The 57,671-nt window shown below is 70.3% G+C and carries 44 protein-coding genes and 1 pseudogene (2 of these 45 cut by a window edge); 16 read left to right on the top strand and 29 right to left on the bottom strand.

Going from position 1 to position 57,671, the window contains the following annotated elements; genetic code table 11:
* Positions 1-24, top strand: partial view of an ATP/GTP-binding protein gene (locus OG390_RS36215; protein ID WP_161225504.1) — the 3' portion only. Its footprint begins 558 nt before the window's first position; only the last 24 of its 582 coding nucleotides appear in the window; its start codon lies beyond the left edge, outside the window; its stop codon occupies positions 22-24.
* Between the two features lie 177 nt (positions 25-201).
* Here OG390_RS36215 and OG390_RS36210 read toward each other — a convergent pair whose 3' ends face one another.
* From OG390_RS36210 to OG390_RS36195, 4 genes are all read right to left on the bottom strand, one after another.
* Positions 202-393: an acyl-CoA carboxylase subunit epsilon gene (locus OG390_RS36210; RefSeq protein WP_406173775.1), complete on the bottom strand. Its 192-nt coding sequence runs from the start codon at positions 391-393 to the stop codon at positions 202-204.
* Positions 394-450: 57 nt separating this feature from the next.
* On the bottom strand, positions 451-2,049 hold the full coding sequence (locus OG390_RS36205; RefSeq protein ID WP_399081171.1) for an acyl-CoA carboxylase subunit beta: 1,599 nt from the start codon (positions 2,047-2,049) through the stop codon (positions 451-453).
* Positions 2,050-2,203: 154 nt separating this feature from the next.
* A complete protein-coding gene (locus OG390_RS36200) occupies positions 2,204-4,531 on the bottom strand; it encodes a polysaccharide lyase 8 family protein (protein ID WP_406173773.1) in 2,328 nt (775 codons plus the stop codon).
* 3 nt (positions 4,532-4,534) lie between these two features.
* On the bottom strand, positions 4,535-5,032 hold the full coding sequence (locus OG390_RS36195) for a hypothetical protein (RefSeq protein WP_406173771.1): 498 nt from the start codon (positions 5,030-5,032) through the stop codon (positions 4,535-4,537).
* A gap of 235 nt (positions 5,033-5,267) precedes the next feature.
* Between OG390_RS36195 and OG390_RS36190 the strand changes: the two genes are divergently transcribed.
* Positions 5,268-5,885: a YceI family protein gene (locus OG390_RS36190; protein WP_406173769.1), complete on the top strand. Its 618-nt coding sequence runs from the start codon at positions 5,268-5,270 to the stop codon at positions 5,883-5,885.
* Between the two features lie 106 nt (positions 5,886-5,991).
* On the opposite strand, the gene OG390_RS36185 is transcribed toward OG390_RS36190, so the two are convergent.
* From OG390_RS36185 to OG390_RS36175, 3 genes are all read right to left on the bottom strand, one after another.
* Complete coding sequence (locus OG390_RS36185) at positions 5,992-6,384, bottom strand: YdeI family protein (RefSeq protein ID WP_406173767.1); 393 nt, start codon at positions 6,382-6,384, stop codon at positions 5,992-5,994.
* A 569-nt stretch (positions 6,385-6,953) separates the two neighbouring features.
* Positions 6,954-8,306: a hypothetical protein gene (locus OG390_RS36180; RefSeq protein ID WP_406173765.1), complete on the bottom strand. Its 1,353-nt coding sequence runs from the start codon at positions 8,304-8,306 to the stop codon at positions 6,954-6,956.
* Between the two features lie 201 nt (positions 8,307-8,507).
* Positions 8,508-11,528 (bottom strand): glycoside hydrolase family 3 protein, encoded by a 3,021-nt coding sequence (locus tag OG390_RS36175; RefSeq protein WP_406173764.1) that lies wholly within the window; start codon positions 11,526-11,528, stop codon positions 8,508-8,510.
* A gap of 273 nt (positions 11,529-11,801) precedes the next feature.
* Here OG390_RS36175 and OG390_RS36170 point away from each other — a divergent pair, with 273 nt between their 5' ends.
* Entirely contained in the window at positions 11,802-13,679 is a 1,878-nt protein-coding gene (locus OG390_RS36170; RefSeq protein ID WP_406173762.1) for a lectin, read from the top strand.
* A 42-nt stretch (positions 13,680-13,721) separates the two neighbouring features.
* Entirely contained in the window at positions 13,722-14,258 is a 537-nt protein-coding gene (locus OG390_RS36165; RefSeq protein ID WP_406173760.1) for a hypothetical protein, read from the top strand.
* A gap of 40 nt (positions 14,259-14,298) precedes the next feature.
* Here the strand turns inward: OG390_RS36165 and cimA are convergent, their stop codons facing one another.
* The 5 genes from cimA to ureA form a co-directional block, all read right to left on the bottom strand.
* On the bottom strand, positions 14,299-15,903 hold the full coding sequence (gene cimA / locus OG390_RS36160) for a citramalate synthase (protein ID WP_399081193.1): 1,605 nt from the start codon (positions 15,901-15,903) through the stop codon (positions 14,299-14,301).
* A 455-nt stretch (positions 15,904-16,358) separates the two neighbouring features.
* Complete coding sequence (locus OG390_RS36155; protein WP_406173758.1) at positions 16,359-16,949, bottom strand: TetR/AcrR family transcriptional regulator; 591 nt, start codon at positions 16,947-16,949, stop codon at positions 16,359-16,361.
* A gap of 27 nt (positions 16,950-16,976) precedes the next feature.
* Positions 16,977-18,044, bottom strand: coding sequence for an agmatine/peptidylarginine deiminase (locus OG390_RS36150; RefSeq protein ID WP_406173756.1), 1,068 nt, complete (start codon positions 18,042-18,044; stop codon positions 16,977-16,979).
* 9 nt (positions 18,045-18,053) lie between these two features.
* Entirely contained in the window at positions 18,054-19,724 is a 1,671-nt protein-coding gene (locus tag OG390_RS36145; protein WP_406173754.1) for an urease subunit alpha, read from the bottom strand.
* On the bottom strand, positions 19,721-20,413 hold the full coding sequence (gene ureA, locus OG390_RS36140; RefSeq protein ID WP_406173752.1) for an urease subunit gamma: 693 nt from the start codon (positions 20,411-20,413) through the stop codon (positions 19,721-19,723). The genes OG390_RS36145 and ureA overlap by 4 nt, the downstream gene beginning before the upstream one ends.
* Positions 20,414-20,558: 145 nt before the next feature.
* Between ureA and OG390_RS36135 the strand changes: the two genes are divergently transcribed.
* Positions 20,559-22,007 carry a cytosine permease gene (locus tag OG390_RS36135; protein WP_406173751.1) on the top strand — a complete coding sequence of 483 codons (1,449 nt, stop codon included), beginning with the start codon at positions 20,559-20,561 and terminating at the stop codon, positions 22,005-22,007.
* On the opposite strand, the gene OG390_RS36130 is transcribed toward OG390_RS36135, so the two are convergent.
* The 3 genes from OG390_RS36130 to OG390_RS36120 form a co-directional block, all read right to left on the bottom strand.
* The gene (locus tag OG390_RS36130; protein WP_406173749.1) at positions 21,938-24,256 is read right to left on the bottom strand and encodes a CHAT domain-containing protein; all 2,319 of its coding nucleotides are present in this window, start codon (positions 24,254-24,256) and stop codon (positions 21,938-21,940) included. The genes OG390_RS36135 and OG390_RS36130 overlap by 70 nt on opposite strands.
* A gap of 115 nt (positions 24,257-24,371) precedes the next feature.
* Entirely contained in the window at positions 24,372-25,460 is a 1,089-nt protein-coding gene (locus OG390_RS36125) for a branched-chain amino acid aminotransferase (RefSeq protein WP_406173747.1), read from the bottom strand.
* Between the two features lie 582 nt (positions 25,461-26,042).
* The gene (locus OG390_RS36120; RefSeq protein WP_406173745.1) at positions 26,043-27,086 is read right to left on the bottom strand and encodes a 3-isopropylmalate dehydrogenase; all 1,044 of its coding nucleotides are present in this window, start codon (positions 27,084-27,086) and stop codon (positions 26,043-26,045) included.
* A gap of 142 nt (positions 27,087-27,228) precedes the next feature.
* Between OG390_RS36120 and OG390_RS36115 the strand changes: the two genes are divergently transcribed.
* Positions 27,229-28,788, top strand: coding sequence for a purple acid phosphatase family protein (locus OG390_RS36115; RefSeq protein ID WP_406173743.1), 1,560 nt, complete (start codon positions 27,229-27,231; stop codon positions 28,786-28,788).
* A gap of 112 nt (positions 28,789-28,900) precedes the next feature.
* Here the strand turns inward: OG390_RS36115 and OG390_RS36110 are convergent, their stop codons facing one another.
* A complete protein-coding gene (locus OG390_RS36110; RefSeq protein ID WP_362510650.1) occupies positions 28,901-29,029 on the bottom strand; it encodes a hypothetical protein in 129 nt (42 codons plus the stop codon).
* Positions 29,030-29,233: 204 nt separating this feature from the next.
* Positions 29,234-29,608, bottom strand: coding sequence for a hypothetical protein (locus OG390_RS36105; RefSeq protein ID WP_406173741.1), 375 nt, complete (start codon positions 29,606-29,608; stop codon positions 29,234-29,236).
* 19 nt (positions 29,609-29,627) lie between these two features.
* Between OG390_RS36105 and OG390_RS36100 the strand changes: the two genes are divergently transcribed.
* Both OG390_RS36100 and OG390_RS36095 read left to right on the top strand, forming a co-directional pair.
* Positions 29,628-30,038, top strand: coding sequence for a LysR family transcriptional regulator (locus OG390_RS36100; protein WP_406173740.1), 411 nt, complete (start codon positions 29,628-29,630; stop codon positions 30,036-30,038).
* Positions 30,039-30,065: 27 nt separating this feature from the next.
* Positions 30,066-30,602: pseudogene (locus tag OG390_RS36095) on the top strand (LysR substrate-binding domain-containing protein); the annotation flags it as partial.
* Between the two features lie 7 nt (positions 30,603-30,609).
* Here OG390_RS36095 and OG390_RS36090 read toward each other — a convergent pair.
* Positions 30,610-31,149, bottom strand: coding sequence for a GNAT family N-acetyltransferase (locus tag OG390_RS36090; protein WP_406173738.1), 540 nt, complete (start codon positions 31,147-31,149; stop codon positions 30,610-30,612).
* 152 nt (positions 31,150-31,301) lie between these two features.
* On the opposite strand from OG390_RS36090, the gene OG390_RS36085 reads away from it, so the two are divergent.
* The 3 genes from OG390_RS36085 (at position 31,302) to OG390_RS36075 (ending at position 34,530) form a co-directional block, all read left to right on the top strand.
* Positions 31,302-33,275: a glycoside hydrolase family 97 catalytic domain-containing protein gene (locus OG390_RS36085; protein WP_406173737.1), complete on the top strand. Its 1,974-nt coding sequence runs from the start codon at positions 31,302-31,304 to the stop codon at positions 33,273-33,275.
* 88 nt (positions 33,276-33,363) lie between these two features.
* The gene (locus OG390_RS36080) at positions 33,364-34,248 is read left to right on the top strand and encodes an alpha/beta fold hydrolase (protein WP_406173735.1); all 885 of its coding nucleotides are present in this window, start codon (positions 33,364-33,366) and stop codon (positions 34,246-34,248) included.
* Between the two features lie 75 nt (positions 34,249-34,323).
* Positions 34,324-34,530 carry a DUF5988 family protein gene (locus OG390_RS36075; protein ID WP_406173733.1) on the top strand — a complete coding sequence of 69 codons (207 nt, stop codon included), beginning with the start codon at positions 34,324-34,326 and terminating at the stop codon, positions 34,528-34,530.
* Positions 34,531-34,561: 31 nt separating this feature from the next.
* On the opposite strand, the gene OG390_RS36070 is transcribed toward OG390_RS36075, so the two are convergent.
* The 3 genes from OG390_RS36070 to OG390_RS36060 form a co-directional block, all read right to left on the bottom strand.
* Positions 34,562-35,425: an alpha/beta fold hydrolase gene (locus tag OG390_RS36070; RefSeq protein ID WP_406173731.1), complete on the bottom strand. Its 864-nt coding sequence runs from the start codon at positions 35,423-35,425 to the stop codon at positions 34,562-34,564.
* Positions 35,426-35,513: 88 nt separating this feature from the next.
* The gene (gene pruA, locus OG390_RS36065) at positions 35,514-37,145 is read right to left on the bottom strand and encodes an L-glutamate gamma-semialdehyde dehydrogenase (protein ID WP_406173729.1); all 1,632 of its coding nucleotides are present in this window, start codon (positions 37,143-37,145) and stop codon (positions 35,514-35,516) included.
* A gap of 239 nt (positions 37,146-37,384) precedes the next feature.
* Entirely contained in the window at positions 37,385-38,311 is a 927-nt protein-coding gene (locus OG390_RS36060; RefSeq protein WP_406173727.1) for a proline dehydrogenase family protein, read from the bottom strand.
* Between the two features lie 168 nt (positions 38,312-38,479).
* On the opposite strand from OG390_RS36060, the gene OG390_RS36055 reads away from it, so the two are divergent.
* Positions 38,480-39,793 (top strand): PucR family transcriptional regulator, encoded by a 1,314-nt coding sequence (locus tag OG390_RS36055; protein WP_406173726.1) that lies wholly within the window; start codon positions 38,480-38,482, stop codon positions 39,791-39,793.
* Here OG390_RS36055 and OG390_RS36050 read toward each other — a convergent pair.
* Together OG390_RS36050 and OG390_RS36045 are read right to left on the bottom strand one after the other, a co-directional pair.
* Positions 39,704-40,630: a GntR family transcriptional regulator gene (locus tag OG390_RS36050; protein ID WP_406173724.1), complete on the bottom strand. Its 927-nt coding sequence runs from the start codon at positions 40,628-40,630 to the stop codon at positions 39,704-39,706. The two genes, OG390_RS36055 and OG390_RS36050, sit on opposite strands and share 90 nt — an antisense overlap.
* Before the next feature lie 87 nt (positions 40,631-40,717).
* Positions 40,718-41,341: a TetR/AcrR family transcriptional regulator gene (locus OG390_RS36045; RefSeq protein ID WP_406173722.1), complete on the bottom strand. Its 624-nt coding sequence runs from the start codon at positions 41,339-41,341 to the stop codon at positions 40,718-40,720.
* Positions 41,342-41,451: 110 nt separating this feature from the next.
* Between OG390_RS36045 and OG390_RS36040 the strand changes: the two genes are divergently transcribed.
* Together OG390_RS36040 and OG390_RS36035 are read left to right on the top strand one after the other, a co-directional pair.
* The gene (locus OG390_RS36040) at positions 41,452-43,011 is read left to right on the top strand and encodes an MFS transporter (protein ID WP_406173720.1); all 1,560 of its coding nucleotides are present in this window, start codon (positions 41,452-41,454) and stop codon (positions 43,009-43,011) included.
* Between the two features lie 351 nt (positions 43,012-43,362).
* Positions 43,363-46,338: an ATP-binding protein gene (locus tag OG390_RS36035; protein WP_406173718.1), complete on the top strand. Its 2,976-nt coding sequence runs from the start codon at positions 43,363-43,365 to the stop codon at positions 46,336-46,338.
* Between the two features lie 60 nt (positions 46,339-46,398).
* Here the strand turns inward: OG390_RS36035 and serA are convergent, their stop codons facing one another.
* The 6 genes from serA to OG390_RS36005 form a co-directional block, all read right to left on the bottom strand.
* Positions 46,399-47,988, bottom strand: a complete 1,590-nt coding sequence (serA, locus tag OG390_RS36030) for a phosphoglycerate dehydrogenase (RefSeq protein WP_406173716.1) — start codon at positions 47,986-47,988, stop codon at positions 46,399-46,401.
* Positions 47,989-48,254: 266 nt separating this feature from the next.
* The gene (ilvC, locus tag OG390_RS36025; RefSeq protein ID WP_406173714.1) at positions 48,255-49,256 is read right to left on the bottom strand and encodes a ketol-acid reductoisomerase; all 1,002 of its coding nucleotides are present in this window, start codon (positions 49,254-49,256) and stop codon (positions 48,255-48,257) included.
* A 156-nt stretch (positions 49,257-49,412) separates the two neighbouring features.
* The gene (gene ilvN, locus OG390_RS36020; RefSeq protein WP_189188894.1) at positions 49,413-49,940 is read right to left on the bottom strand and encodes an acetolactate synthase small subunit; all 528 of its coding nucleotides are present in this window, start codon (positions 49,938-49,940) and stop codon (positions 49,413-49,415) included.
* 20 nt (positions 49,941-49,960) lie between these two features.
* A complete protein-coding gene (locus OG390_RS36015; RefSeq protein WP_406173712.1) occupies positions 49,961-51,817 on the bottom strand; it encodes an acetolactate synthase large subunit in 1,857 nt (618 codons plus the stop codon).
* A 227-nt stretch (positions 51,818-52,044) separates the two neighbouring features.
* Complete coding sequence (locus tag OG390_RS36010) at positions 52,045-55,275, bottom strand: putative bifunctional diguanylate cyclase/phosphodiesterase (RefSeq protein WP_406173710.1); 3,231 nt, start codon at positions 55,273-55,275, stop codon at positions 52,045-52,047.
* A gap of 220 nt (positions 55,276-55,495) precedes the next feature.
* The gene (locus OG390_RS36005) at positions 55,496-56,437 is read right to left on the bottom strand and encodes a 2-hydroxyacid dehydrogenase (RefSeq protein WP_406173709.1); all 942 of its coding nucleotides are present in this window, start codon (positions 56,435-56,437) and stop codon (positions 55,496-55,498) included.
* Positions 56,438-56,512: 75 nt separating this feature from the next.
* Here OG390_RS36005 and OG390_RS36000 point away from each other — a divergent pair, with 75 nt between their 5' ends.
* Positions 56,513-57,520, top strand: coding sequence for an aldo/keto reductase (locus OG390_RS36000; protein WP_406173707.1), 1,008 nt, complete (start codon positions 56,513-56,515; stop codon positions 57,518-57,520).
* A gap of 92 nt (positions 57,521-57,612) precedes the next feature.
* Positions 57,613-57,671: the beginning of a PQQ-dependent sugar dehydrogenase gene (locus OG390_RS35995; RefSeq protein WP_406173705.1), read on the top strand. The gene runs 1,114 nt beyond the window's last position; 59 of the gene's 1,173 nt are visible here — the first part of the coding sequence; it begins with the start codon at positions 57,613-57,615; the stop codon falls past the right edge of the window.

The raw sequence follows: 57,671 nt of genomic DNA, 5'->3' as shown, positions 1-57,671 counted from the left end.
GCGCTGATGGCGCGCCTTCGCTAGCGCGGGCACAGCACACTCCGAGAACGGCCCTCACCCCTCCCTCAGGAGGCAAGGGGGCCGTTCTCATGCGCGCCTTCCACCACTGCAGCGAGCTCATGCGCGCCTTCCATCACTGCACCGCGCAACACCACGGCCCCGCCCTCCCGAAGGAGGACGGGGCCGTGTGCGCTGGAAGAGTCAGTGCCAGCTGTGCGGAGCGTGGAAGCCGGGCTCGCGCTCCAGGCGGCGCCAGCCGGCCTTGAGGCGGCCGCGGTGGACCGGAGCATCAGTGGAAGCGGCGGCCGCGCGGGCCAGGAGGATGGCCGTGATGGCGGCGACTTCCTCGGGCTCGGCGTGGCCCTTCTCGACGCGGATGTCAGGGGTGCTCATAGGTGTCAGTCTCCGTGAGAGAGGTTTCCGCGGGGCTGCCGCGGAGGATCCGCAGGGTTACTGCGGGGGGTTGCCGTGCTTGCGCGAGGGCAGGTCCGCGTGCTTGGTGTGCAGCATCGCGAGCGACTTGATCAGGACCTCGCGGGTTTCCGCCGGGTCGATGACGTCGTCGACCAGGCCCCGCTCCGCCGCGTAGTACGGGTGCATCAGCTCGGCCTTGTACTCCTTGACCATGCGTACCCGCATCGCCTCGGGATCGGCTGCCTCGGCGATCTGGCGGCGGAAGATGACGTTGGCGGCACCTTCCGCACCCATCACGGCGATCTCGTTGGTCGGCCAGGCGTAGGTGAGGTCGGCACCGATGGACTGGCTGTCCATGACGATGTAGGCACCTCCGTACGCCTTGCGCAGGATGAGCGAGATCCTCGGAACGGTCGCGTTGCAGTAGGCGTAGAGGAGCTTCGCGCCGTGCCGAATGATCCCGCCGTGCTCCTGGTCGACGCCCGGGAGGAATCCGGGGACGTCCAGGAGGGTGACGATCGGAATGTTAAAAGCGTCACACATCTGGACAAAGCGCGCAGCTTTTTCGGAAGCCTCGATGTCCAGCACGCCCGCGAGGGTCTGCGGCTGGTTGGCGACGATGCCGACGACCTGGCCGTCGAGGCGGGCCAGCGCGCAGATGATGTTGCGGGCCCAGCGCTCGTGGACCTCCAGGTAGTCACCGTCGTCGACGAGCTCCTCGATGACCTTCGCCATGTCGTAGGGACGGTTGCCGTCCGCGGGGACCAGGTCCAGCAGGACGTCCGAGCGGCGGTCCGCCGGGTCCTCGGAGGCCACATGCGGCGGGTTCTCGCGGTTGTTCTGCGGCAGCATCGACAGGAGGTAGCGCACCTCGGCGATGCAGGTCTCCTCGTCGTCGTACGCGAAGTGGCAGACGCCCGACGTCTCGGCGTGCACATCGGCGCCGCCCAGACCGTTCTGCGTGATCTCCTCGCCGGTGACGGCCTTGACCACGTCCGGGCCCGTGATGAACATCTGCGAGGTGTCGCGGACCATGAACACGAAGTCCGTGAGGGCGGGGCTGTAGGCCGCGCCGCCCGCGCACGGGCCGAGCATCACGCTGATCTGCGGGATGACACCGGACGCCTTGGTGTTGCGCTGGAAGATGCCGCCGTAGCCGGCGAGGGCGCTGACGCCCTCCTGGATACGGGCGCCCGCGCCGTCGTTCAGGGAGACCAGCGGCGCACCGGCCGCGATGGCCATGTCCATGATCTTGTGGATCTTCGTGGCGTGGGCCTCGCCCAGCGCGCCGCCGAAGATCCGGAAGTCGTGCGCGTACACGAAGACCGTACGACCCTCCACCGTGCCCCAGCCGGTGATGACACCGTCGCTGTACGGCTTCTTGGCCTCCAGACCGAACCCGGTCGCCCGGTGTCGGCGAAGCTGCTCGACCTCCTGGAACGAGCCCGCGTCCAGCAGCAGCTCGATGCGCTCCCGTGCGGTCAGCTTGCCCTTGGCGTGCTGTGCCTCGGTCGCCTTCTCACTGGGCCCCCGCAGCGCCTCCGCACGGATCGCGTGCAGTTCGGCCACGCGCCCGCGCGCGTCCGTGGGCTCGCCTGCGGAGCTTGCGGATCCAGCCTCATCCAAAACGGTCATGTAGTGACCTTACGAAGCCCACCTAGGAAAGCGAGCCGTCGACTCCGTACAGTCTCCGGCCCGTTTTCCTGGTACCCCTGAACAGAACCACGACTCCATGCAGGCGATCTGACTGCTCAGAGGGCCTTCGGCTTGTAGAGGTCACACAAAGGAGTCACCTGAGAGCCACCTCACATTCATGAGTGGCGCATGCCATCCTTGGAGTGACACGGACCCTGAGCCGGCGGCCCGTACCGAGGATCTCGACCGTCGGATCCGCGCTGACGACCCCGCGCACCGGCCGCTCCCAGACGATCTCCAGGGGCTCCCCGGTACGCGGCGGCTCGCTCACACAGAGGGTAGCGGTCCGCCCCCGACGCCGTACCAGCACACTCGCGCCCGCCGAGGCGCTCAGCGGACCCGCCGTGCCGGCCTCCCAGAAGTTCGCGGCCGTCAGACCGAGGGAGCGCACCTGAACGGCCTGGCAGCGGGCGTCGTTGGCGAGGACGCACAGCCAGTCGCGGTCCGCCGCACGGGCCGCGACATCGCCGCGCGAGGCGCCGGGCATCAGGACATAGGCGTACGTCGCCGCGGCCGGGTCCGTGCCATGGTCCAGCCAGAGGGTCTGCCAGCGCCGGGTGCGCCGTTCGGTGGTGCTGGTGGTGTTGATGTCGGACCAGGCGCCGGTGCGGTCCTCGCGAAGGGTGCGCAGGTCCGCCGTACCGCCCGGGAACACCCACCCGCCGTGGCCCTCGAGATGAGCCCATCGGCGGGCGACGGTGAACCGCTGAGTGCCACCCTCCCCCAGGTTGCGGTTGTCGACCACCGTCTCCACGGGCACACCGTCGGTGGCTGTGATCCCCGCGCCCAGGCAGATGAGGGAATCCGTGACGCAGAACCAGGACTTGCGGGCTTCGAGGGTGGAACCGAGTCCTTTGAGGTGCTGCCCCACGGCCGCGTACGTGCCGTCCGTCGCGCCGCCGACCCAGCGCACGGCAGGCCTCGCCGCTCCCCACTCGCCGCCCTCCTTGTCGGCAAGTCGCTTGGTGGACACGGTCGTTCCGGGCAACCGGTACCAGTCCACGGTGGGCCAGAACCAGTCGGTGTACTGATCGGCCCGCCCCGAGTGCCCCTCGGCCCACCACAACGTCATCCCGGCACCGGTGTGCCAGCCGCGCGGGTTCTCGCCGTTGCCGCACTCGTAGTGCGCGATCCGCTCGGAGGCCATGGAGATGCCCGCGGCGAAACCCGGGCCGCGGTGCACGGCCCGGTCCATGGCCGCGAAGAGGTGGTGTCCGGCGGCCTCGGGTGCGGGCTCCGCGGCCGAGTCGGCGATGGTGCGCAGCCGGGCCAGATCGGCGACCCCGAACTGGGGCGCCGTGCGGATCGGGGTCACCGTGTCCCGCTCGATCCACCCCTTGATCAGTCCGTACCAGCGCTCCCGTTCGACGGGGCTCGCGCCCTGGGCCAGCAGTGCGATCGCGGCGATCAGCCCCTGCCCGTGGAAGTGGTCGCCGCGCATGATGTGCCGGTCGTCGCTCTTCAGGTACCCCCGGCTGATGGCCCGCCCGTTGACACTGTCCATCACCAGCCCGTCGTGGACGAGCGGCGCGTACGCGTGCTCGACACTGTCCAGGACGATCTGCCGGTTCGGGTCTGTCACCTCCCAGGTGGATCCGGCCAGCAGCGCGAACAGCCGCCCGAGCCCGTCCAGCATGACCTGCCCGTACGTCCCCGAGTACGCGACCCAGGTGTGCTGCACGAACGAGCCGTCCGCGTACAGCCCGTCCCCGGTCGTCACGTACGGGAAGACGGGCGAGAGCGCGTCCCGGGCGAGCGCGATCCTGTCGGGGGCCCGGCCGAGGACGCCGCGCAGCGCGACGGACCGGCACAGGTCGACGCGGTTGGCGCCGGTGGAGGTGCCCGAGTAGTCACGGAGCATGGCGTCGGGGATGAAGTGGTCGACGGCTGCGCAGGCGGCCTCCCGCTGAGGCCCGGTCAGCTCGTCGTGCAGGGCGGCGACGATGTCCATGAGGAGGCGGGGGCTGCCGATCTGCCATTCCCACCAGTTGCCGTAGCGGGCGGTGGAGGGATTGTAGACCGTCGCGGAGAGGTGGTCGAGGCCGCTGAGCACCTTTGCGAGGAGGGTCTCGTCCCCGGTCGATCCGGTGCCCTCCTGGACGTAGGCCTGCGTCATCGTCCACAGCCTGCTGTAGCTCTGGGTGATGCCGAAGGGCGGGTCGAAGGGGTAGCCGGGCCAGAGGGACACCGCTGTCGGAGCCATGGTCGCGCCGAAGCCACGGGCGAGTTCGCCGGTTTCGCGCAGGCGGGAGGCGTAGGGCTCCGCGGTGGGGTCATAGCCGGTGCCGAGGGCGATGTCGAGCCAGCGGTGCCGGAGGGTGGCGTACTCGTCGTCTTCGCCGGCGGCCGCCGTGCGGAACGGAGCGCTCGCGGCCGCCGTGAGGGCGGCCGCGAGCAGGAACGTACGACGGGTGGGAGTCATGCCCTAGCAGCCGCCGCAGTTGTAATAGAGGACGTCCCAGTGGTTGCCCTCGTCGGCGTAGATGTTGCCGGACCCCGACTTGTACTGCGGGGCGCCGTCGCCGCGCAGCCCGATGTAGGTGAAGTTGTTCTTGATGTAGGCGGTGACGCAGGTGTTCTTGCCGTAGTCGAGCTTGTAGCCGTTCCAGTGCGAGTAGGTACCGCTCGCGTGGCCGGTCTCGGTGCCACCGGTGATGTTGAGCGCGCAGCCACTGGCCCGCTTGAGGGTCTGGGCGCCTTGGGCGGTGGCGAGGTTGAGCTGCTCGAAGGACGTACAGGTGGGGTTGTTCCGGTCGGAACAACCGCCGGACGAAGACCAGGTGATGCCGACCTCGCGGAACATCGAGGTCGCTGTGGCGTGACTGATCTTGGTGACGGCGAAGGCGTCGGTGGCGGTGCCGACGACCGCGACACCGGGGGCGACGACGAGGGCGAGGGCGGTCAGGGCGGAGCGGAACTTCATGGGGACCCTTCCTGCGGACGACCGTGCTTCCTGTGGGGCGGCTGTGCAGGCGGTGCACGGAGATGCTGCCCGAGGTCTACGCGCGTCGGCCAGAGGGCGGACGAAATCAACCCGAAGTAACGTCGTGAACACGCTACGGATGATGTTGAAACTTGAACGGAATAGGTCTACAGTCGTCAACGTTAACCTCGTTGAAGATTCAACAGAATCGACTGATTCCCCTAAGGAGCACGTCATGGGCATCTTCGGCCGCAAGAGCGACACCAAGGACACCAACGCCACCCCGGCGCCCGCCGCCGTCAGCCCCGACCTGGCCGCGCTGACCGGTGACTACACGATCGACCCGACGCACTCGTCGTTCGGCTTCGTCGCACGCCACGCGATGGTGACGAACGTCAAGGGCAGCTTCCAGGACTTCGAGGGCGCCCTGCACCTGGACGGGACGGACCCCTCCAAGTCCACGGCCACCATCGACATCAAGATGGAGAGCGTCGAGACCGGGTCCGCGGACCGCGACGGCCACCTGAAGAGCTCCGACTTCTTCAAGGTCGACGAGTTTCCGACGATGACCTTCCGCTCCACCCAGGCGGAGGCACTGGGCGGCGACGACTACCGGATCACCGGTGACCTGGAGATCCTCGGCACGACGAAGCCGATCACCATCGACCTGGAGTTCAACGGCTCCGCGAAGGACCCGTTCGGCAACGAGCGCGTGGGCTTCGAGGGCAAGGCCGAGATCCTGCGCTCCGAGTGGGGTCTGACCTGGAACGCCGCCCTGGAGACCGGCGGATTCCTCGTCTCCGACAAGATCAAGCTGAACTTCGACATCTCGGCGATCAAGAACGCCGGCTGAGCCTTCCGCTCCCGCCGGCACCCTGAGCGCGCCCGCCTTCCCATTCCCCCGAATCCGGAAGGCGTGCGCTCCGGCATGTCCGGACGACTGCCCGTCCGGGCCGGCGTCACTTCACCCGCTGCCCCGCCTCCAGCTTGGTGATCACGGCATGCAGCCGTGCCGCCCTGGTCTCGGGCGTCCTCGCCCTCAACAGGCCCACCACAGCCAGACATTGACCGGTCTTGCCGAGCTGCTCGAAGAAGCGCTCGGCGCCGGGGTTCTGGCGCAGTGCGGCGATCAGGTCGTCCGGTGCGGTGGCGTTCCTCTGCGACTCGTACACCGTCGCCCATCTCCCGTCCGTCCGCGCGGCTTCGACCTCCGCGAGCCCGCCGGGACGCATCCGCCCGGCCGCCGTGAGTTCCTCGGCCCTGCGCACATGGACCGACGACCACAAGTAGTACGCCGACTCGCGACGCCGAAGCCCCGGCGCGACTGGGGCTCGGCGTCGCGGTGTTGTCATCGCAGTGCCGCGGCCGGTCGAGATGCCCCATGCCGGGCACGTCGACCTCGTGGGAGCCGTCATCACCGTCTCCCCCACGACCTGGAGGGTGTTCCTTGACCATGTCGCCGAGCAGGCGGACCGAGTGGACAGTCGTGGCTGCGTACGAGAACGCGCCCGGCCGCCCCGCCCCCCTTTCCGCCGTGCGGGTTCGACTGCGGGAACGCGGCATCGACTGGATGCCGTTCGTGACGCACGAGGTCCGGTGGGATCACGCGTGCGGGCCCGGGGCCGACGGGCAGTGGCGCGGTCGTTCACGGTCTACGTGGCGGGGGACGCGCTGCGGCGGCTCGGATTGCACCCCGGTCAGCCGACCGCGACCGTCAACGGCGCCTCGCCGCCCGGCTGGTGGCATGCCGCAGGGGAGCGTTATGCCTGTCGGAGACCGACCTCGCCCGGCGCCCGGGAACACCCCGGTAGGGAGGTGTTGCGCCTGCCCGGCGGGCCGTCCGACCCCGAGATCATGACGGACGGCCGTCAGGAGCGGCAACCATCGCGAGGCGGTGGATCGGGTTCCGCCCGGCGAACCTTCAGAAGCCGCCGCCGAAGTCCCCTCCCCCGCCGAAGTCGCCGCCCCCGCCGTCCCCGAATCCGCCGCCGAAGTCACCGGGGTCGAAGTCGGAGCCCGAGACGTCGCCGCCGTCATAACCGCCGCCTCCGAAGTCGCCGTATCCGGAGCCGTAGTCGGCCGCGTACGAGGGGCTGGACATCACGCTGCCGAGCAGCGTGCCGACGAGGAGGCCGGGCAGCAGACCGCCGCCGAAGTAGCCGCCCGCCCAAGGGCCGTAGGCCGGGCCCGCGTCCCAGTACGGACGGCGGCCGTAGTCCGTGTCGACCTCGCGGATCGCCGGGTCGGCGCCGTCGGCGAGGCGGGCCCGGTCCGCCGCGCAGACCGGGACCTGGCGGGCTGCGCCGCCGACGGGCGTCCAGGTGGCGTCGGCGACGGACGGACCGTGCCGCGGGTCGAAGAAGCATGGGGCGCGGCGCTCGGGGATGGGCCGGCCCTCGCGGCGCGCGGCGAGCTCCGCGAGCGAGAAGCGGCCGTCCTCCAGGGACTCGGTGACGGCTCGCACGTCCTCGGGGCGCCGGGCCGCGGCCATGGACGACTTCGCCCGGTCGTACGCGTCCAGCGCCCGCTCGTAGTCCGCGCGCATCGCGTCGTCCGCGCCGGCCTCCGCGGGGTGGAAGTCGAGCCGGTCGAGTTCCTCGCCGAAGGCCGTGATGTCCTCGTCGACGACCACGCGCAGCTTGTCGAGCGCCGCCTGCTGCTCCTCCGCCTTGCGTCGACGGTTGCGGCGTACGAGCGTGTAAGCGCCCGCGCCGCCGGCCACGACCACGGCGGCGACCGTGATCAGGGCGCCCGTGGAGACGCCGCTCGCCGTGCCGCCGCCGCTCCAGCTCGCGGGGGCCGAGCCGCCGATGTTGGTGAGCGCGCGGTCCGTGAAGTCGTTCAGCTGGGTCTTCGCGGGTTCACCCTGGACGCTGGTGACAAGGTTCTGCGCGGCCGTGCGGGACATCACCGAGGAGTCGGCCCGCGCGTCGAAGCGGTCGCCGAGCCTGATGGCGTACAGGCCGGTGATGCCGGTGGCGGTGCGCAGATTCTGGAAGAGGTTCTGGGTGGGGAAGCCGGCGGGCAGGACCGCCACGAAGACGGGCTTGTCCGCGTTTTTGATCTTCTTCGCGAGGGAGTCGGCGTCGGTGGCCGACAGCTGGGCCGAGGCGGCGGGGTCCACGTATACCGGGCCCTTGCGGAGGGCTGCGGCGACGGTGTCGACGCCGGTGGCCGCGTGGGCGCCGGGCGCGCCTGCCGCGAGTACCGCCAGGGCGGCGAGGGCCAGTGTGATCAGCAGGCCCGGAAGTGCTCGGGTGAGTGCGGCCTTCATGTCTTCGAAGCTACCCGAAGGGGCGCAAACATGGACATCTGTACGGGCGGGGAGTGGTCGCGGTGGGGTGCCCGGAAGGTTTCTTCGCCCCCGCCGCCCCTACCCGTCCCGTCCCTGGGGGCTGCGCCCCCAGACCCCCTGAAAGATTGCGCAGTTCCGCGCGCCCCTGAAAAGGGGCGCGCGGAACTGCGCGGGCGGGCCTCAGCTTGCCAGGTAGGCCTCCTTCAGCTTCGCGACGGCGGCCGCGTACCGACCCGTCAGCAGGAGATGGTCCGCGTCGGCGAAGGGCTTCGCGGTCGCGGGAGTGAGGGTGGAACCGAGCTTCTGCTGGACGAGGAGGCGGGCCTTGGTCACGGCGGCGCGGCCGGCTTCGCTCGCGCCCGTTCGGTCGGCCGCCTCGGCGACGAGGGCGAGGACCTTCAGGGCCGAGGTGCCCCCTGCCGGCACCTTCGTGAGGGTCGTCAGGCCCCAGCCGTACGGGAACTGCGGATCGTAGGACGTGTCACCGACGTTGATCGGCAGCTGGGACTCGGACTTCGGCCAGGTGACGGGGAGCTGACCGGTGAAGGCCCGCTTCCCGTACAGCACGTCCGCGACACCGTCGCCCTCCGTGCCCGGCAGCCAGGAGGCGACGAGCGCGTCGATCGAGCCCAGGCGGTCCCCCACCAGTTGCGGCCGGCCGGAGACGGTCAGGACCACGCACTTCATGGCCCCGCACACCTTGTCGACGGCGGCCTTGTCGGCGGCGCTCAGCTCCAGGTCGTTGCCGTTGCCGACATCGCCCACGCCCTCGGCGTACGGGGTCTCGCCGACGACGACCACACCCACGTCGTAACCACCCGTCGGCGCCGAGGCGTCCTTCGAGTAGGTGACGTCACCGCCGGCCCGCCGCATGCCCTCCAGGATCGTCGTGCCGTCCGTGATGGGACCCGACGAGCCCTGCCAGGTGATCGTCCAGCCGCCGGTCTGGTTGCCGATGTCATCGGCGTTCGATCCGGCGACGTACACCTTCTGGGACTTCCTGAGCGGAAGCACACCGCCCGCGTTCTTGAGCAGGACCTGGGACTCGGCCGCCGCCTGACGGGCCACGGCCCGGTGCTCCGGCGAGCCGATCCCGGAGGCGCCCGTGGTGTCCGCGTACGGCTTCTCGAACAGGCCGAGCTTGAACTTCTGCGTGAGGATGCGCGCCACCGCGTCGTCGACCCTGCTCTCGCCGATCCGGCCCGCCCTCACCTCGTCGATCAGTGTCGTACGGAAGTCCTTGTACGCGTACGGGACCATGATCATGTCGAGGCCCGCGTTGATCGACGTACGCACGTCGGACGCGTAGTCGCCCGGGATCTGGTCGATGGCCGCCCAGTCGCTGATGACGAAGCCGTCGAAACCCATGCGGTCCTTGAGCACGCCGTTGATCATGTCCCCGCGGGCGTGCATCTTCACCGGGCCCCGGCCGTCGCCGAGGATGTCCAGCGAGGAGTAGGAGGGCATGACCGAGCCGATGCCCCGATCGACCGCCGTCCGGTACGGGGAGAGGTGGATCGCTTCCAGCTGCTGCCGGGTGACCTTGGTGACGCCCTGGTCGATCGTGTACGAGCCCATCGTCGACGAGCCGTACGCCGTGCCGCCGTCGCCGACGAAGTGCTTCGCGGTGGCCAGCACCTTGTCGTCGTCCTTCAAGTCCTTGCCGTCGGCGGCACCTTGGAGGCCCTGGATGATCGTCTCCATCGACTTGACGAGGGCCGGGTCCTCGCCGAAGGACTCGTAGGAGCGGCCCCAGCGTTCGTCGCGGGTGACGCACAGGCAGGGGGCGAAGTCCCAGGGAATTCCGGTGGCGCGGACCTCGGCGGCGGTCACGGCGCCCGCCTTCCGGGCCAACCCCGGATCACGGGTCGCGCCGATGCCGATGTTGTGCGGCATGATCGTCGAGCCGACGAGGTTGTTGTGGCCGTGCACGGCATCCACGCCGTAGATCAGTGGGATCTGGAATCTCGTCGCCCGGGCGCGGAGCTGGAAGGAGTCGATCATGTTCGCCCACGCCTGGGCGGTGTTGGGCGTCGGGGTCGAGCCGCCGCCGGACAGGAGCGATCCGAGGTCGTACCTCGCAATGTCACCCTGCGCCGTGAGCGCTCCGCGCTCGGCCTGCGTCATCTGCCCGGCCTTCTCCTCCAGGGACATCCGGGAGACGAGGTCGGCGACCCGCTTGCGCACGGGCAACTTCGGGTCCAGGTAGGGCAGTCCATGGGCATCGATGACCACCTGCGGGGTCTCGGCAGGGGCCTTCGCGCCGATGACCGTGAGCTTCAGGGGGATCGTCTCGGCGGATTCGGCGGACTTGTCCTTCAGCGCGGACACCTGGATCGTGCGCGAGGTGCCGGAGGCCGTACCCGCCGGGAAGGTGAGCTCGCCCTTGATGGGCGTGTAGTCCTTGCCCGACTCGGCGGTGCCGCCCGCGCTCTCGTAGGCGACGGTCACCGGCTCGTCGATCGGAGCGGAGCCGGTGGTGGCGACGGAGACCTTCACCGCGGCCGTGCCGCCCTCCTTCACCGGGTACACGGCGGAGTCGGTCATGACGGATGCCCGCAGGGACTGGTCCGCCTTGCCGTACAACTCGACGTCGTCCATGGTGAATTGCCCCTTGACGCCGACCGGGAGGGTCACGGCGTATCCCCACATCCGGGTGAGGCCGAGGACCTGGTCGATACCGCCGACGGGCTGGTAGTCCGTGCGATAGCTGAAGTCGGTGAAGGGGATCTCGATCTGTTTCCAGCCGGTGAAGTCATCGGTGAAGGATGTCGTCCACAGTTCGGAGGCCTCGCCGTTGGCGCCGCCGTCCTTGATCTCGAAGGCCACCTTCTTGGCGTTGTTCTGGCCGTCCCACCAGAAACGGATGCCCTTGTGGGCGGACCAGTCGTGGGCCGGCTGGGCGTAGGCGAAGTCGTGAGTGAAGCCGCCGTAGCCGCTGATGTCGTAGCTGCCGGTGAGGACCTTGGTGCCCTCGGGGGCGTCGGACCGTGCGGTCAGGGCGAGTTGGGGCGGATCGTCGATGTCGCTGCCCCAGGGAAAAATGCCGTCGGCGGGCGGATTCGCGAACGGGACCTCGCCTTCGAAGGTGTCGACGGCGACCGGGGCCGGGTCGTCGGCCCCCGCCGCGGCTCCCGCGGTGGCCAGGGGCAGCAGCCCGGTGAGCAAGGCGGCGGAGGCGAGCAGGGCGGTTCTTCGCATGGACCTTCCCTCGACTCTCGGAAATCCACTTCAGGGCTCTTCAGTACTCTTGCGACTCATTGGTCTTACGACTTAGATCACGGCGTGAGTTAACTGGCACCCCGGGAACCCGTCAAGACTTCACGTCAGAACCGGTACACAGCCAATGGTGGGCTGGATCAGGGCAGTTGTTCCTTCAGCCTGTGAACACGCACCCTCTTGACGCGCGTCCGCAGCCGTCATTTACTCACGCCTCGCACGCCCCACTCCCCCACCCCCAGAAGGGCTGCGCACATGAGCCTCCTGAGAGGATCCACCCGGACAGCACGGCTGCTGCTGGCCGGGCTGCTGACGACCGCGGGACTGACAGCCGTCGGCTCCGTGCCCGCGCGTGCCGCGGGCGAGCAGGTCACGGCCTGGCTGACCACGACGGACGACACCGGTGGCCGCCATGTCGTGCGCGGCTTGCAGGCGCAAACTCCCTTCGCCTTCCAGTCCGGCAGCGGTGGCAGCGGCGAGAACATCAGCGTCGACGAGAACACCCGGTACCAGACCTTCACCGGCGGCGGCGCGTCCTTCACGGACACCGCGGCCTGGCTGATGAACAGCAGCGGCGCGCTGTCGCAGAGCACGCGCAATGCCACGATGACGAAGCTGTTCTCCCCGACCGACGGCATCGGCCTGTCCTTCCTGCGCAATCCGATGGGCGCCTCGGACCTCGCCCGGTACGGGTACACGTACGACGACATGCCGGCCGGACAGACCGACCCGAACCTCACCCGGTTCTCGATCGCACACGACCTGGCGGACGTGGTGCCGCTGACCAGGCAGGCCCTCCAGCTGAATCCGTCGCTGACCGTGATGGCCTCACCGTGGACGGCGCCGGCCTGGATGAAGGACAGCGGGTCGCTCAACGGCGGCTGGCTGAAGGCGGAGGACTACGGGGCCTACGCCTCGTACTTCGTGAAGTACCTCCAGGCCTACCGTGACCAGGGCGTTCCGGTCTCGTACGTCACCGCGCAGAACGAGCCGACATGCTGTTCGGGGTATCCCTCGATGAGCTGGAACGCCTCGGGTCTCGCGTACTTCACGAAGAGCGAGCTGCTGCCGAAGCTCCAGGCGGCCGGGCTGTCCACCAAAGTGCTCGCGCACGACTGGAACTGGGACGTGTACGACTCGTACGCCGCCCGGACGGTCGACGACGCGGCGGTGCGCTCGCACCCCAACTTCGGCGGAATCGCGTGGCACGGCTACGGCGGCGACGTCACCGAGCAGGCGAACGTGCACAACCAGTACCCCTCGCTGGACGCCTTCGGCACCGAGCACTCGGGCGGCACCTGGATCGCCAACCAGCAACGCGAGGACATGCTCAACATCGTCGACTACACCCGGAACTGGGCGAAGTCGGTGACCAAGTGGTCGCTGGCCGTGGACCAGAACATGGGCCCGCACAACGGCGGTTGCGGCACCTGCACCGGTCTCGTCACGGTCCACAACGGGGACGGGCAGAGCGGGACGGTCGACTACACCATCGAGTACTACACGATGGGGCATCTGACGAAGTTCGTACGGCCGGGCGCGCAGCGCATCGCGTCGACCGCGAGCTCGTCCGTCCCGAACGTGGCGTGGCGCAACCCGGACGGCTCCAAGGCGCTGATCGCGTACAACGACGCGTCGACGGCGAAGACGGTGACCATCAACTTGGGCTCGCAGCACGCGACTTACTCCCTGCCCGGCAAGACGTCGGCCACGTTCACCTGGTCGGGAACGCAGGCGGGCGGCGGCGACCGGTCGGGATCCTTCGTCGGGCTCGCGGGCAAGTGCCTCGACGTGGCGGGCGGTTCGAGCGCGAACGGCACCGCCGTACAGCTCTACGACTGCAACGGTTCGACGGCCCAGACCTGGACGGTCAAGGCCGACGGCTCGATCCAGGCGCTCGGCAAGTGCCTCGACGTGGCGTCCGGTTCGACGGAGGACGGGGCCAAGGTGCAGTTGTACGACTGCAACGGGACCGGCGCGCAACAGTGGTCGTACAACTCTTCGACCGGTGATGTAGTCAATACGGCGGCGGACAAATGCCTCGACGTGACGGACAACTCGTCGGCGAACGGGGCGCGGGCACAGATCTGGTCGTGTACAGGTGCCGCCAACCAGAAGTGGCATCTGCAGTAGGGCATCGGGCCCTGCTGTCCGGCCGAGAGGGAGGCGGGGCCCATGAGACGCAGGAGTTCGGCTGCGGTGGGAGTGCCGGCGGGGCTGGGGCTGCTGAGCGGATGCAGTCCAGCCTCGCTGTCGCTCGCCGCGGTGTGGCTGGGCACGGACGGGCAGCCGGTCGTGGCGGTGCGGCCGTGCGGCCGTGCGACGCACCTGAGCCTCGCCGGCTGGGCCGAGGACGCGTACATCGAGGACAAGAGCGGCGAGATGGTCCCCAACCCCTCCAGCACGGCATCCCCCGGGCAGGTGAACACCCGCTGGTGGGTGGGGAGCGGGGTCGAGATCGCCAGGACCACCTTCCCGCTGTTCTCTCCCCCGTCCGTCTGGCACACGCAGAAGACGGGGCCGCAGCGGCTGCTGCCCGGTCGCTCGTACTCCCTGCACTTCGTCGGCGCGCGCCGGGGCCGGCACCCGTACGACGGTTACCTCGGCTTCAGCGCCGCCGGCCTCGCCTCACTGCGCCCCGGCCAGGTCTGGGCCGACGGCCGCGCGATGAGCCTCGGCGAGTTCGAGAAGCCCGCCGAGGACTCCTGCTGAAGCGGCCTTGCGCCGCCGGCTCCACCCCGCTGAAGCGGACCTACGCCGCCGGCTCCACCCCGGCCCGCAGCAGGCCGTACGTGTACGCGTCCTCCAGTGCCTGCCACGACGCCGCGATGACGTTCTCGGCGACGCCCACCGTGGACCACTCGCCGGCGCCGTCCGAGGTGGAGATCAGGACACGGGTCGTGGACTGGGTACCGTGCTTGCCCTCCAGGATGCGGACCTTGTAGTCGACGAGCTCCAGCTGCGCGAGCTGGGGGTAGATCTTTTCCAGGGCGACGCGGAGGGCGCGGTCGAGGGCGTTGACCGGGCCGTTGCCCTCGGCGGTGGCGACGATGCGCTCACCCTTGGCGAAGAGCTTGACCGTGGCCTCGTTGGCGTGGGTGCCGTCGGGCCGGTCCTCGACGATGGCGCGCCAGGACTCGACCTCGAAGTACTTGCGGGCCTTGCCCTCGGCCTCGGCCCGCAGGAGGAGTTCGAAGGACGCGTCGGCCGCCTCGTAGGTGTAGCCCTGGAGCTCGCGCTCCTTGACCCGCTCGACGACCCGGGCGACCAGCTCGCGGTCGCCGCTGATGTCGACGCCGAGTTCCTTGCCCTTGAGCTCGATCGACGCGCGGCCCGCCATGTCGGAGACGAGCATCCGCATGGTGTTGCCGACCTGCTCGGGGTCGATGTGCTGGTACAGGTCCGGGTCGACCTTGATCGCGGAGGCGTGCAGGCCCGCCTTGTGCGCGAAGGCCGAGACGCCGACGTACGGCTGGTGCGTGGAGGGGGTGAGGTTCACGACCTCGGCGATCGCGTGGGAGATGCGCGTCATCTCGCGCAGGGCGCCCTCGGGGAGCACCCGCTTGCCGTACTTCAGCTCCAGGGCCGCCACGACCGGGAACAGATTCGAGTTGCCGACCCGCTCGCCGTAGCCGTTCGCCGTGCACTGCACATGGGTCGCTCCCGCGTCGACAGCGGCGAGGGTGTTGGCGACCGCGCAGCCCGTGTCGTCCTGGGCGTGCATGCCGAGCCGGGCGCCGGTGTCGGCGAGCACCGTGGCGACGACCGCCTGGACCTGGGCGGGGAGCATGCCGCCGTTGGTGTCGCAGAGCACGACCACGTCGGCGCCGGCCTCGGAGGCGGCACGGACCACGGCCTTCGCGTACTCGGGGTTCGCGCGATAACCGTCGAAGAAGTGCTCGCAGTCGACGAAGACACGGCGGCCCTGCGAGCGCAGGTACGAGACCGTGTCGCGGACCATCTCCAGGTTCTCGTCCAAGGTGGTGCGCAGGGCGAGCTCGACATGCCGGTCGTGGGACTTGGCGACGAGGGTGATCACCTGGGCGCCGGAGTCCAGGAGCGCCTTGACCTGCGGGTCCTGCGACGCGTTGCCGCCGGCCCGGCGCGTCGCGCCGAAGGCCACCAGCTGGGCGTGCTTGAAGTCGATCTCCTGCTGGGCGCGGGCGAAGAACTCGGTGTCGCGCGGGTTGGCGCCGGGCCAGCCGCCCTCGATGAAGCCCACCCCGAAGTCGTCCAGGTGCCGTGCGATGGCCAGCTTGTCCGCCACCGTGAGATTGATGCCCTCACGCTGCGCGCCGTCGCGCAGGGTCGTGTCGAAGACGTGGAACGAATCGTCGAGCTCGCTGGTTTCGGTCATGGTGTTCGGCTCCTGATGTCGGATCTCGGTCTGTACCGGAATGACCGGCTCCACCGTCCCCCCAATAGTCCCTCGCGCTCTCCTCCTGGCTTGAGGTGGGCCAGGAAAACGAAAAACCTCTCGCGGGTGCGAGAGGTCTGCGCGCGGGTCGAGGACGACGGTGTCCGCCCGTACGTGGTGGTACGTGGCGGTCACTGCGGACCGGCGCGCCTGCTGCCAATAATCATGGCGAACGAGAGCACGGGGGCAGTCTGGCACATACCGCCCCCGTGCTCACGGGGTGTCTCAGGATGCGAACAGTCAGCGAGTTCGGCCCAGCCGCCGCACGAAGCCGTCGCTCATCCCGTTCGTGTCGCCGGTGACCACTGCGCGGAGCTCGACCCGGACCGAGGAGCCCGCCGTAGCGTCCACCGGGCGGTTGATCGACCGTCCGCGAGTACCGGACGCCGCATCCGTCAGCCGAGTGACTCGTCCAGGAACTCCCTTACGTGGGACAGGATGTGGCCACGATCGGTACCGCGCAGACCGATGGCCACATGGATCGCGAACCCGTCGAGGAGCGCGCGCAGCCGGGCGGCGAACCGGTCCGGGTCGACCGCGCGGAACTCGCCGCGCGAGACGCCCTCGGCGATCAGCGCCACCAGGTCCCGATGCCAGGCGCCCTCGATGGCGACCTGCCGCTCGCGGGCGTCCTCGTCGGCGTTCTGCGAGCGGTTCCAGACCTCCAGCCAGAGCGTCCAGTGCGGGTCGCGGTGGCCGTCGGGGACGTACAGGTCGACGTACGCGTCGAGGCGTTCGCGGGCGGTTCCGCGCCCGGCCAGCAGGCGGCTCCGCTCGGCGCCGAGGCGGCCCTCGCTCCACTCCAGGGTCTGCAGCAGCAACTCGTCCTTGGAGTGGAAGTAGTAGAGGAGATGGCCGCTGCTCATGCCGACCTCGCGGCCGAGCGCCGCCATGGTCAGCTTCTCCAGACCGCGTTCGGCGATCATGTTCATGGCGGCGACGAGCACGTCCTCCCGCGGTGGCGCGTTCTTTCGCGCACCGGCCATCCGTGCCTCCTGTCGTTCCTCAGGCTCTCAGACCTTCGGCTGCTGCTGGGTGATGCAGTGGATGCCACCTCCGCCCGCAAAGATCGTACGTGCGTCCACCAGCGTCACCGTCCGCTCCGGGAACAGCCGGCGGAAGATCCCGGCCGCGATCTCGTCGCGCGGGTCGTCGAAGCCGCAGAGCACGACGCCGCCGTTGCAGAGGTAGTGGTTGATGTACGAGTAGTCCGCCCAGTGGCCTTCGGCCTCCAGCACGGTCGGGGCGGGCACCTCGACGACCTCGATGCGGCGGCCGCGCGCGTCGGTCTGCGCGCCGAGCAGCCCGATGATCTCCTTGCTGACCTCGTGGTCGGGGTGCGCCGGGTCCTGCTGGGAGTGCGCGACGATCACGCCGGGGCGCGCGAAGGCGGCGACGATGTCGACATGGCCGAGCGTGCCGAAGACGTTGGGGGTCCCCCCACGCCCTTCAGGCAGTGGGGGAGGATAGTCGCCGGTCAGTCCGCGCGGCAGCCAGATCGCCTTGCGGGTGCCGAGCTGGGCATGGATCTCCGCCTCGACCTGCTCGCGGGTCCAGTCGGGGTTGCGCTCGGGGCCGAGCTGCACGGTCTCGGTGAGCAGCACGGTGCCCTCTCCGTCGACGTGGATCGCACCGCCCTCGTTGACCAGTTCCGAGGCGTACGTCCGTGCTCCGGCGAGGTCCGAGACGTACGCGCCGATCTTGCGGTCGTGCTCCCAGCGGGCCCAGTCCTGGGCGCCCCAGCCGTTGAACGTCCAGTCCACCGCGGCGAGTTCGCCCTTCCCGTCGGTGAGGAAGGTGGGGCCGATGTCCCGCATCCAGGCGTCGTCGAGTTCCCGTTCGACGGTGTCGATGCCGGCACCGAGGAGTTCGGAGGCATCCTGGGACTGGCCCGGACCGCACACGACCGTGACCGGCTCGAAGCGGCGGATCGTACGGGCCACCGCCGCCCAGGCCGCCCGCGACTCGGCGAGGTCGTCCGGGGTGTCGAAGGTGGGGTTGGAACCCGGCCACGCCATCCAGGTGCGCTCGTGCGGGGTCCACTCGGCGGGCATTCGGAAGCCGTCGGCGGCAGCAGACATGGGTGATCCTTAGAGGAAGTACAGGCGGTTGAGAGATACGGAGTCGGCCGGTTCGGAGCGCAGCGGGTCGCCGTCGAGGGTGACCAGGCCCGTGCGCTGGTCGACGTCGACCGCTCCGGTGCGGGAGTTGAGCCGCAGGTCGGCCGGGCCGATGCCGCGGGTGCCGCGGACGGCGACCCGTCGGCGCCGCGTCGGCATGCGGTCGTTGCCCTGGTCGAGCGCGGCCTGCGCGACGAAGGCCACCGAGATCTCGGCGGGGGTCGCGCCGTGCGCCCCGAACTGCGGTCCCAGGACGAGGGGTTCGCAGGTGTCGGTGGCGGCGTTCGGGTCGCCGACGACTCCGTACGCCGGGAAGCCGGACTTGAGCACGAGCTGCGGCTTGGCGCCGAAGTACTCGGGCCGCCACAGCACGACGTCGGCGAGCTTGCCGACCTCGATGGAGCCGACCTCGTGTGCGAGGCCGTGCGCGATGGCGGGGTTGATGGTCAGCTTCGCCATGTAGCGCAGGACGCGTTCGTTGTCGTGGTCCTCGGGGGCCCCGAACTCGGCCTTCATCTTTCCGGCCATGGCGAAGGTCCGGCGTACGGTCTCGCCCGCCCGCCCCATGCCCTGCGCGTCCGACGAGGTGATGCCGATCGCGCCCAGGTCGTGCAGCACATCCTCCGCGCCCATCGTGCCGGCCCGGATCCGGTCACGGGCCATGGCCGCGTCGCCCGGCAGATCGGTCTTCAGGTCGTGGACGGAGACGATCATCCCGTAGTGCTCGGCGACCGCATCCCGGCCGAAGGGCAGCGTCGGGTTGGTGGAGGAGCCGATGACGTTCGCAACTCCCGCCATCTTCAGCACATTCGGTACGTGACCGCCGCCGCAGCCCTCGATGTGGAAGGCGTGGATGGTGCGGCCGTCGAGGACCCGCAGCGTGTCCTCGACGGAGAGGCATTCGTTCAGTCCGTCGCTGTGCAGGGCGACCTGGACGTCGTGCTCCTCGGCGACCCGCAGCGCGGTGTCGAGGGCGCGGGTGTGGGCGCCCATGTCCTCGTGGACCTTGAAGCCGCTCGCGCCGCCCTCGGCGAGGGCCTCGACCAGGGGCGCGTCGCAGGACGACGAACCCCGGCCCAGGAAACCGATGTTGACCGGCCAGGCGTCGAAGGCGCTGAAGGCGTGGCGCAGCGCCCAGGGGGAGTTGACGCCGACGCCCCACACCGGGCCGAACTCCTGGCCGATGATCGTCGTCACGCCGGAGGCGAGCGATGCCTCCATGACGCGCGGCGACAGCAGATGGACATGCGTGTCGACGGCTCCGGCGGTGGCGATGAGCCCCTCACCGGACACGATGGACGTGCCCGTGCCGACCACCACGTCGACGCCGTCGAGGGTGTCGGGGTTTCCGGCCCGCCCGATGGAGCAGATCCGCCCCTCGCGGATGCCGATGGAGACCTTGCGGATCCCCTGCGCCGCGTCGATCACCACGACATTGCTGATGACGACGTCGCAGGTCTCACGGACGGCGGCGGCCTTGAGGTGCAGCCCGTCGCGCGCGGTCTTGCCGAAGCCGGCGAGGAACTCGTCGCCGTGCTGCTGGGCGTCGGACTCGACGCGGATCGTCAGCCCCGAGTCGCCCAGGCGGACACGGTCGCCCGCACGCGGACCGTGGGTGGCGGCGTACTCGTAGGGATTCATCGTTGCCCAGCTCCCTCGGCTCCGAGATATCCGCAGGCGGCGGCCCTGCGCAGGGCCTCTTCCTTCGCCCCCGGCGCGTCCAGCGGCCCGTCGACCAGGCCGGCGAACCCGATCGCGATCCGCTCTCCGCCGATGGGCAGCAGTCCGACCTCGACACTCTCGCCGGGTCCGAAGCGGACGGACGATCCGGCGGGCACGGCGAGCCGCATGCCGTAGGCCGCCGTCCGGTCGAAGTCGAGCCGCGGGTTGGCCTCGAAGAAGTGGAAGTGGGAGGTGACGGAGACGGGCACGGTGGCCGTGTTCCGCACGAGGAGCCGTACGTCCGCCTCGGGCTCGGTGTGCTCCGGACCCGGCAGCAGCGCGCCAGGAGCCAGGTCCCCGAGGCCGCCGCCGATGGGGTCGCCGACGACCGCGAGCCGTGAACCGTCGTCGAAGACGGCCTCGACGTGCACCTCGGTGACGACGTCGGCGACGCCCGGAAGTACGTCGTCGGGGCCGAGCACGGACCGGGCCGCGTCGATGGCCTCCGCGAGCCTGCGCCCGTCACGGGCGGCCTCGCAGACGGTGTCCGCGATGAGCGCGGTCGCCTCCGGCACATTGAGCCGCAGGCCGCGCGCCTTGCGGGCCCGGGCCAGTTCGGCGGCCGAGAACAGCAGCAGCCGGTCACGTTCCGTGGGGGTCAGTCGCACGCCACGACACCTCCTTGCCTTCCTCGCTTTAGAGCATCACTCTAAACGGCAGATTCATGAAAAGGAAACATTGACGGACCACCTTTGAAGACGTCACATTGAACGTCGCTCAAACTTCTAGGCGGCCGATCGAAGGAGACCAGCCATGCCGATAGAACAGCGCGGAGTCGACACCATTCCGGACGAGGAGCGCACCAGCGGTCCGCGTGACCTGATGTCGATCCTGCTCGGGTCCAATCTGTGTCTCGGCGTGATCATCTTCGGCTGGCTGCCGCCGTCCTTCGGACTCGGCTGGTGGGCGTCGGTGAGCGCGATCGTGGCGGGCACGGTGATCGGCACGGCGCTCACGGCACCGCTGGCCCTGGTGTCGCTCCGCACCGCGACGAACCTCTCCACCTCCTCCGGCGCCCAGTTCGGCGTACGCGGCCGCCTGGTCGGCTCGGTCGTCGGCCTGCTCCTCGCACTCGGCTACACCGCGCTGACCGTGTGGATCGGCGGCGATGTGATGGTGGGCGTCCTGAACCGCCTGTTCGGACTGCCGGTGTCGGGAGTCTCGTACGCGGTGGTCTACGGACTGCTCGCCGCGGCGACCGTGGCGGGCGCCGTGTACGGATACCGGGTGCTGCTCACGATGTCCCGCGTTCTGGCGATCGGGATGACGGCCCTGCTGGTCGTGGGCGTGATCGCGTACGCCCCGCACTTCACCACCTCCGCGCTCCCGGAGACCGGCGGCTATCTGCTCGGCTCCTTCTGGCCGACCTGGCTGCTGGCAGCGGTGGCGGCGGGCCTGTCCGGTCCGATCGCCTTCATCACGCTGCTCGGCGACTACACGCGTTACATCTCCCCGGCCCGCCACTCCTCCCGCACCGTCCTGCACGCCACCTGGCTGGGGCTGATCGCCGGTCTCCTCGTCCCTCAGCTCTTCGGCACCTTCACGGCGTACGCGGCCCACGCGGCCCTCGACTACGCGGGGCCGCTGGTCTCCGCCTCCCCCGCCTGGTACCTGATCCCGCTCCTGCTCGCCGCCTCCGCGGGCTCGGTCGGCAATGCGGGTCTGATGCTCTACTCCATGGGCCTCGACCTCGACGCGATCCTGCCCCGCGCCTCGCGCGCCCGTGCCACCTACACCGTGGCCGCCGTCGCCACGGTCTGCGTCTTCGTCGGCCATTACGCCTGGGACGCGCAGTCCGCGATGACATCCTTCGTGCTCCTGCTGACCGCGATCGGCACCCCCTGGGCCGTCATCACCCTCATCGGCTTCGCCCGCTGCCGCGGTGTCTACGACCCGGACGCCCTCCAGGTCTTCAACCGCCGCTCCCGGGGCGGCGTCTACTGGTACCGCGGCGGGTGGAACGTCCAGGCCGTGGTGTCATGGGCCCTCGGCGCGTGCACCGGCCTGCTGGCGGTGTCACTCCCCTCGTACGAGGGTCCGCTGCTGTCGCTGACGGGCGGGGTGGACTGCAGCTTCGTGCTGTCGGGGCTGGTGGGCGGGGTCGTCTATCTGGCGTTGAGTGCGCGAACCGCTCAGGAGTCGGTGCCTTCGGACGCGGAATCGCCGGACACGGAACACCAGCGGGCCTCGGTCGCGTCGTAGCGCAGGGTGCCGTGCCGGAACCGCGCGAGGTCCAGGGCGCGCAGCTTCCGGTACGCCTCGTCGTCCACCTCGGGGCCGAGGACGATCCGGGCGCCGGTGGCGGTGTCCTGGAGGACGACGGGGCGCGGCGCCCCCGGGGCCTGATCCGAGGGCGCCCGGCGCAGGGCGCTCTTCAGCCTGCGGTAGGCATCGTCGGCGAGCCGTCCCCCGAAGCCGCCCAGGAAGGACTGCAGGGGCAGGGCTACGAGGAACAGCCAGTGGAGCTCGTCCGGACCCCGCCGAGTCGGCCAGACCCGCACCTTGGAATTCCCGCTCATGGCGATCCGCTGCCCGTCCGGCGTGAATGCCAGGCAAAGGACGCGCTCGTCGGAGCCCGCCGTCTGCAGTGCGGCCCATACGCCACCGGCCACCCCCGGGGCTGCGACGAGACCGACTCCCTTGAGAGCCGCCGCATCGACGGGGGAACGATTCGTGCCATGCCGATGTCCCGTCAGGTCGAAGATCGTCGCGCTCCGCTTGTCGCACCCGACGGCCACCCGGTGGCCGTCGGGGCGGAAGGCGACCGACCAGGCCGGTTTCGGGGTGACCAGTTCGACGATCCGAGCCCTCGGCGTCCCGGCCCGGCCCACGTGCGTCGGCACCTCCGTCGCGTCCGGGGAGGGCGTCCACACCGCGACCTCCCGCCGCGCCGCCGCCACCACTCCGTCCGGATCCGGATTCTCCGGCGAGAGCTCGGCGAGGCGCTCTCCGATGGCGAGCACCGCGTCCCACTGCCCGGCGGCATGCAGGGCGAGCGCCTCCGCGCGCAGCGACGCCCGTACCTGCCGGGTACGGGCGAGTTCGAGACGGCCGAGTACATCGCGGTAACCGGGGTCGACGGCGAGGATCGCGGAGAGGTGCTCCACCGCGGCGTCCCAGTGCCCTGAGTCGGCGGCGCCCAGGGCCGCGATGTAGAGATGGTGCAACCGGCGGCAGCTAAGGGCCTCTTCGAGTTTGGCGGCGGTGTTCCGGTACGTGCGGTCACGCGCGACCACCGCGCGGAACGCCGCCACCGCGTCGTCCCAGCGCTCGGTGTACAGCGCGGCGAGACCCTGGACGTACAGCTCGTCCACGTCGGTCGTCCGCCGAGCGGCCGGCTCCGGGCCGATGTCGAAGAGCAGGCCGTCCAGCGAGCGCATGTACAGCACGGGCGTGCCCCATTCGAGGGTGCCCGGGAGTTCCAGAAGGATCGACTGGCGCGCGTCCATCACCGCCGCGTCCACGCCGCGCCGCAGCGCGAGCGCCTCGTAGAAGCTGCGGCTGAACTCGATGGCGGCTCGGTCGGAGACGGGGTACTGCATGGCGAGCGCGGCGGGCACCCCGGCCCGCATCAGGGCGCCGCCCACGCTGGAGAAGGGGTCGGCCGGCCCGGCCCGGCCGGTCTCGCAGGCATTGAGGACGACCAGGCGCAGCGAGGGATGGCTCTGGAGCACCATCGCCAGGTTCTCCGCGCCCAGCTGGTAGGTGCCTCCGGACCCGTCGGCGAGTGCCAGAGTGCCTTCCTGGGCCACCCGGTCGAAGCCGCCGTGCCCGATGAAGTGGAAGATGTGCCACGGGCCGTGGCCCAGGCGGAGTGCGGCACGCAGATCGCGCCAGGTCTCGCCGCCGACCCAGCCGAGTTCGATCATCCCGTCGCGCTGCAGCTCCTCCAGGGCGCCGCAGAGTCGCTCCTTCTCGAGCTCGACAGCGAGGGCCTCCTGATCGTCCGGGCGGGCAATCATGCACAGGATCCGCAGCGGGGGCTCGACACGCAACGGCCGCTGAGGCATGGGTACTTGGGGATGCCGGATGAGTGAGGCGGTCTGGCACACATAGCCGTTCAGGCCGGGGTCGAAGAGGAACTCCCAGGGCGGCCGGGCGAGTTCGGGCGGTCTCACGCGCAGAACCAGACGCAGATGCCGTTCCTCGCGTGCGGCGGTGTGCCGGGCTGCGGCCAGCAGGGCCCGGCCGTCTCCTGCGGTGAGGGTTTCGAAGAGGCTCCGGCCGAGGAGCTGCACGGGCTGCTCGTCGGGGCTCGCGCTGCGGCGGACGCGCGCCGACGAGGCGATCACGGCGTCCGGGATACGGGCGGCGAGGGTCCCCAGCTCCTCGGGGGCCAGCGGCATGCGCGTACGAGTGGAGGTCTCGGCGCCGTCGGGAGCGCGCAGCGCTATCTCGTAGACCTGCGGTTCTGTGGCCGTGATCTCGACCTGGAAATCAAGGACTTCCATGGACGTCCCACCCCCCGTCGGACGTTACTCACCATCCCACAGACACCGCCCGCAAGGCAGACAAAAGACGGGGTCCGCCCCGGTGTGCACCGGCGCGGACCCCGTCCCGCTCACCTCAGCCCAGCGGATGCATCCACCCGTGCTTGTCCTCGGTGACACCGCGCTGGATGTCGAGCAGCGCCTCGCGCAGCCTCAGGGTGACCTCGCCGGGCTCGCCGCCCGACTGCTGCCACTCGGCGCTGGTGCGCTTGACCGTGCCGACGGGTGTGATGACGGCGGCGGTGCCGCAGGCGAAGACCTCGGTCAGGGTGCCGTTCTCCGCGTCGCGCTGCCACTGGTCGATGGAGACGCGGCCCTCCTCCGACGCGTACCCGAGGTCGCGGGCGACGGTGAGCAGGGAGTCGCGGGTGACGCCCTCCAGGATGGAGCCGGTGAGGGACGGGGTGATGATCTTGTCGCCGTACACGAAGTACAGGTTCATGCCGCCGAGTTCCTCGACCCACGTGTGCTCGACCGCGTCGAGGTAGCAGACCTGGTCGCAGCCCTTCGCCGCGGCCTCGGCCTGGGCGAGGAGAGAGGCCGCGTAGTTGCCGCCCGTCTTGGCGTCGCCCATGCCGCCGGGGACGGCACGCACGCGGTCCTCCGAGAGCCAGATGGAGACCGGCTTCACACCGCCCGCGAAGTACGCGCCCGCGGGCGAGGCGATGACGAGGAAGAGGTACTCGTTGGCGGGCTTCACGCCCAGGCCGACCTCGGTCGCGATCATGAACGGGCGGAGGTAGAGGGATTCCTCGCCGCCGTGCGCCGGGACCCAGTCGCGGTCCTGCTGGACCAGCACGTCGCAGGCCTCGATGAACGTCTCCACCGGCAGCTCAGGCATGCCGAGCCGACGGGCGGAGGCCTGGAAGCGCTTGGCGTTCTTGTCCGGACGGAAGGTGGCGACGGAGCCGTCGGGCTGGCGGTAGGCCTTCAGGCCCTCGAAGATCTCCTGCGCGTAGTGCAGGGTCATGTTCGCCGGGTCGAGCGAGAGCGGGCCGTACGGAACGAGCTGGCCGTCGTGCCAGCCGCGGCCCTCCGTCCACTTGATCGTCACCATGTGGTCGGTGAAGTGGCGGCCGAACCCGGGGTTGGCCAGGATCGCCTCCCGCTCCGCGGCGGAGAGCGGAGTGGCGGAGGGCTTGAGCTCGATCGTGGGCTGCGTCATGAGTGGTTGTCCTTCACCGGTTGTGTGTGACGGGCCGCGCTCACGCCCATAACTGCCAGTGGCCAGTGTTAGGACGTCCGAGCATTCCCTCATTCCGCGGCTCCGCGTTCGATTATCGCCTGCGGGGCTCGATGGACGAAATGGCTCGGATGAGTACAGCTTGCGGCGCCGCTCACGATTGATTCGTTAGCGTGATGGTCGACCTGTGGGCTTGTGGTGGACTGCAAGCCCGCAGGTAGCGTGGCCATGCGGCTCGAGACGTCGGGCGTGGCGCCGGCGTGCGGGGCCCCTGCTCCACCACAGGGATGGTTCAGGGCCTCCCCGCCGCCTTTGGCCGCGTCCATGGCTGAGTCGTCAGGGAATCCGCCCGCCCGGATCGGACCACGGACAGGATCCGTGTCGCCGCCCGGGGTGAGTATGCGGACGACCAGTGCGCCCAAGACCGTTCGGGGCGTGCCAGTGCAGGGGCTCATCGTCCCGCACTGCCAAGGAACGGTTGATGGTGGCACCCGGTGACCGGTGCCCGGACACAAGAAGCCGCCGGGCCCATGCGACCCGGCGGCTGGTGTCAGTACCGGCGGGTCAGCCGGCTACTCGGACGGCGAGCGCGTCGCCGATTTCGTCGGTGCTCCGGGCGGGCTTGCCCACGCGCTCCGCGAGGTCGGCCGAGACGGCGTCCTCGATGCGCGCGGCCTCGGCCTCGTAGCCGAGGTGGCGCAGCAGGAGGGCGACGGACAGGACGGTGGCGCTCGGGTCGGCCTTGCCCTGGCCCGCGATGTCGGGGGCCGAACCGTGCACGGGCTCGAACATCGAGGGGAACTCGCCGCTCGGGTTGATGTTGCCGGAGGCGGCGACGCCGATGCCGCCGGAGACGGCCGCGGCGAGGTCGGTGATGATGTCGCCGAAGAGGTTGTCGGTGACGATCACGTCGAAGCGCCCGGGGTCCGTGACGAGGTAGATCGTCGCCGCGTCCACGTGAATGTAGTCCGTGGTGACCTCGGGGAACTCCTGGGCCACCCGGTTGAAGACGTTCGTCCACAGGTGACCCGCGAAGGTCAGCACGTTGTTCTTGTGGACCAGCGTGAGCTTCTTGCGCGGGCGGGCCTGGGCGCGGGCGAAGGCGTCGCGGACGACCCGCTCGACACCGAAGGCCGTGTTCACGGAGACCTCGGTGGCGACCTCGTGCTCGGTGCCCTTGCGGATGGTGCCGCCGTTGCCGGTGTACGGGCCCTCGGTGCCCTCGCGGACCACGACGAAGTCGATCTCCGGCTGGCCGGCCAGCGGGGTGGCGACACCCGGCAGCAGCTTCGAGGGACGCAGGTTGACGTGGTGGTCGAAGGCGAAGCGGAGCTTCAGGAGGAAACCGCGCTCGAGGACACCGGACGGGACCGACGGGTCGCCGATCGCGCCGAGCAGGATCGCGTCGTGCTGCTTCAGGGCGTCCAGGTCCGCCTCGGTGAGGGTCTCACCGGTGGCGTGGTACCGCTTGGCGCCGAAGTCGAACTCCTTGGTCTCCAGCTTCACATCCTGCGGAAGGACGGCGGAGAGGACCTTGAGCCCCTGGGCCACGACCTCCTGGCCGATGCCGTCACCGGGAATCACTGCGAGATTGATGCTGCGAGACATGACGGCACCGTACTCCTTGTCCCATGGAATGACACGCGGTGTCCGCCATACGGACATGATGGAGTGTCGCGGAGGACACTCGTAAGTCTGTGTTCACCCTTACGTATGGCCGTTGTTGGGGCTTGCTGGGAAGTTTCCAGTCATGGACACCCCTGACGTCGGCATTCCCGAGCAGCTCGCCCGCGGTATGAGCATGGCGGAGCAGCACGAGTACCTGCGGACGAAGCTCACGCGGCGCCGCGCGCTGGTGACGGCGGGCGCGTTCGCGGGCGGCGGGCTGCTGGCCGGTTGCGCCTCGGGGACGGCGACGCGCACCTCCACCGCGACGGCGAGCCCGGCCACCAGCCGCGTACCCGGCTCCGTCGTCGTGCCCTTCGGCCGCCACCTCGCCTTCGGCGCGGACCCCAAGACCCAGATGCGGATCTCCTGGCAGGTGCCGTTCGCGGTCAAGAAGCCCTTCGTGCGTGTGGGGCTGACGCCCTGGGGGCTGAGCCGGAAGATCGAGGCCGAGGTCCGCGACCTGCACACGCCGGGGCTCGCGGGCCGGCGGTTCGCGCTGGACCAGTACTACCTGCACGCGGCGCTCGACGGCCTGCGCCCCGGAACGACGTACTACTACGGCGTCGGCCACGAGGGATTCGATCCCGCGTCCCGGGAGCGGCACTCCACGATCGGCTCCTTCCGTACGGCCCCCGCCAGCCCCGGGAAGTTCGTGTTCACCGCCTTCGGCGACCAGGGCGTCACCCCGGACGCACTCGCCAACGACAAGGTGCTCCTCGGCCGGCATCCGTCGTTCCATCTGCACGCCGGCGACATCTGCTACGCGGACTCGGTCGGCCTCGGCAAGGACTCCGACGTCTACGAGCCCAGCGCCTGGGACCTGTTCCTCAAGCAGACCGAGTCGGTGGCGAAGTCGGTGCCGTGGATGGTGACGACCGGCAACCACGACATGGAGGCCTGGTACTCGCCGAACGGGTACGCGGGCCAGTCGGCACGCTGGACGCTCCCGGACAACGGCTTCGACGCGCGCAAGGCGCCGGGCGTCTACTCGTTCACGTACGGCAATGTCGGGGTCGTGGCACTGGACGCGAACGACGTGTCGTACGAGATCCCCGCGAACAAGGGCTACACGGACGGCAAGCAGACGGCCTGGCTCGACGAGCGGCTCGGAGAACTGCGCAAGACGGTCGATTTCATCGTCGTCTTCTTCCACCACTGCGCGTACTCGACGTCGACGCACGCCTCCGACGGAGGCGTGCGGGACGCCTGGCTGGCGCTGTTCACCAAGCACCAGGTGGACCTGGTGATCAACGGGCACAACCACGTGTACGAGCGCACCGACGCCATCAAGGGCGGCAAGGTGGGCAAGCAGGTGCCGGTCGGGGCGTCGACCGATCCGACGCGGGACGGGATCGTGTACGTCACGGCGGGCGGGGCGGGCAAGAGCCTGTACCGGTTCCCCGCCGGGGTGAAGGACAGCTACGAGGGGAAGGTCGCGCACCGCGAGTCCATCGAGACCTTCCACTGGACGAAGTCGCAGCACCAGAAGCCGGACACCGTGGAGTGGTCGCGGGTGCGGTACACCGGCTTCTCCTTCCTCTCGGTGGAGGCGGAGGCGGGCACGTCACCCAGTCTCAAGGTGTCGGCGCTGGCGCAGAGCGGCAAGCGCATCGACTACTTCGAGGTGCGGCGCGGCGGATGAGCCGCGGAGGCACGGCGCGCGGACTCAGCACTCCGGGGTGCGGCGCGGGGCACAGGCCTCGCGCCGCACCCCGTGCGGGTGCGGCTCCCGGTATGTGAGGTGGTGCGAGGGGTCAGTGACCCGTCGCGCCGCCGTTGTCCCTGCGGTCGAGGGCGCGCTGGAGCGCGGCGGCGGCGTTCTTGCGGTCGGACTCGCTCGTACGGGAGATGTGACGGACTCGGCGGACGGTCGTCTCGGCCATGATGAATCGACTCCTTGCCTCCGAGAGGCCCCGGAAGGGCTGCCGGAAGTGCGGTGAGGAATTTACGAGACGCCGGAAGGGGCGGGGAGCGGTGCCGCAGGGGTTGCCTGCCAGGGGCTCCGGCTCACGACCGCCATTCGCTGGGTCGAGCGAGACGTTCGGCTCCTACAAAACTAGGCGAGGGGCGGGCATCTGTCTCCACAATTACTCGGACTTCCTACTATCTGAGACGGTGGGATGAGGCACACGCCTCTGACCTGGGACGACCGTCCGAACGGCGTCACCCGCCGTCGGGTGCAGACGGAGGGCGCCCGCCGTCGGAAGAAGGCAGAGCACACCGAGCGCCGCAAACGCGACGGCGTACGCCGAGCGCGGGCCGTCGGTCAGCGCCGCGCCCCCGCGCAGCGCGGCCGTGACGATGGCGACGCCCAGGCCCGTGGCCGGTTGATGGGAGGTCGCGAGGAGCGCGTTGGCGTCGCTCAGCCTCTCCTGCGGGGTCTCGCTGAAGGCGATCGTCGCGTAGCCGCTGAGCCCGACCGAGCGGGCGACTCCGCCGAGCATCGCGACGAGCGCGATCACCGCGATCGGAGTCGCCGCGGTGAACAGCGCACAGCCCGCGGTCGCGGCCGCGAGCCCCAGTGTGAAGACGATCAGCAGCGGCCGGAAACCGAACCGGTTGATGAACCTCCTCCCGGCCCTCGACGCCCTGCTCCGCGCGGGCAGCGTCGCGGGCGCGGCGGCCGAGCTGAACGTGTCCCCCTCCGCGATGAGCCGCACCCTCGGCCGGCTGCGCCGGGTGGTCGGCGACCCGCTCCTCGTCCCGTCGGGCCGGGGCCTGACGCTCACCTCGCGCGCGCACGAGATGCAGCCGCGGATGCAGGCGGCGCCGACCGGCGCGGTGGCGGCGCCGCGGCCGCCGCGTGAGGTGGAACTCGCTTCGCTGCAAAGGGAGTTCAGGATCCGCACCAACGACGGGGTCGCCATGTCGCTGGGCGCCCCGCTGCTGTAGCCGGCGGCCCGCGGAGCGCCCGGTGTACGGCTGCGGCTGCTGCCCGAGGGCGACGAGGATCCGGTGGACCTGCGCACCCATGTCGACCTGGACGTGGGCGAGTTGCCGGACCAACTGCCGCACGATGTGCGCAGCGCGGCCCTGCACGAGCACCACTACGTAGCCGTCGCGCGAGCCGACGCCGAGTTCGCGCGCGGGCCGCTGACCGCCGTCCGGTTCGCCGCGCTGCCGCACATCACGGTGACCCGGCGCGGCCGCACGCACAGCGTGGTGGACGAACGCCTCGCCGAACTCGGCCTGCGGCGCGACATTCTCGCCACCGCTCCGACCTACGGCGCGGCCTGCTTCTTCGCCCTCCGCACGGACGCGCTGGCGCAGGTCCCGTCGGAGGTGGCGACCGAGGCGTCCCGGGTGCTGCCGCTCGCGGTACTGGAGATTCCGCTGGATCTGCCGACGGTCGCGACGGGCCAGGCCTGGCACATTCGGGTGGACACCGATCCGGCGCACCGGTGGCTGCGGGGAGCGCTCGCCAGGGTGGCCGCCACGACCGCCCCCGGTCGATGACGGTCACTCAGAGCACGTCGCCGTCACGCCAGTCGAAGACCAGCTCGTGCGCCGGGTCGAGGGGACCCGCCGACGTGGGGCGCACGAACGTGGTGCCCTCCTCCTCCGGCAGCCGCACGACGCCGTCCGGGCCGAGCACGCAGATCCGGCCCGGCCAGACCTGCCAGCCCCGGGCCGTGTACAGGGCGGCTCCCTGCTCGCTCGCGGAGAGCGCCCCGAGCCCGTACGCCCCCTCGACGATCCGCTCCAGCTCGGCCATCACCCGTCCGCCGAGGCCCGTGCGGCGCGCATCGGCACGCACCCCGACCGCCTCCACGTATCCGACGCGCAGCGAGCGGCCGCGGTGCAGGACGCGCCGTTGGATCACCGAGCCGTGGGCGGCAAGGCCGCGCTCGTCGTGCACCAGGACGTGGATGCCGCCGAGCCCGTGCTCCCAGTCCTCGTCGCTGAAGTCCCCGTCGAAGGCGTCGTCCAGGAGGTCGCGGGCCGCGCGGAGTTCGGCGGAGGTGAGATCCGCCGTGTGGGCGGTGCGCAGTCGGGTGGTCATCGGCCCAGTATTCACGGGGCCCCACTGGTGCAGGAACAGATCGAGCTCACCACAGATTGCTCCTACCTCTGATCCTGCGAGACACCTTGACAGCCCCACAGAGCCACTCCACCCTCACAATCATCGGATGACTGCGAGAAAGAGGGTGCCCTATGTCGGTCCAATTACGGGCCCGCTCGGCCCGGTCGCGGGCCCGCTCGGTCCCATTGCGGGCCCGCACCATCGTGTTGACGCTCTGCTCCGCCCTGCTCGCCACCGCCGCCACCGCGCTGCCGAGTCGCGCCGAGGCCGCCGCGTCGGGCGGACCGGCCTGGGAGGTGAGAGGACCCCACGGCTCCCCGACGGCGGTCGTGGCGCTCGATCCCGCCGACGGACACGCGACGCTCGCGGTGAGACGTGACGGCGCAACGGTCCTGGAGCCCTCCCCGGTCGGACTGGTCACCGAACAGGCCGACTTCTCCCGGGGACTGACCTACGCCGGACGCTCCGACCGCACGGTCACCGAGCACTACACGAGCCCAACGGGCAAGTCCCGCAAGCGCGTGGTCCATATGACCGAGGCCCGTTTCCGCTTCCGCACGGCGGCCGGTGCCCGGCTCGATCTGGTGACCCGGGTCGCCCCGGACGGTGTCGCCTACCGCTACGTCCTGCCGGGGGCCCACGGCAACGTGCTCCGCGAGACCTCGGCCTTCACCCTCCCCGCCGGCTCGAACGCCCTCCTCGGCGGCTACCGCGCGGACAACGAACTCCGCTTCTCCCGCTACGACTCGGCCGCGACGGCCCCGGCGGGCGCGTACATGATGCAGGCGCTTTTCGGAACGCCGGGCGGTTACGCCCTGATCGCCGAGTCGGACGTCAACGGCAGCTACGCGGGCGCCCATCTGACGCACTCGGCGGACTCCTCGACGTACCACCTGAGCCTGTGGAACGACGAGCCGATCCAGACGTCCGGCACGCTCACCACCCCCTGGCGCGCGCTGGTCACCGGCGATCTCGCGACCGTCACCGAGTCGACCTTCGTGGACGACCTCGCCCCGGCGTCCCGCGTCCGCGACACCTCCTGGATCAAACCGGGCCCGGCCCTGTGGACCTGGCTGGCGGGCGGCAAGGAGGCGGGACAGAGTCTGGCGGCCCAGGAGAAGTACGTGGACTACGCGGCCGAGCGCGGCTGGCCGTACGAAGTCGTGGACGCGGGCTGGTACTTCAGGACCGACGCCTGGGACGTGGTCGATCCCGACTGGCAGACGGACAGCTGGATGCCGGAGCTGGTGCGCTACGCGGCGGCGAAGGGCGTAGGCATCCACGTCTGGCTGCACTTCAGCCCGCTCACCGACCCGGCCGAGCGCGAGAAGTGGCTCGGGACGCTGGAGAGCTGGGGCGTCAAGGGCGTGAAGATCGACTTCATGGACTCGGAGTCCCAGGAGCGGATGCGCTGGTACGACGAGGTGCTGGAGTCCACCGCCCGCCACCACCTCATGGTGAACTTCCACGGCTCGACGATCCCCAAGGGCATTCAGCGCACCTGGCCGCAGGTCATGACGATGGAGGGCGTCGGAGGCGAGGAGAAGCGCACGAACACCCCGGAGCAGCTGGCCTCGCTCCCCTTCACCCGCAATGTCATCGGCTCCATGGACTTCACGCCGGGCGCCTTCCATCGCCCGTACCGCCCCAACGTGGCGTCGGACGCGGGTGAGTTGGGTCTGACGGTCCTCTACGAGTCGGGCATCCAGAACCTCTCCGGGACCCCCGAGTCGTACGACGCGCGCCCCGAGGCCCGCCGCTATCTGGAGGAGCTTCCCGCCCGCTGGGAGGAGAGCCGACTCCTCACCGGCGACCCGGGCCGCTCGGCGGTCCTGGCGCGACGCGCCGCGGACGGCCGCTGGTTCATCGGCGGCACGTTCACCGGCCCGGCCCGCACGGTCGACGTACCTATGCGCCTGGGCGCCGGCCGCTGGCTGGTGGAGACGGTGACGGACGGCCCGTCGGGGCTGGTGCACGAGACGCATGCCGTACGCGGTGGCGACACCCTCGCCGTACCGGTGACGACGGACGGCGGCTTCGCGGCGATCGCCTGCCGCGCGCACGAGGGCCGTACGACCTGCGAGAACCGATCCATCATCCACTAACCCCTGAAACTTGCTTGACTGGTTACAAGTGGGCATGATGCACTACCGAAACCATCAAAGAGAGTTTTAGGGGTTAGGGGAGCCGCTCATGAACGCGCACCGGATCCACCACCGCACGACCGCCGTCCGCGGCCACGAGATCCACTACCGGGAGGTGGGGCCCGTGGACGCCCCGGTGCTGCTCCTGCTGCACGGCTTCCCGACCAGCTCGCACATGTTCCGGGACCTGATGCCGCTCCTCGCCGACCGGTACCGCCTGATCGCCCCCGACCACCTGGGATTCGGCCGCTCGGCAGCACCCGCGGCCACCGAGTTCCCGTACTCCTTCGCCCGGCTGGCCGAGATCACCGGCGAGTTCACCGAGCGGCTCGGGCTGAAGGAGTACGCGCTCTACATCCAGGACTACGGCGCCCCGATCGGTCTGCGCCTCGCGCTCGCGCACCCCGAACGGGTGACGGCGATCATCACCCAGAACGGCAACGCGTACGAGGAGGGGCTGGGCGCCGAGGCCTGGGCGCCCGTCCTCGCGCTGATCGCCGCGCGCACGCCCGAGACCGAGGCGCCGGTCCGCGAGATCAGCAGCCCCGACGGCATCAAGTGGCAGTACCTGCACGGCGTCCCCGACCCCACGCTCGTCAGCCCCGAGGCCTACGAACACGACGCGGCCCTCATGGCCCGCCCCGGGCAGCCCGAGATCCAGCTCGACCTGATCTCCGACTACGGCTCCAACTTCGCCCTCTACCCGGCCTTCCACGAGTACTTCCGCGCCGGCCAGGTCCCCCTGCTGGCCGTCTGGGGCGCGCACGACGAGATCTTCGTGCCGGCGGGCGCCCTGGCCTTCCAGCGCGACCTGCCGCAGGCCGAGATCCACCTGCTGCCCACGGGGCACTTCGCTCTGGAGACGCACTCCGACCAGATCGCACGGCTCATGGGGGACTTCCTCGACCGACACCTGACGACGGCCCACGGCTGAGCATCGGATCGCCCACACGGCTGATCCTCCGCGCGGCATGCGGCATCGGGCTCCGGCAAGGGGAACGGTGACGTCATGAGCGACACGACCAAAGCACTGCTCGAGGGCGGCCCGGACGACCTGCCCGAACGGATCGTCCCGATCCCGCCCCCCGGAACGGATGTGAAGATCGCGTTGCGCAACGGATACGAGCACTTCAGGGCGACCCCGCGGCAGGCGGACACGCCGGAAGGCAGGCTGCCGGTGTACGAGTGGTGGGAGCGGACGGAGCTCCCCGGGTAACGCCACGCCGGGCCCGGCGAGGGACGGCTGATCACCGCACCGCCGCCGTCACCGCCTCCCGGAAGCCCTTCGGGTCCTCCACCCACGGCATGTGCCCGGCCTCCGGAAGGATGACCCGCCGTACCCGCGGCAGCGACCGCTCCAGCGAGTCGACCGCCGAGCGCGGCCGGATGTCCCGGGCGCCGTCGACGATCAGCACGGGCACGTCGAGCAACGCGCAGGCGGCGGACAGCTCCGGCGTGCCCCAGATCCGCTTCCCTTCCTCGTTGAGGGCCTTGTTGCACGCGTCGTTGATCCCGAACCACGGGTCGGCCATCCGCCGGGCGTGGGCCGACGCCCGCTCCCGGTCCTCGAACTCGGCCGACCACTGGAGCACCGCCCGCTCCCGGTCCTCGTCCTCGGTCCGGTGCGGAAGGTCCGTCAACTCCTGCCAGCGGGCCCGACGTTCAGGATCGTCCCGGAGCCGGGCGAGGAAGCGGGCCACGAAGGCGGGGTACCAGTCGGCGTCCGGGCCGATGCCCGTACCGGAGACGTACACCAGCGCGCTCACCCGCCGCGGGTGGGCGAGCGCGTAGCTCAGCGCCAGCTGGGCGCCCCAGGAGTGGCCGAGCAGCGCCATCCGCTCCAGCCCGAAGTGCCGTCGTACGGCGTCCAGATCCGCGACGAAACGCTCGCTCGTCCAGGGGCCGGCACACCGCTCGGACCGTCCGCACCCGCGCTGGTCCCAGCGGACGACCGGGGTCACGTCCGCCAGCAGCTCGGCCACGTCCGCGAACATGTCCCACAGGCCCGGCCCGCCGTGGCACAGCACCAGTGGTGCCCCCGGACCCGACCTCGTCGCCCACAGGCGGCCCCCGTCATCGGCCTCAACCGTCTCGCTCCTCGCCCGGGTCATGGGGCAAGTCTGCCCGCGCGGACATGGAAACGGGCCGGGAAGCCTGCTCGGGGGGTCAGGCTTCCCGGCCCGGGTGTGCGGGGGCGTGTCAGCCCATGTGCGGGTACCCGTAGTCGGTCGGCGGGACCAGCGTCTCCTTGATGGCACGGGTCAGCGTCCAGCGCATCAGGTTCTGCGGGGCGCCGGCCTTGTCGTTGGTGCCCGACGCGCGGCCGCCGCCGAAGGGCTGCTGGCCGACGACGGCACCGGTCGACTTGTCGTTGATGTAGAAGTTGCCCGCCGCGTAGCGGAGCTTCTCCATCGTGTACGCCGCGGCCGCGCGGTCGTTCGAGACGACCGAGCCCGTCAGCGCGTAGTCGGACGCCGACTCCATCTGGGTCAGCATCTCGTCGTACTTCTCGTCCTCATAGACGTGCACGGCGAGGAAGGGACCGAAGTACTCCGTCTTGAAGACCTCGTTCTCCGGGTCCGAGCACTCGACGACCGTCGGGCGCACGAAGTAGCCGACCGCGTCGTCGTACGAGCCGCCCGCGACGATCGTGCAGGACTCGTCGGCCTTCGCGCGGTCGATGGCGGCCTTGTTCTTGGCGAACGAGCGCTCGTCGATGACCGCGCCGATGAAGTTCGACAGGTCGGTGACGTCACCCATGGTCAGGTAGTCGACCTCGGCCGCGAACTCCTCCTTGAAGCCGGAGTTCCAGATGGAGGCCGGGATGTACGCACGGGAGGTGGCGGAGCACTTCTGGCCCTGGTACTCGAAGGCACCGCGGGTCAGAGCGGTCTTGAGGACCGCGCGGTCGGCGCTGGGGTGCGCGACCAGGAAGTCCTTGCCGCCGGTCTCGCCGACGAGCCGCGGGTAGGAGCGGTACTTCTCGATGTTGTTGCCGACCGTCTTCCACAGGTACTGGAAGGTCTTGGTCGAGCCGGTGAAGTGGATGCCCGCGAGGTCGCGGTGCTCCAGGGCGACCTTGGAGACCTCGATGCCGTCACCGGTGACGAGGTTGATGACGCCCTTGGGCAGGCCCGCCTCCTCCAGGAGCTGCATCAGCAGCACGGCGGCGTGGGTCTGCGTCGGGGACGGCTTCCACACGACCACATTGCCCATCAACGCGGGCGCGGTCGGCAGGTTGCCCGCGATCGCCGAGAAGTTGAACGGCGTGATCGCGTAGACGAAGCCCTCGAGCGGGCGGTGGTCGAGGCGGTTCCAGACGCCCGGCGAGTTGGCCGGGGGCTGCTCGGCGAGCAGGTCACGGGCGTACTTGACGTTGAAGCGCCAGAAGTCGACCAGCTCGCAGGGACAGTCGATCTCGGCCTGCTGGGCGGTCTTCGACTGGCCGAGCATGGTGGAGGCCGCGAGGGTCTCGCGCCACGGGCCCGCCAGCAGCTCGGCGGCGCGCAGGATGATCGCGGCGCGGTCGTCGAAGGACATCGCGCGCCAGGCCGGGGCGGCGGCGAGGGCCGCGTCGATGGCGTCCTGGGCGTCCTGCTGGGTGGCGTGGGCGCCGGTGCCGATGACGGCCTTGTGGTTGTGCGGCTGCACGACCTCGAAGCGCTCACCGCCACCGAGTCGCTTCTCGCCGCCGATGGTCATCGGCAGCTCGATCGGGTTCTCGGCCAGCTCCTTGAGCTTGGCCTCCAGACGGGCGCGCTCGGGCGAGCCGGGGGCGTAGCCGTGCACCGGCTCGTTGACGGGGGTGGGGACCTGGGTCACAGCGTCCATCAGCTACCTCTTCCGAGTGAATCCCTGGCTCCAGCCCGGGAGAGCCGAAACCGTGTGCGTATGTTGGGCGGCGGTCAGGGCTTGACCGTCACATGCTCGCTGCGGCGAGCGAGTGAGAAGCCCCCTCGGGGGCGGAGTCACGGGTTCCGTAACACTTTTCCGGAACCGGGTCGGCTCAGCCGACCGACGGGCGGTAGCTGCCGTTACCCAGGATGTACCCGGATGCCGACAACTACTGCTCAGCCCTTGGTGAGGATCGAGCGTGCGAAGAACAGGAGGTTGGCCGGCTTCTCCGCGAGGCGGCGCATGAAGTAGCCGTACCAGTCGGTGCCGTACGCGGTGTAGACCCGCATGCGGTGGCCCTCGGCGGCGAGCCGAAGGTGCTCCTCGCTGCGGATGCCGTACAGCATCTGGAACTCGTACTCGTCCAGCTTGCGCCCGGCCTGGCGCGCGAGCTCCTGCGCGATGGAGATCAGTCGCGGGTCGTGGGACCCGATCATCGGGTACCCCTCGCCCTCCATCAGGATCCTCAGGATGCGGACGTACGCCTTGTCGGTCTCGGCCTTCTGCTGGTAGGCGACGTCGGCGGGCTCCTTGTAGGCGCCCTTCACCAGGCGTACGCGGCTGCCGCTCACGGCGAGGCGGCGGGCGTCGGCCTCGGTGCGGAACAGGTAGGCCTGGATGACGCAGCCGGTCTGCGGGAAGTCCTTCCGCAGCTCCTCGTGGATGGCGAACATCGAGTCGAGGGTGGTGTGGTCCTCGGCGTCCAGTGTGACGGTGGTGCCGATCGCTGCGGCGGCCTCGACGACCGGGCGGACATTGGCGAGGGCGAGCTCGTGACCGCCCTCCAGCGCCTGCCCGAACATCGACAACTTGATGGACATCTCCGCCTTGGTGCCGAGGTCCAGGTCCTTGAGGTGCTCGATGAGCTCCAGGTACGCGTCCCGGGCGGCGAAGGCCTGCTCGCGGGTGGTGATGTCCTCGCCGACGACGTCGAGGGTGACCTCGAGCCCCTTGGCGACAGCGTCCTGGACGATCGGAATGACCTGGTCGACCGTCTCGCCGGCGATGAAGCGGGCGACCACCTGCTTGGTGCCGGGGGCCGCCGACACGAAGCGGCGCATCTTGTCGCTGCGCGACGCGGCGAGAATCACGGGACCCAGCACGGGGCACCTCCACGGAAAGAACGGACGGCCGCGGCCCCTCAAGAGACTTTTCGGGTACGGCACGGAGAACCACCGTGAAACTTAAGGATCCCTCCGATCGTCGACCATCGACAGCTGTCACGCATCCGTGCCCTGGATCTCAGACATCTGTATGAGGCGCCGTGGAATATGGGGCAGAATGCCCGTGTGACGGGTGATTTCAAGGCGGTCCGCGGGGCAGGCCGCGGTGAGTACCAGGAGCTGGTGGACGAGATCTCGGCGCTCCTCGGCGCCCCCGCGACGCTGGAGAACCGCGACTTCGAACTGATCGCCTTCGGCGCCTACGACAGCGACAGCGACTTCGACGAGGCCTCCCTCGACCCCGTCCGCACCCGCTCGATCCTCACGCGCCGCTCCACGTCGGCGGTCCGGGCGTGGTTCGAGAGCTTCGGCATCACGCGCGCGAGGGGTCCGGTGCGCATTCCACCGACTCCGGAAGCCGGGGTGTACAGAGGGAGAATCTGCCTCCCCGTACGCCATCGGGGGGTCGTCCTCGGTTACGTATGGCTACTGGCCGACGAGCCCGGGCCCACCGACACCCAGCTGACCGCCGCCATGGAGGTCGCCTCCCGCATCGGCGCCCTGCTCGCCGACGAAGCCCAGGCCGGCGCGGACCTCACCCGCGAGCTGCGCGCCGTCCTCACCGCCGAGCGCGGCTGGCAGCGCGACATGGCTGTCGCCGAACTGCGCACCGCCCTCGGCCCTCGCGGCGACGGACTGCACACCCTCGTCTGCGTCGCCCCGTGGGCCTCGGCAGACCCGGACGACGCCCCTTCCGCCCGTACGGTGCCGGGCGCGACGGCGCTGTGCACGGTGCCTTGGGGGGCAACCGGACAGAGCCTGGCACTGCTCGTACGACTGCGCTCGGCGGACGTACTGACTCCGGCGCTGACGGCGGCTTCGCGGTTCGTGCGGAAGGCGGAGGGCGGGCGCGGGGTGGGTCGGCCCACGGGCGGTGGCACAGCGACAGGGAGTGAGCCGGGCGAGGCGACCGGATCCGTATCCGGCGGGGCAGTCGGCGGCGACCCCCGCCGTGCCGCGGCCGGGGTCGCCGCCGCCCGCGTCGGGCTCGCCGAGCTGGGCACGGCCTGGCAGGAGGCGTCCGCCGCCGCGCGCGCCGTACTGGCCGAGCCGCGCCTCGGCCCGGTCGCCGAGTGGGGGTCCATCGGGCCCTTCCGGCTCCTGACCTCCCTGCCTCCGGAGGCCGCCCAGGACCCTGTCGTGCGGGTCCTGCTGTCCCCCGCCCACCGCGAACTCGCCCGCACCGCCGAGGTGTTCCTCGACTGCGCGGGCCAAGCCGGGCGCACGGCCGCGGAGTTGGGCATCCACCGCCAGACCCTCTACTACCGTCTCTCACGGGTCGAACAGCTCACCGGCCTCGACCTGGACGACGGCGAGGACCGGCTGTTGCTGCACATGGCGTTGAAGGGGGCACGGCTCTAGTGCGCTGCGCCAGAAGTTCGTCGGTGGATTCGCGCCTTGCCCGGCCGGGTTGGTTGTCCGCCCATCCAGCCCCGGCCTGCGAGTATTCGGCCAAGTCGGCGGCAGTGGGGCACCAAGAACTAACGACGAATTAATGGCGCAGGACACTAGTAGGGCTTCGCTAGGTAGCCCAACTAGTACCTGTCTTTCGGGGCACTCCGACTTCGGGTCACGGCGCCTCACCACCGTCGGTGAGCAGGGCTCTGTGCGTGCAACTGCAAGGCTGAGGAGAGAGTCGACGCGATGGGGTCCCCCCGCGCGAGCGAAGCCGAGCGTGGGGGAGTCGGCGACTGACGACAACGCCACAGATGCGCGTGCCGAGCCCCGCGGCCCAGGCGTCATCCGAAAGACAGGCCCCCGGCCCGTCCGGGGACAGGGAGTGTCTCCGGACGGGACCGTCTCCAGGGATGGGGCCGTCGCTGGGAACACGGACCTGCAAGCAGGTCGCCGACCGCCGCGATGCCCTCCGCGATCGCCCGCTCCCCCACATCCCCGAAACCCGGCACCAGTTGAACCGGCGTGGTCGCGTGCGTGGAGCGGCACGGGTACGCCGTGCCGGAAGCCGGCGATCAGGCGCGGGGCCGCCGGGTGGGCGGAGGCGGGCGCGGGAGGCACATGGGCGCCCGCCGCGACCCGCCTGGCGGAGCCGACGCGCGTCACGAGGTAGCCCTCCGCCTGGAGTTGGACGTAGCAGTCCTGGACCGGGCCCCTCGACAGGCCGAGCGCGCGGGCGAGTTCGCGGGAGGACGGAAGGCGTTCACCGGCGACCAGCCGACCGGTGCGGATCGCGTCGCGCACCTGTCGTTCCCGACCGCGCGGTCGTACGCCACTTCACGAACCGCGCGATCGAGATGCGCGAGGGCGGACTCGTACCGGCCCGACGCCTCAGCCCTGCCCCTGCCCCTGCCCCTTGCCCTGCTTCTTCGCCTCCGCGGCACCGGCCGCGTCGATCACCCTCCGCAACCCCTCCGTGAGGTCGTCCGCAGTGGACGCACTCGCCGGGTCGAAGAGCCACTGCACCATCAGACCGTTGAGCAGCGCCTGGTAGAAGCCGCCGATCGACTGCACGGTCCGCTCGTCGAGCGTCTCCTCGTCCAGGCCCGTCATCATCGTGACGAGCCCGGACCGCCCCTCGATCTGGGCCTTCGCCATCAGATCCCGGAGCTGCGGCACCCGGTCCCCCTGCGTGGCGATCTCCATGCTCGCGGCCCACAGGGGCCGGAAGTCGTCGAAGGACTCCAGCAGCCCCGTCCACACGCTGTGGAACCGATCGAGGGAGCCTCCGCGCTCGGCTTCGAGCGCCGAGGCCGGGGCGAACTTCTCTCCCCATTCCTGAATCAGCTCCACGAAGGCCTGCGTCAGCAGCGCGTCCTTCGATCCGTAGTGGTAGCCGATGGACGCCAGGTTCGTCCCCGACTCCTTGACGATGTCTCGCGCCGTCGTGCGCACGAACCCCTTCTCCAGCAGGCAGCGCTTGGCGCCTTCGAGCAGATCCTCACGGTGTCCCATGCGGACCAGCGTACCCGCGATCCATACAGTCGTCCTATACCGACGTCCAACACAAACGTCTTAAACGCTCGTACTAGACAAGCGTTTAAGACGTGCGTACAGTCGCTGCCATGACGCACTCGACGAGCACAACTCCCGCACCCGGCACACCGGTTGGCCTCGCCGGCCGCCGCGAATGGACCGCCCTCGGCGTTCTGATGCTTCCGCTGCTCCTGGTCTCGATGGACGTCTCGGTCCTCTACTTCGCGATCCCCTCGATCAGCGCGGACCTGGAGCCCAGCGGCACCCAGCAGCTGTGGATCTTCGACATCTACGCGTTCGTGCTCGCCGGGCTGCTGATGACGATGGGCTCGCTCGGCGACCGCATCGGCCGCCGCAAGCTCCTCCTCTTCGGCGCCGCCGCCTTCGGCACCGCCTCGGTGATCGCCGCGTACGCCAACAGCCCCGGGACCCTGATCACCGCCCGCGCGCTCCTCGGGATCGGCGGGGCGACTCTGATGCCGTCGACGATGGCGATCATCCGCACGATGTTCACGGACTCCGGCCAGCGCGCGAAGGCGATCGGCATCTGGTCCGGCGTCATGACCGGCGGCATCGCGCTCGGTTCGGTGATGAGCGGTGTCCTCGTCGAGTACTTCTGGTGGGGCTCGGTCTTCCTGGTCAACCTGCCCGCGATGGTGCTGCTGCTGGTCCTCGGCCCGATCATGCTCCCGGAGTCCAAGAACCCGGAGCCCGGCCGCTTCGACCTGCTCAGCGTGCCGCTGTCGATGGCGGCGGTCCTGCCCGTCATCTACGGCATCAAGGAAATCCCCTCCGAGGGCTGGAAGTTCGAGTACGTCGTTTCGATCCTCGTCGGTCTGGTCTTCACCGCGCTCTTCGTCCACCGCCAGCGCACCGCGAAGTCCCCGCTGATCTCCCCGGCCCTGTTCCGCGGCCGCGGCTTCGCGCCGGCCGTCGTCCTCAACCTGATCGCCTCCTTCGGGATGCTGGGTTCGGCGTACTTCACCACCCAGTACCTGCAGTCCGTGCTCGGCAAGAGCTCCCTGGAGGCCGCGCTGTGGGCGCTGCTCCCCACGGTCCTGGTCGGCGTCGCGGCACCGGTCGCCGCGCAGCTCGTCCAGAAGGGTGTGCACCGCGCCCACGTCGTCTCCGGCGGCTTCGTCACCGCCGCCTGCGGCTACGGGCTGCTGACCCTCGCCGGTACCGACTCGATGTGGCTCGTCCTCGCCGGCGCCGGTGTCCTCGCCGCCGGAATCGTCACCGTGATGTCGCAGATGATGGACCTCGCCCTCGGCACCGTCCCCGTCGGCAACGCGGGCGCCGCCTCCTCCCTTCTGGAGACCGGCGCGGAGTTCGGCGGCGCGCTGGGCATGGCCGTCCTCGGCTCCATCGGCACGGCGGTATACCGCCACGAGATCCCGGACGGCGCTCCGTCCCCGGCTCACGAGACCCTGGGCGGCGCGCTGGCCGTGGCCCGGCAACTGCCGGGCGACGCGGGGCAGGCCCTGACGACGGCCGCGCGAGAGGCTTTCACCAGCGGGATGCAGGCCGCGGCGATCGCGGGGGCGGTGCTGCTGCTGGGAGCGGCGGTGCTCGCCACGGCGACGCTGCGCAAGGTGCAGGTGCCCGAGGCCGCGGAGACTGCGGAGACCGCGGAGTCGCTCGCCTGAGGGCGCGCTGCTGGGACGGGGCCGGGGATTCCCCGGCCCCGTCCGGCTTTTCCTCCTGGCCGGAGCCGGATGGGTTCTCGCCCCCTCCGCCCCTACCCGTCCCGTACCTGGGGGCTCCGCCCCCAGACCCCCGTATCGCGCTGACGCGCTCGTCCTCAAACGCCGGACGGGCTGAAAATCTCCAGCCCCGGCCGGTAAAAGTTCAGCCCCTCCGGCGTTTGAGGAGCGGGGGTTTGGGGGCGGAGCCCCCAAGTGACGGGAATGGGTAGGGGCGGAGGGGGCGAAAACCCGTCCGGTGGGCCGCACAGCGCGACCGCACGGGTGTCAGTGCCGCGTGCCAGGATGGTCCCCGTGGCACAGACATTCGGTACGCCGTTCATCGGGCGAGAGGACGAACTCGCCCGGCTCACCGGCGTGCTGGAGCGGGCGAAGCACGGCGACCCCCGCGCCGTACTGGTGGCGGGCGACGCCGGCGTCGGCAAGACCCGCACGCTGACAGAAGCCGCGACCCACGCCGCGGCCACCGGCATGACCGTCCTCACCGGCCACTGCGTGGACCTGGGCGACGTGGGCCTGCCGTACCTGCCGTTCACGGAGATCCTCGGCGCGCTGGCCGCGGACGACAGGTTCGCCCCCGCTTTCGCCGCGCACCCGGCGGTGGACCGCCTGCTGAGCACCGGATCCGGCACCGGCACCGCACCCGACCCGGGCAGCCGCCTGCAGCTCTTCGAGGGCCTGGCCGGTCTCCTCGCCGACCTCGCCGACATCGCCCCGCTCCTACTGATCCTCGAAGACCTGCACTGGGCGGACCAGTCCTCCCGGGACCTCCTCCGCTTCCTGCTCAGCCGCGGGCTCCTCCAGCGCCCGAGACCCGGCGCCCCCGCCCACCGCCTGGCGGTCTTCGCCTCGTACCGCGCGGACGATCTGCACCGCCGCCATCCCCTGCGCCCACTGCTCGCCGAGCTGATCCGGCTGCCCGCCGTCGACCGCGTGGAACTGCGGCCGATGGCCGACGCCGAGGTGGCCCGTCTCGTCCGGGCGCTGCGGACGGACCCCCTGTCGGACACCACGGTCCGCCGTATCGTCGACCGTGCCGAGGGCAATGCCTTCTACGCGGAGGAGCTGCTCGCCGCGCTGCCGGGCGACTTCGACCCGGCGTCGCCCGCCATGCCGAGCGGGCTGGCCGACGTACTCCTCATCCGGATCGAGCAGCTCTCCGAGACCGCCCAGCAGGTGCTGCGCACGGCCGCCGTCGCCGGGCGCCGTGTCGAGCACGACCTGCTGCGGGACGCCGTACAACTGCCGGAGGACGAGCTGGAGTCGGCGCTGCGCGAGGCGGTCGGCCGACAGCTGCTGGTCCCCGGCGAGGACGCCACGTACTCGTTCCGGCACGCCCTCACCCGCGAGGCCGTGTACGCCGATCTGCTGCCCGGCGAGCGTGTCCGGCTGCACGGGGCGTTCGCCGAACTGCTCGCGGGGCACGGCCGTTCGGCGGAGAGCGCGGCGGAGCGGGCCCATCACTCACGGGAGAGTCACGACCTCGCCGACGCGCTCACGGCCTCGCTCGAAGCCGCCGACCACGCCCAGCGAGTCGGCGCGCCGGCGGAAGAGCTGCACCATCTGGAGACCGCACTCGAACTGTGGACGACGGTGGACGCGGCCGCCCGCCCCCAGGACGGCGACTCGGTGACCCTCACGCTGCGCGCCTCCGCGGCCGCCGCACGCGCGGGCGAGGCGCACCGGGCGGTCCACCTCACCCGCGCCGCCCTCGCCAAGGCCGGTTCGGACGCCGACTCGGAACTCGCCGCCCGCGTCCGCTACACACTCGCGGGCAATCTGATGCGCATCGACAGCCTGAAGGCCGCGTTCACGTACAGCAGCGAGGCGCTCGCCATGATCCCCGCCGAGCCCGCGTCGTACACCTGGGTGTGGGCGGCGGCGACCCACGTCATGGCAGCGCGATACGTGGGGCACGACGAGGACGCCGAGCGGGTCGCCCGCCAGGCGCTGCGCACCGCAGAAGAGCTCGACCTCGCCGATGCCCAGGCCGATTTGATGATCTCGCTGGTGGGTCTGGAGGCGCACAACCGGCGTACGTCTCAGGGCCGGGACCGACTGCGGCAGGCCCGCGAGCTGGCCCGGAGCGCCGGCAACATCCCGGTCGAGATGCGCGCGCTCTACAACCTCGCCATCGGGTGTTACGAATCCGGCGACCTCGCCGAATGTCTGACCTCGCTCACCGACGGCCTGGACCGAGCCCGCCGCGCCGGTCTCCTCTCCTCGCCGTACGCACTGGAGCTGCGCTACCTCCAGTCCCTGGTGCTCTACACGCTGGGCCGCTGGGACGAGTGCGCGCGAGCGGCCGCCGCGGATGCCGAACGGCTGCCCGCGGCGGGCGGGTTCGCGACCGGTCCCGCGCTGTACGTCGCCCTGGCGCGCGGCGATCAGGAGACGGCCGTCGCAGGGGCCCGCGGGCTGCTCGACGGGCCCTTCGACTGGATGGCGACCCTCGTCGCGAACATCGTCCTGACCGATGCCGCGGCACAGCGGGGCGACGCGGAGGCGGCCGTCGAGCGGGTGCACAGCGCGCTCGAAGCCCTCACGGACGCCACGGGCGCCGACCGGCCCGACGTCGGTGTGCGACTGGCGGCGCTGGCCCTGGCCGCTGTCGCCGACTCGGCCGAGCAGGCGCGGCTGTCCGGTGACCCGGTGGGGGCCCGCCGTTGGACGGACACCGCGACCGAGCTGGTGGAGCTGGCCAGGACCACGGCGGCCAGGGGCGAGGACGGTACCGAGCAGGGCCCCGAAGGCCGGGCCTGGCTTGCCCGCGCCGAGGCGGAGTGGAGCCGTGCCCGCACCGGGCCGGACGTCGCGGCCTGGGAGAAGGCCGTCGCCGCGTTCGGCTACGGCGATCCGTACGAGCTGGCGCGCTGCGGACGGCGGCTCACGGAAGCCCTGTTGACGGCCGGTCGCCGCGAGGAGGCCGCCGAGCACGCGCGCACGGCCCGCGACACCGCCGTCCGCCTCGGCGCCGTACCGCTGCGGAAGGACCTGGACGCCCTCATCCGTCGCGGCCGCCTCGCCGAGTCACCGTCCGCCGAGGACCGCATCGCCGTACTGACCGCCCGCGAGAGCGACGTCCTGCGGCTGCTCGCGCGCGGGCGCACCAACCGCCAGATCGGCGAGGAGCTGTTCATCAGCGGCAAGACGGCCAGCGTCCACGTCTCCAACATCCTCGCCAAACTCAGCGCCGCCGGCCGCACGGAGGCGGTGGCCATCGCCTACCGCGAGGGACTGATCGAGCCGGAGACGACGACGTCCGGCTGACCCGGTCATGCGACCGAGGGCCGGACCACCCGATGGTGGTCCGGCCCTCGGTGACGCATGTCAGACGAGGTTCACCGAACGCGCCGACGTCGCGCCGATCTCCTCGGCGACCTCGGAGAGGACCGCCTGCGAGACCGTGTCGTCGACGGTGAGGACCGCGAGGGCCTCGCCGCCGACGGCCGCGCGGGCGACCTGCATGCCGGCGATGTTGATGCCCGCCTCGCCGAAGATACGGCCGACGGTGCCGACGACGCCGGGACGGTCCTCGTAGCGCAGCACGACCATGTGGTCGGCGAGCGCGAGGTCCACGTCGTAGTCACCCACGGCGACGATCTTCTGCAGGTGCTTCGGGCCCGCGAGCGTGCCGGAGACCGACACCTCCTCGCCGTTGCCGAGCGTGCCGCGCACGGTGACCACGTTGCGGTGGTCGGGGGACTCCGAGCTGGTCGTCAGGCGGACCTCGACGCCGCGCTCCTGCGCGAACAGCGGGGCGTTGACGTACGACACGGTCTCGTCGACGACGTCCTCGAACACGCCCTTGAGCGCGGAGAGTTCGAGCACCTTCACGTCGTGCTGGGTGATCTCGCCGTACACCTCGACGTCGAGGCGGACCGCGACCTCGCCCGCGAGGGCGGTGAAGATGCGGCCGAGGCGCTCGGCGAGCGGCAGACCCGGCTTGACGTCCTCGGCGATGACACCGCCCTGGACGTTCACCGCGTCGGGAACCAGCTCACCGGCGAGGGCGAGGCGCACCGAGCGGGCGACGGCGATGCCGGCCTTCTCCTGCGCCTCGTCCGTGGAGGCACCGAGGTGCGGGGTGCAGACGACCTCGTCGAGCTCGAAGAGCGGGGAGTCCGTGCAGGGCTCCTTCGCGTACACGTCGAGGCCGGCGCCGGCGACGCGGCCCTCCTTGAGCGCCGAGTACAGCGCCTCCTCGTCGACGATCCCGCCGCGCGCGGCGTTGACGATGCGCACCGACGGCTTGACCTTGTGCAGCGCCTCGTCACCGATGAGACCGAGGGTCTCGGGGGTCTTGGGCAGGTGCACGGTGATGAAGTCGGAGACCTCGAGCAGCTCGTCGAGGGTCAGCACCTTGACGCCCATCTGCGCGGCCCGGGCAGGCTGGACGTAGGGGTCGTACGCGACGACCTTCATGCCGAACGCGGACATGCGCTGGGCGACCAGCGCACCGATGCGGCCGAGGCCGACGACACCGAGGGTCTTCTCGGCAAGCTCGACACCGGTGTACTTGCTGCGCTTCCACTCGCCGTTCTTCAGCGCCGAGTTGGCCTGCGGGATGTTGCGCGCGGTGGCGAGCAGGAGACCGCAGGCCAGCTCGGCCGCGGTCACGATGTTCGAGGTGGGGGCGTTGACGACCATCACGCCGGCCTTGGTGGCGGCGGAGACGTCGACATTGTCCAGGCCGACGCCGGCTCGTGCGACGACCTTCAGCTTCTTGGCGGCCGCGACGGCCTCGGCGTCGACCTTGGTGGCCGAGCGGATCAGGATCGCGTCGACGTCTGCGATCGCGGGCAGCAGCTCGGCGCGGTCCGCGCCGTTCGCGTGCCGGATCTCGAAGTCCGGGCCCAGGGCGTCGACGGTCGCGGGCGACAGCTCTTCAGCGATGAGTACGACAGGTTTCGAGCTCACGTGAGTCCTCACAAGTCCAATGCGGACGGCCGTCCCGACGGCCGCAGGCGGTGGAGGTTGGCTAGCCGCGTGGAAGACGCACGACGCTGTGGGCCTGACGCGTTTGTTGTGCAGCAGTGTAGTGGCGTCGCGGTGGTCGTCTTACGCCGCTGCGGAAGGATCACCCGTCCGTGGCTGGACGGGATGGACAACGCCGCGCTTTCGGGCGTTACCCGGGGTTCGACGAAGGGGCCGGAGCGTCACGCCCCGGCCCCCCGTCGTACGGCTTACGCCTCGTCGTCGTTCACCCACGACATGAGCTTGCGCAGCTCCTTGCCGGTGGTCTCCAGGAGGTGGTTCTCGTCCTGGGTCTTGTACTCGTTGTACTTCTTCAGACCGGAGTGGTACTCCTCCATCCAGTTACGGGCGAACGTGCCGTCCTGGATCTCGGCGAGGACCTTCTTCATCTCGGCCTTGGTGGCGTCGGTGATGATGCGCGGGCCGGTCACGTAGTCGCCCCACTCGGCGGTCTCGGAGACGGACCAGCGCATCTTCTCCAGGCCGCCCTCGTACATGAGGTCGACGATGAGCTTCAGCTCGTGGAGGCACTCGAAGTACGCGATCTCCGGCTGGTAGCCGGCCTCGGTCAGCGTCTCGAAGCCCGCCTTGACCAGCGCGGCGGTACCACCGCAGAGGACGGCCTGCTCACCGAACAGGTCGGTCTCGGTCTCCTCGGTGAAGGTCGTCTTGATGACGCCGGCGCGGGTGCCGCCGATGCCCTTGGCGTACGACAGCGCGAGCGCGAAGGCGTTGCCGGTCGCGTCCTGCTCGACGGCCGCGATGCAGGGAACGCCGCGACCCTCCTCGTACTGGCGGCGCACGAGGTGGCCCGGGCCCTTGGGGGCGACCATGGCGACGTCGACACCGGCCGGGGGCTTGATGAAGCCGAAGCGGATGTTCAGGCCGTGACCGAAGAACAGGGCGTCGCCGTCCTTCAGGTTGCCCTGGATGGACTCCTCGTAGACCTGGGCCTGGATCGGGTCCGGCACCAGGATCATGATGACGTCGGCCTCGGCGGCGGCCTCCGACGGGGTCACCACGCGCAGGCCCTGCTCCTCGGCCTTCGCCTTGGACTTGGAGCCCTCGTGCAGACCGACCCGGACGTCGACACCCGAGTCGCGCAGCGACAGCGCGTGGGCGTGGCCCTGGCTGCCGTAGCCGATGACCGCGACCTTGCGGCCCTGGATGATGGACAGGTCGGCGTCGTCGTCGTAGAACAGCTCGGCCACTGGGGTTCTCCTTGTTTTCCGGTATTGCCGGTGTTGCGTCCCACCGTACGGCGGGCGGGGGAAGGGAAGTTTTCGGGTCTCGGCATACGGGCGATCGACGATCACCGACCGCCCGTATCAAGACCGTTTACGGACTCATGGAGACCGTTTCAAGACTTACGCCGATCGGTCCAACGCGCGCAGCGAGCGGTCCGTGATCGAACGCGCCCCGCGCCCGATCGCGATCGTGCCGGACTGGACGAGCTCCTTGATGCCGAACGGCTCCAGCATCTTGAGCATGGCCTCCAGCTTGTCGCTGCCGCCGGTGGCCTCGATGGTGACGGCCTCCGGGGAGACGTCCACGGTCTTGGCGCGGAACAGCTGGACGATCTCGACGATCTGGGAGCGCGTCTCGTTGTCGGCGCGCACCTTCACCAGAACGAGTTCGCGCTGCACCGCCGAGGACGGCTCCAGCTCGACGATCTTCAGAACGTTGACGAGCTTGTTGAGCTGTTTGGTGACCTGTTCGAGCGGGAGTGCCTCGATCACGTTCACCACGATGGTGATGCGGGAGATGTCGGGGTGCTCGGTGACACCGACGGCGAGCGAGTCGATGTTGAAGCCGCGCCGGGAGAACAGGGCGGCGATCCGGGCGAGGATGCCTGGCTTGTTCTCGACGAGGACGGAGAGGGTGTGCTTGCTCATGGGTCTGACTCGGCTCTCTCTCAGTCGTCTTCGTTGTCGCCGAAGTCCGGGCGGACGTCCCGGGCGGCCATGATCTCGTCGTTCGAGGTACCGGCGGCGACCATCGGCCACACCATCGCGTCCTCGTGCACGATGAAGTCGATCACGACGGGGCGGTCGTTGATCGAGTTCGCCTCTTCGATGACCTTGTCGAGGTCGTCCGGGGACTCGCAGCGGATCGCGTAGCAGCCCATGGCCTCCGACAGCTTCACGAAGTCGGGGACGCGGGTGCCGGCGCTCGGCTGCTTGCCGTCGGCCTCGGGGCCCGAGTGCAGCACTGTGTTGGAGTAGCGCTGGTTGTAGAAGAGGGTCTGCCACTGGCGGACCATCCCGAGGGCACCGTTATTGATGATGGCGACCTTGATCGGGATGTTGTTCAGGGCGCAGGTGGTGAGCTCCTGATTGGTCATCTGGAAGCAGCCGTCGCCGTCGATCGCCCAGACCGTCTGGTCCGGCTGACCGGCCTTCGCACCCATCGCGGCCGGGACCGCGTAGCCCATCGTTCCGGCGCCGCCGGAGTTCAGCCAGGTGGCGGGCTTCTCGTACTGGATGTAGTGCGCGGCCCACATCTGGTGCTGGCCGACGCCCGCGGCGAAGATCGTGCCCTCCGGCGCGAGCCTGCCGATGCGCTCGATGACCTGCTGCGGCGACAGCGAGCCGTTGTCGGGCTGCTCGTAGCCCAGCGGGTACGTCTCGCGCCAGCGGTTGAGGTCCTTCCACCAAGCGGTGTAGTCGCCGTGGTGGCCCTCGCTGTGCTCTTTCTGCACCGCCTGGACCAGGTCGGCGATGACCTCGCGGGCGTCACCGACGATCGGCACGTCGGCAGCGCGGTTCTTGCCGATCTCCGCCGGGTCGATGTCGGCGTGGACGATCTTGGCGTACGGGGCGAAGCTGTCCAGCTTGCCGGTGACGCGGTCGTCGAAGCGGGCTCCGAGGGCGACGATCAGGTCGGCCTTCTGCAGCGCGGTGACGGCGGTGACCGCACCGTGCATACCCGGCATTCCCACGTGCAGCGGGTGGCTGTCGGGGAATGCGCCGAGCGCCATCAGGGTGGTGGTGACGGGCGCTCCGGTGAGTTCTGCGAGGACCTTCAGCTCGGCGGTGGCCTTGGCCTTGAGGACGCCCCCGCCGACGTACAGGACGGGCCGCTTGGCCTGGGTGATGAGCTTCGCGGCCTCGCGGATCTGCTTGGCGTGCGGCTTGGTCACCGGGCGGTAGCCGGGCAGGTCCTGGGTGGGCGGCCACTGGAAGGTGGTCTGTGCCTGGAGGGCGTCCTTGGCGATGTCGACGAGGACGGGTCCCGGGCGGCCGGTGGAGGCGATGTGGAAGGCCTCCGCGATCGTCCGCGGGATGTCCTCGGCCTTGGTCACCAGGAAGTTGTGCTTGGTGATCGGCATGGTGATGCCGACGATGTCCGCCTCCTGGAAGGCGTCCGTACCGATCGCCTTGGACGCAACCTGCCCGGTGATCGCCACGAGCGGCACCGAGTCCATGTGCGCGTCGGCGATCGGGGTCACCAGGTTGGTGGCGCCCGGGCCGCTGGTGGCCATGCAGACGCCGACCTTGCCGGTGGCCTGCGCATAGCCGGTGGCCGCGTGACCCGCGCCCTGCTCGTGGCGGACGAGCACGTGCCGCACCCGCTTGGAGTCCATCAGCGGGTCGTAGGCCGGGAGGATCGCGCCGCCGGGAATGCCGAATACCGTCTCGGCCCCGACTTCCTCGAGAGAGCGGATGAGGGACTGCGCACCCGTGACGTGCTCGGGGGCGGACTGCTGTCCTCCGGAACGGGGCCGCGGCTGCGGATGGTGGGCCCCGGTGGCCTGCTCGGTCATCGGCATTCTCTTCTCGATGCTGAGGGTTTTTGCGAGTTTTGTGCGGTGTACGGCTGGTGCCTGTGCAACAAAAAACCCCTCGTGCCGTGAGGCAAGCGAGGGGAGCGCGCCGGGTGCGGTCGCTGGGTGTTCCGGGTCCGTCCGGTGGCCACCAAGCTTCAGCCGACGCGCTTTCCAAGTACGAGAATTCGGGTGCGCATGGCATTGACCCTCCCCCCGGCACGCACTGACTGTCAAGTGGGTGGGACGGGAGTCTCATTATGTGAGCGGAGGGCCGTTCCACCCCGGAAAACAGCAGGCACACCACTCGTATACACCCCTGCGCCGCCGCCCGCGAACGCTGGCTCGACCGGCCCGTGCGGCACCGGATACTGGCCGGAAGACAGCGCCCGGCGCAGCCGGTACTCGTCGAGCGGCCCCGAGAAGGCCATGCCGTGCCCATGGGTGCAGCCCATCGCGCGCAGAGCGATGACCTGCTCCGGAAGATCGACCCCGTCGGCCACGGACTGCAGCCCCAGGTCGGTGGCGATCCGCAGCAGCCCGCTGGTGATCTTGTGGAGCCGGGCGGACTCGACGACACCCTCGACGAGACCCCTGTCGAGTTTGAGCATGTCGATGGGGAGCCTTCTGAGTGCCGTGATGGCGGCGTATCCGCTGCCGAAGCCGTCCAGGGCGACCCGGACGCCGAGGCGCCTGAGCGCGTTCAGCCGGCGCTCCAGCTCGTCCAGGGAGACCCGGGGGTCGGTGTCGGACAGCTCCACGATCAGGGCGCCGGAGGGCAGGCCGTGTCGGGTCAGCAGAGCTTCCACCGAGCCGACGGGCAGCGAGCGGTCCAGCAGGCGCCGGGCGTTCATCCGGACGGCGACGGGCACGGCGGCCCCCGCGGCCGCCCGCTGGGCGGCCTGCTCGACGGCTTCTTCGAGCATCCAGCGGCCGAGCTCGGCGGTCTTGTCGCTGTCTTCGGCGACTCGCAGGAACTCTGCGGGTGTGAAGAGCACCCCCTGAGAGGAGCGCCAGCGCGCCTGCGCGGTGACCGATGTGATCCGGCCGTTTTCGAGCGACACCACGGGCTGGTGCAGCAGCGCGAACTCGCCGTCCTGAAGAGCCGAGCGCAGCCGGGTGGCCAGCTCCGCCTTCCGTACGACGTCCTGCTGCATCTGGGGCGCGTACAACTCGACGCGTCCCTTGCCGGCCGCCTTGGCGCGGTACATGGCAAGGTCGGCGTTGCGCTGCAACTCGCCGGCGCCCAGGCCCGGTTCGGCGAAGGCGACGCCGATGGACGCGGCCACCCGGACATCGTTGCCGTCGATGGCGTACGGCTGCGAGAGCCTGACCCTGAGCCGGTCGGCGAGCTCCATGATGTGGCGTTCGCGTGCGGTGCGGTCGCGGGTGCCGTCACCGACGATCAGGGCCGCGAACTCGTCGCCGCCGAGGCGGGCGGCGGTGTCGCCGTGCCGCACCGAGTCCTGGAGTCTGCGGGCGGCCTGGACGAGGAGCTCGTCGCCGGCCTGGTGCCCGATGGTGTCGTTGACGGCCTTGAAGCCGTCGAGGTCGATGAACAGGACGGCAGTGCCGCGGTCGGAGGAGCGGCGGCCGGAGAGCGCCTGCTGGACGCGCCGGGTGAACAGCGCGCGGTTGGGCAGGTCGGTGAGTGGGTCGTGCTCTGCGTTGTGCTGCAGCTGTGCCTGCAGACGCACCCGTTCGGTCACGTCACGACTGTTGAAGATGAGGCCGCCCTGGTGCCGGTTGACGGTGGACTCGACATTGAGCCAGCCGCCGTCGCCGGACCGGAAGCGGCACTCGATGCGGGTGGTGGGTTCCTCGGTGTGGCCGGCCGTAAGGAAACGTCGCACTTCGTGCACTACGCAGCCGAGGTCCTCCGGGTGGATGAGCGAGGCGAGCTCGGAGCCGACGAGTTCGTCGGCATCGCGTCCGTAGACCCCTGCGGCGGCCGGGCTGACGTACCGCAGGATGCCGTTGGGTGCGGCGATCATGATCACGTCGCTGGAGCCCTGCACCAGGGAGCGGAAGTGGTTCTCCTTCTGGGCCAGCTCCTGGGTGAGGGTGATGTTGTCGAGCAGCATGATGCCCTGGCGCACGACGAGGGCGAGCACTACGAGCCCTGCGGTGATGAGCACCACGCGGTCCACGTTGCGACCGTTCAGGACGTTGTAGAGGATCCCCAGCGTGCAGACGGCCGCGGCCAGGTAGGGCGTGAGGGCGGCCAGTGATCCGGCGATCGGGCGCGTGGCCGGGTACCGGCTGTGGCCGCTTTCCTGGAGGAGGCTGTGGCCACCTTCCTGGAGGAGCACGTGCATGTGTCCTCCCTGCAGTCCTTCGTGCCGTTTCGCCTGATGTCCGTGCTGCCGCTGTTGGCCGTGACGGCCTTGTCGGCCTTGATGTCCGTGCTGCTCCCGGTGCCCTTCTTGGCGCTGTCCCGGGATGTGTTCGTGCACCACGCGCGCGTGGCCGTTCGTCGGCCCCTCGGCGTCCGACTGTCCGTGCCGGGTGCCGACCCAGGGGGCGTACGCGAGGAGCAGCGAGCCGGCGAACCAGCCCGCGTCGAGGAGCTGCCCGGAGTGGTAGTTGTTGTGCAGGAGGGGCGAGGTGAACAGGGCGTCGCACATCACCGTCAGGGCGAGAGCCCCGATCGCCGTGTTCACCGCGGATCTGTTCACCGACGAGCGCCGGAAGTGCAGCGCCAGCACCATGCTGACCAGTGCGATGTCCAGCAGCGGGTACGCCAGCGACAGCGCGGTGTGCGCGACGCTGGGCCCGTCGAACTTCGCGGCCTGGGCGAGCGCGAGGCTCCAGGACAGCGTGAGCAGCGAGCCGCCGATCAGCCAGGCGTCCAGCGCGAGGCACACCCAACCCGCCTTGGTGACGGGCCTCTTGGCGAGCACGAGCAGTCCTACGATGGCGGGTGGCGCAAAGCACAGGAAGAACAGGTCGGCGTAGCTCGGGCTGGGCACCGGGCGGCTGAGGACCACCTCGTACCATCCCCAGACCAGGTTGCCGAGCGAGGCCATGGCGGAGGAGAGCGCGAAGAGCAGCCACGCGGGTCGAAAGCGGCTGCGGCGGCTGCGGGCGCAGAGGAAGCAGGAGACCGCCGCGGTGCCCGCCGCGGCGCTCAACCCGAAGTCGCCCATGATCAGCGCGAGGGTCGCGGAGCCCCAGTCGAGCGCGGAACCGACGGCGTATCCCGCGCACACCAGAGCCAGTACGAGTTGCGGGAGCAGGCCCGGCCCGCCGCCGAACAGCGGGCGGCGGATCAGCAGCGCCGCTGGGGAACTCACCGGGCCCACCCGGTCCGCACTCCGGGGTCCCGCTGGTCCCCGTGCGCTGGGTGCGCATGCCTCCGGCGGCCGCTGTGCCTGCGGTGGTGATGGCCACCGTGGCCACGTCTGCGCGTGGCCACGCGCCAGGGTCGTCGGCGGCCCCGCCGCGTCGGATCGTTCGTCCATAGGCCGTGCATCGCCCGTCGCCCCCCTCGCAGTCTCACATGTCCATCCCCGGCGCCGAACGGTGCGCGGCGCAGCCCCTGTCGGGACGATACACCAGTCTCGTCACTCAGGGACATAGTTCCTCTACGCTCCGTAACGACCAGGGAGGATGTCGGCACTGCCCGCATTCAAGGAACTGCGGAGGGTGCTCGAAGCGGACGCGGAGCGAACGGGACGTGACTTACGTGCCGGTGGTAAGGACCACGTTCCGCAGCGGCTCCCGGTTCACGAAGCGGTTCAACTGGTCCACCAGGAGCCGCTTGGCGCGCGGCAGGAACGCCGAGGTGGGCCCGCCGACATGGGGGCTGATGAGCACGCCGGGCGCGTGCCACAAGGGGTGGCCCTTCGGCAGTGGCTCGGGATCGGTGACGTCGAGTGCCGCGGTGATGCGCCCGCTCTCCAGCTCGGCGAGGAGCGCCTTGGTGTCGACGACGGGGCCGCGGGCGACGTTCACGAGGAGCGCGCCGTCCTTCATCCGGGACAGGAAATCGGCGTTCACCAGACCACGTGTGCTGGCCGTGAGGGGCGTCGAAAGCACGACGATGTCGGCTTCCGGAAGCAGAGAAGGCAGTTCTGTGAGCGGATGCACCGGACCGCGCGCCGTGGTGCGCTCAGAGCGCGCGACGCGCGCCACCGGCGCCAGCTCGAAGGGCGCGAGCCGGTCCTCGATGGCGGACCCGATCGACCCGTACCCGACGATCAGTACGGACTTGTCGGCCAGCGCGGGATAGAAGCCCGAGCGCCACTCCTCCTTGTCCTGGCCTCGTACGAAGCCGGGGATGCCCCGCAACGAGGCGAGGATCAGGGCGAGGGTGAGTTCGCCGGTGCTCGCCTCGTGCACTCCCTGGGCGTTGCACAACTGCACGCCCGGCGGCAGGAGCTTGAGGCTCGGCTGGACGTGGTCGACACCGGCGGAGAGCGTCTGCACGACCCGGACCGATGCCATTTCGGCCATGGGCCGCTGCGAGACGGCGGGCCCCTTCATATAGGGCACGACATAGAACTCACAGACGGCGGGATCAGCGGGAAACTCCTGGTCGCCGTCCCAGAAGCGGTAATTGAGGCCCTCGGGGAGGCCGTCGATCTCGTCGGCGTGAAACGGAAGCCACACATCGGAAGTCATGGTCAGGAGGCTATGCGAAGCGCCCGCGCGCGCAGAGGTTAGTTTGGGGTGCCAGGAAAGGGAGGGTGCGGCCAGGTGGAGCGCAGGACGATCGGGGCTGCGGCGCTCGATGTGGGGGCGGTCGGGCTCGGATGCATGCCGATGAGCTGGGCGTACACCGGTTCGCGGCAACGCGGCGAGGAATCGCTCCGCGCGGTGCACACGGCGCTCGACCGGGGTTCGACGCTGCTCGACACGGCCGACATGTACGGGCCCTTCACCAACGAACTGTTGGTGGGGCGGGTGCTCAAGGAGCGGCGTCCGGAGGCCTTCGTGTCGACCAAGGTCGGCCTGTTGGTCGGCGAGCAGCACATCGTGGCCAATGGCCGCCCCGGCTATGTGAAGCGCGCGTGCGACGCCTCGTTGCGGCGCCTGCAGACGGACGTGATCGACCTCTATCAGCTGCACCGCGCGGACCCGGAGGTTCCGGTCGAGGAGACCTGGGGCGCGATGGCCGAACTCGTGTCGGCCGGAAAGGTGCGGTCGCTCGGACTGTGCGCGGTGGGTGCCCGGTCGGCCCGCCGCTCGGGAGCACGGCTGCACGACGGAACGATCCGGCAGCTGGAGCGGGTGCAGCAGGTCTTCCCGGTGAGTGCCGTCGAGGCCGAGCTGTCGGTGTGGTCGACCGAGGCGCTGGACGCGCTCCTGCCGTGGTGCACGGCCCGCGGGGTCGGCTTCCTGGCCGCGATGCCGCTCGGCAACGGCTTCCTGACCGGCAGGCTGACCCCCGGCGAGGGCTTCGAACCCGACGACGTACGCGCCCGCCACCCCCGCTTCACCGCCGAGATGATGGCCGCGAACCAGCCCATCGTCGCCGGGCTGCGGCGCATCGCCCGACGGCACGGGGACCACGAGAACGCGGTCACGCCCGCGCAGGTGGCGCTGGCGTGGGTGCTGACGCAGGGGCCGCACGTGGTGCCGGTGCCGGGGGCCAAGCGGGAGCGTTGGGTCACGGAGAACGCGGGGGCGGCCGGGCTGCGGCTGACGGCGGAGGATCTCGCGGAAGTGGCGGGGCTGCCGGGGGCGCTGGGATCCTGGGACTGAGACGCGGTGTGCGGATTCCCCGGGTGTGATCGGGAACCTGGGACACGCGAGCGGTGTATGAACAGTAGGACCGCCGCGTCGAAGGGACCTTGATGGTGCAACGTCGAGCAGTGACAGCCGTGTTGGCCGCAGCCGCGCTTCTGGTGACGGC

Source organism: Streptomyces sp. NBC_00996, assembly GCF_045162675.1.
GTDB lineage: Bacteria > Actinomycetota > Actinomycetes > Streptomycetales > Streptomycetaceae > Streptomyces.
This window is presented reverse-complemented; position numbering and strand designations above follow the sequence as displayed.

What these genes read in the sequence shown, in the direction of transcription:
- OG390_RS36210 (WP_406173775.1), bottom strand. Translation starts at nt 393, where the DNA reads ATGAGCACCCCTGACATCCGCGTCGAGAAGGGCCACGCCGAGCCCGAG.
- OG390_RS36205 (WP_399081171.1), bottom strand. Translation starts at nt 2,049, where the DNA reads ATGACCGTTTTGGATGAGGCTGGATCCGCAAGCTCCGCAGGCGAGCCC.
- OG390_RS36200 (WP_406173773.1), bottom strand. Translation starts at nt 4,531, where the DNA reads ATGACTCCCACCCGTCGTACGTTCCTGCTCGCGGCCGCCCTCACGGCG.
- OG390_RS36195 (WP_406173771.1), bottom strand. Translation starts at nt 5,032, where the DNA reads ATGAAGTTCCGCTCCGCCCTGACCGCCCTCGCCCTCGTCGTCGCCCCC.
- OG390_RS36190 (WP_406173769.1), top strand. Translation starts at nt 5,268, where the DNA reads ATGGGCATCTTCGGCCGCAAGAGCGACACCAAGGACACCAACGCCACC.
- OG390_RS36185 (WP_406173767.1), bottom strand. Translation starts at nt 6,384, where the DNA reads ATGACAACACCGCGACGCCGAGCCCCAGTCGCGCCGGGGCTTCGGCGT.
- OG390_RS36180 (WP_406173765.1), bottom strand. Translation starts at nt 8,306, where the DNA reads ATGAAGGCCGCACTCACCCGAGCACTTCCGGGCCTGCTGATCACACTG.
- OG390_RS36175 (WP_406173764.1), bottom strand. Translation starts at nt 11,528, where the DNA reads ATGCGAAGAACCGCCCTGCTCGCCTCCGCCGCCTTGCTCACCGGGCTG.
- OG390_RS36170 (WP_406173762.1), top strand. Translation starts at nt 11,802, where the DNA reads ATGAGCCTCCTGAGAGGATCCACCCGGACAGCACGGCTGCTGCTGGCC.
- OG390_RS36165 (WP_406173760.1), top strand. Translation starts at nt 13,722, where the DNA reads ATGAGACGCAGGAGTTCGGCTGCGGTGGGAGTGCCGGCGGGGCTGGGG.
- cimA (WP_399081193.1), bottom strand. Translation starts at nt 15,903, where the DNA reads ATGACCGAAACCAGCGAGCTCGACGATTCGTTCCACGTCTTCGACACG.
- OG390_RS36155 (WP_406173758.1), bottom strand. Translation starts at nt 16,949, where the DNA reads ATGGCCGGTGCGCGAAAGAACGCGCCACCGCGGGAGGACGTGCTCGTC.
- OG390_RS36150 (WP_406173756.1), bottom strand. Translation starts at nt 18,044, where the DNA reads ATGTCTGCTGCCGCCGACGGCTTCCGAATGCCCGCCGAGTGGACCCCG.
- OG390_RS36145 (WP_406173754.1), bottom strand. Translation starts at nt 19,724, where the DNA reads ATGAATCCCTACGAGTACGCCGCCACCCACGGTCCGCGTGCGGGCGAC.
- OG390_RS36135 (WP_406173751.1), top strand. Translation starts at nt 20,559, where the DNA reads ATGCCGATAGAACAGCGCGGAGTCGACACCATTCCGGACGAGGAGCGC.
- OG390_RS36130 (WP_406173749.1), bottom strand. Translation starts at nt 24,256, where the DNA reads ATGGAAGTCCTTGATTTCCAGGTCGAGATCACGGCCACAGAACCGCAG.
- OG390_RS36125 (WP_406173747.1), bottom strand. Translation starts at nt 25,460, where the DNA reads ATGACGCAGCCCACGATCGAGCTCAAGCCCTCCGCCACTCCGCTCTCC.
- OG390_RS36120 (WP_406173745.1), bottom strand. Translation starts at nt 27,086, where the DNA reads ATGTCTCGCAGCATCAATCTCGCAGTGATTCCCGGTGACGGCATCGGC.
- OG390_RS36115 (WP_406173743.1), top strand. Translation starts at nt 27,229, where the DNA reads ATGGACACCCCTGACGTCGGCATTCCCGAGCAGCTCGCCCGCGGTATG.
- OG390_RS36110 (WP_362510650.1), bottom strand. Translation starts at nt 29,029, where the DNA reads ATGGCCGAGACGACCGTCCGCCGAGTCCGTCACATCTCCCGTACGAGC.
- OG390_RS36090 (WP_406173738.1), bottom strand. Translation starts at nt 31,149, where the DNA reads ATGACCACCCGACTGCGCACCGCCCACACGGCGGATCTCACCTCCGCC.
- OG390_RS36085 (WP_406173737.1), top strand. Translation starts at nt 31,302, where the DNA reads ATGTCGGTCCAATTACGGGCCCGCTCGGCCCGGTCGCGGGCCCGCTCG.
- OG390_RS36080 (WP_406173735.1), top strand. Translation starts at nt 33,364, where the DNA reads ATGAACGCGCACCGGATCCACCACCGCACGACCGCCGTCCGCGGCCAC.
- OG390_RS36075 (WP_406173733.1), top strand. Translation starts at nt 34,324, where the DNA reads ATGAGCGACACGACCAAAGCACTGCTCGAGGGCGGCCCGGACGACCTG.
- OG390_RS36070 (WP_406173731.1), bottom strand. Translation starts at nt 35,425, where the DNA reads ATGACCCGGGCGAGGAGCGAGACGGTTGAGGCCGATGACGGGGGCCGC.
- pruA (WP_406173729.1), bottom strand. Translation starts at nt 37,145, where the DNA reads ATGGACGCTGTGACCCAGGTCCCCACCCCCGTCAACGAGCCGGTGCAC.
- OG390_RS36055 (WP_406173726.1), top strand. Translation starts at nt 38,480, where the DNA reads ATGGGGCAGAATGCCCGTGTGACGGGTGATTTCAAGGCGGTCCGCGGG.
- OG390_RS36045 (WP_406173722.1), bottom strand. Translation starts at nt 41,341, where the DNA reads ATGGGACACCGTGAGGATCTGCTCGAAGGCGCCAAGCGCTGCCTGCTG.
- OG390_RS36040 (WP_406173720.1), top strand. Translation starts at nt 41,452, where the DNA reads ATGACGCACTCGACGAGCACAACTCCCGCACCCGGCACACCGGTTGGC.
- ilvN (WP_189188894.1), bottom strand. Translation starts at nt 49,940, where the DNA reads ATGAGCAAGCACACCCTCTCCGTCCTCGTCGAGAACAAGCCAGGCATC.
- OG390_RS36015 (WP_406173712.1), bottom strand. Translation starts at nt 51,817, where the DNA reads ATGCCGATGACCGAGCAGGCCACCGGGGCCCACCATCCGCAGCCGCGG.
- OG390_RS36010 (WP_406173710.1), bottom strand. Translation starts at nt 55,275, where the DNA reads ATGGACGAACGATCCGACGCGGCGGGGCCGCCGACGACCCTGGCGCGT.
- OG390_RS36005 (WP_406173709.1), bottom strand. Translation starts at nt 56,437, where the DNA reads ATGACTTCCGATGTGTGGCTTCCGTTTCACGCCGACGAGATCGACGGC.